The following is a 56,942-nucleotide window of genomic DNA, read 5'->3' as shown; positions in this document are numbered from 1 at the left end:
TCTCGCGCTTGTCGATCTTCTTATACGCCTGGCGGAAGCACCTACTCCTCAAAGCGAACCGGACCTTTATATCATCGCCAGCTTCCGGAAAGTGGCCGATGAGCTGCGTGATTTGCTTGATGCCGCTGAGAAAAAGCACTCGCTGATGACCAATATTGGCATAAAAAACACCACTCAGTTCCTTAGTAAAAGGGTTGGAACCATTCACACGGTCCAAGGTGGGGAAGCTGATAGCGTTGTCATGGTTCTTGGTGCTCCCGACGATAGTGAGGGCGGAGCACGGGAATGGGCATTCGGGAAAACTCCCAACATGCTTAATGTCGCTGTCTCGCGCGCAAAGCAGGACTTTTACGTCATCGGATCTTACAACGCATGGAGCTCGGTAGCATATGCTCCGCAGCTTGGAAGTCGACTGTTACGGGAAGCCTTCGTTTCGCGGCACCAAGAGATGAGACTCTCTATGTTTGAAAAGATTTCAATGTTCGACAAATAAAAAGCGCTCCAATGAACTCTGAGCTGTACACCTACACTATTCGGCTCAGAGTTTGTTTGCAGTTCTCCCGGTATTCAGCTTATCCTTTGAAGGTGGACCTTTCGGAAGGATAACATGAAAATCGGTAGCAAAACGGCCATCTCCATTGTGCTTCTTGGCGTGGCTTTTCTGGCGTGTCAGGCGAGCGCGCAGGTTATGCCCGGCCAAAGCCCGGCTGACGACCTGGATTTTACTTTGCCGCCAGCGTCTTCAGCTTTTGAACGGCTTGGTAGCCTCACCGGTGGGGTAGACAATTCTCCGGCCTTTCAGACGGCAGCTCCGACATCCATTCCCTCCGAGAAGGAGACCACCCCACCGATGCCACGGGAGCTATTACAACCGACAGAGAACGTGTCCTTATCCACGGCGACATCTGTTGAGGATACGGGAGAACCTCAGAAGAAAACACAACCTCTTATACCGGTTGGTTCTTGGGTGCAGGGGGTACCCTATATTGCCGACGCTGCTACTCTGATTTTCAAAGAAGGTCCGGTTCGTTTGCAAGGGGATTTGGTGTTTCCAGAGGCAGATAGGGTTTGTCAGATGAAACTGACTTCCTGGGACTGTGGACAGGAAGGCAAGCAGGTACTGGAATCCCTTGTTACCGCGCGAACCGGTGTAAGTTGCATCGTCATTTCGGCATTTGACACCGGTTTACCGATCGGACAATGCTTTAGCGGTGAAACCGACCTGTCGTCTTCCATGGTCCGGTCCGGGATGGTGAAAGCAAGAGCATTGATGTACCGCGCCGATATGCATTCGGCGATGGAGGCCAAAAGAGGTCTCTGGACAGACGGTTTATAAGAACCCGGGAAGGTACGGAAAGCCGAAGGAGAGAAAACTTAAATGAGCTATACGGTAGAAAGCTTGGAAGAAGCATTGTCCGACATCCGGGTTAACCATATGCCGGTTCCTGAAGCCTTCAAGTGGGGGCCGTCATACATTCGAGACGGTCTTTCCTTTGATCAATTTCGATTGGGTTGGCCTGAGCTTCCACTGGAACGCCGGATTGGACTTACGGCTCTGTTGATTGGCCCGTCCATCGCTGAAGCTAAGAGCCGGATAATCACATCGGCTTACAGAGACTTGTGCGTCAAGGGAGCCTTGGACCTCCACGAAGCCGGTGATAGTCCTTCGGACACCCCTGCCCTTAAACCGTAAAGAGGCCGGTTATTGGAAGGGAAAAGGTCGGGTGCCGGGTGATTGAACCACAATTGGGCTCTGCCCTTGGGATTCCTAACCATGGATTAAACGGAATCCTCCTATACCCATTTTGACTCCCCAATTTTTTTAAACGAGAGCTGACCCTTGCTAAAAGGAATCTCTCCAGGAGGGAATCCCTATAGGTTTTGAAGAAGGTTTCTCTTAGGAAGAAGACTCCTTTGGGGAATGAAGAATCTACAGATTTCGGTAAAACAGTGAATTTTACCCATACTGATTCTTTCATATTTTCGGGGTGTTTTTCCGTAATAAAAACAATAACTTACGGACTTACTTCACTACAGATCGCGCCGAACTTCACTACAGATCGCGCCGACAGGATATCGCTTTTAGATATTATCCTTCGACGTGTTTCGGTTTTCTTTCCGAGTCTCTAGCGGATTTTCGTTGGCTGAATGACGCTAACTTATTGAAGAATATCATGTTTGTAGGTTTGCCCTACAAAATGCGCCTAAGTTCACTACAAAAGAAGTCACCCTTCTGAGTAAACTTCCGAGTTGACTTTTCCTTAAATTGTAGGGATATTTTCCTTTAAATCAAAGGAGATCTTAAGGAAAATGGCAGATACAAAGCCGGTTGCCGTGTCGGCAGCACCACAACTCAATGATGCTTCGTTCAAAATGGCGGGCAAAGGCTTCGTTCATAAAGCCGAGCAGATTGTGTTTGCTCGCGAAAACGGTGAACTCGACCTGGTTGACCTGAAAATCTTCGATTATCTTTTGAACCGGGTGTACGGTGAATTGAAATCCGCTGCTGAAGGAGACATTCATCGTGTTCCGGTTTCGGATGTTCTGAACTACTTGCGTCATTCATCATCGGATCGGTTGCTCAAAAGTCTGCACCGGCTTGGTACGGTAGAGATCCTTATCAATTATGTCGATGAGGCCAATGTAGAGAACGAAGCGGTTGTCCACTACCTGTCATACAACCTATCCAAAGCGCATGATGGTTTCATTCACTTTGCCTTTGACCCCATTCTTCTGAAGTTTCTGCACAATCCAAAAGTGTTTGCGACCGTCTCCCTGCTGCACAATCGGAAATACCAGTCCAAACGTGGTAAGCGGCTGTATGACATTATGGCCATGTTCATCAATCGGAAATACCCGTGCTGGCAGCCGACCATTGAAGAGTTCCGTACAACGATGGCAGTCACCAATGAATATGAAAGGTTTGATAACCTGAAGCGCCGGGTGATTGAGGCGTCTGTCGACGAACTCAATCAGATTGCCCCGTTCTTTGTGACCGTCGAATATGTTCGGTCAGGCCGCGGTGGCAAGATTTCGTCATTGCTGTTCACTGCCAAGCCCAAAGGCCCATCCAATTTGCTTGAGATGCGGATGGTGGCAGATCCAATCGGTAAAGGCCGCAAGCACGTCAGGGACCCCCACACTGTCGATTTCGTAGATGGGCACACTGACTCTGAGAGAGACTATCTTCAGGTGTCTCAGGACGCTATGAAGCGTGCGGTGGACATGCTGCCTGACGGAGAGACCGTTGAGTTCTTCCTGGAACAGTGGTCTGAGAACATGCGTGGGCGTCAAGTTGGCGATGCCGACCGGAGTTTCCTGAACTGGCTGGAACTTGAACTGGCTAAACGAGCTGACAGCTCTATGGAAATTGTCCATAGCGATACGATCTTCAGTCTGCTTGAGCAATGGGAAGGCAGCAATCAGTGAAGCCAGTTATCGAGATTATCAAAAAGGCTTTGTCGCAGTTAACGGTTCGTCCGGAAACGAAACTCGAAGCGAATACACTTGCGACCGCTGCGGGTTGGCCAGGCGCCAGTAATGGGGAAAAGCTCTACAGCGAGTGGGTAAATGACCTGATTGTCTTTGCTGGTAAACCCTATTTCAAGAAGATGGCTTCAGACCCCGATACAAACTTCCTAGAATGGGCCAAAAGTCGGGTGGCGGACCCCTATCATGTCTCGTTTCGTGTTCATGACGCGGTTCGAAGCAAACATGGCGGTGACCTCGCTCTGAGCTTTTCTATGGTTCGCTGGAAGCAGGAAATCGCCTGGGCATACCGCATGCGTGCAAGCGACAATGACCGTATTTCGTTTCTGGCGGAAATGTTTCTCAAGGCGGCACAGCGTGACCCGGCCAAGCTCTTTACAGGGATTGTGGACATTTATCTCAGCGAGGCAGGGTTCGATCCAACCTATGCCAACACGCCATTTCATGAGCTCTCGGTGGACGACATCCGAGACGGACTGGTCGAAGACCGGTATTGGCAGCCCCTGTGGTTGCGGTTTGCAGAGCGAGAGTTTGGCCGGATGCTCAACGATATGCCGCGCGCGCGCCTTTCTGGCCTTGCCGCCGCTGTACGGGAAGCAGAGCTCCAGGACCGACAGGCCCGCCAGTTGGCAGCGCATGTGAGAAAGCTCAAACGCTGGAGGCCATCGCTGATGATGGGGGTTCTCTCCGTTGCGGCAAGCAAGCGGCTTAGCAGCGATGACATTGTGGTTGCCGAACAGAATTTCATCATGGAGGTGGAAGCCGGTCAAATCGACCTGACACGGGCAAATAAAGCTCCATGGCAGATTTTCCTGGCCCAGATCGGAAAGTGGGCTGGGGTTGCAAGTGCCCCTACTCCGGTTGAACGTCAGCGGCGTCTGGAGCTCGTGGTCAATCTTGACCCCTACTGGGCTGAACAACTGCCGGAGGACTTTATCCGGATGGGAGCTCGACATCAGAGCAAACTGTATGCCTGGTTCGATGAAATCGTGAAAACAGGAACTCGAGTTCCTCCCATCGATCCATCGGTTGATTATGGTATGTTCCTCGCCGAGCGTGTCGGCCATAGCTAACCCGGGCTGTATTGCAAGGTGGAGGGTTAAAGTCAGATATCCCTCCCCTTGCAAGTGCCGAGGCTCCATGAGACATGATTTTGACTCAACCGAATTGTTGCTCCGCCAACTCCCCCAATCAGCCAGGAATGAACACCTTATCTGGATGTTTGACACGGTCACCCGAAGTTATGAGGACTTCCCGGTTGATAAAGCCGCTCGATGGATCGGTTTCATTCATGGAAGCCTCAGGGAGCCTGTACTGCCAGAAGTTTGGTCGTCTCCTTCAAAAACGCGATCGCGTTGTTCACCAGTCTCCACCGCGACCGGCCACCTTGTTGCAAGATACCGTGAGATGGTAGCCGGTTATCAGGGTGATGCCCGGCCGCTAGTGACAGCGATATCCACGATGGAACGGGCCATTGATTATGCATCCGATGGCGAAATTGGTTTCTGGACTGGCTATCTTCAGGCGTTGCTCGTCGATGAAGGCTTGACCACTGTCGCGGCCGAACGTGAATACACGAGACCCGTATTTCATCAGGCATACCATTTTCAAGGAATATCCATCCCATTGTCCTTTTCGCCGCATAAATTATAAGGAAAATACTTCATATTCTCTTGACCGGTAAGACGAATTTATTTACAGACTGTAGCTCTGTGGTTTAAGGCAATGAGGTTCGTCTTGCTAGAAAATACCCAACAGATTACCACTCGGCTACATACCGACATGCTACTTGACGGTGTCATGGATCGAGCGCGTGGCAAGGGAGACAACCCTGTTAGCAAGGCGCATGACCGAATTAAGAACGCGGCGATCACTTTTGCGCTAACGGCGGCCCCAGGAGGTCACTGCCAAGTTCCGGTAGAAGGCTACGACGTGGTGTCCTCATTTTACAAAGAGGAAGTAAGCATCCGCATTTCGCATGGAGACCGGTTCATCTGCATTTCCGGCCCCAAAACCGAACCGTTGCTCTGGAAAGTAGACGAGATTGATGCCGAAGAGGCATTCGTTGTCGACATGCTAAAAAAAGTCGGACTTGGGTGGCGTCGCGGTCATTAAGTTGCCCGTTTAACAAAGACCGCCTTCAATACACGGAGGAATTCAGGGAATGTCAGACAACCAAGCTGGTGTGGCAAGAGGATTACAGGCTCGGCAAATTGCTGAACGAAACAGGCTTCAATGCCTTGCTGATGCCATGAAGTCCGATAAACCCGTAGGTGAGCTTTGTACTCTCCTGCGCGATTACGCGGCATTCCACGGTGAAAATCCGGCCTGGGCGATCAAAGAAGCGCTCAATTATTATCTGACAAGCCAGGCGGCTGCTGAGTGATCGTCAGAGGCTGGTTCTTTACGGGGCACCCCTCACCGGGAGCCAGCCATGACTTTCCCCGGTGAGGGGTGCTGCATCATCTTCTCCGGTTCAAACAGAGAATGATTGACCACACCCGCAACCGGATTTGGCGTTGGGATTTTTAACAGCCAGGCGGCTGCCGGTCATGTTGGTCTCCCAGTCGAGTGTAGCGCCTTCAAGCAGCTCCATAGATGCGGTGTCGACAAGCACCGATAAACCTTCAATCGGTTCGAGCAGGATGTCATCATCGTTCTTTGAGCTGTCGACAGCCATCTCGTACTGAAATCCAGAGCAGCCACCGCCACTAACACCCAGTCTGAAAAACTGTCCAGCAGGCACCTTTTGTTTGATTGTGCGGGCAGCAGTGTCCGTAATGTTCAAGCTCATGGGATGTCCTTTCGCTGTTCGGAAGAGAGTTGATAGAAAACTACGATATATTTCCTTGCTTGGATAGGGTTTTCCATTAGAATGGTCCGAAGTTTTCCTTAAGAAAGATAGGTGACCTTGATGTCTGAAGACGACGAAAACGTTGTGTCCATCACCCTGGAAGCTGAGAATGAAATCAAAAAGCTGATGGCAGCGCATCCCGGTTGTGTTGGCATTCGTCTCGGGGTGTCTTCGAAGGGATGCTCCGGCAAATCATACACCTTCGAACCGATTTCTGAATTGGGCCCATTCGATGAAGTCGTCGATGCAAATGGTGCGGTGGTGGCCGTGGAGCCATTGAATCAGATTGCCCTCTGGGGAACGCAAATCGGATGGGGTGAAGACATGTTCTCGTCCGGATTTACGTTCACCAATCCCAACGAAACCGGCAGGTGCGGATGCGGTGAGAGCTTCACCACCGGATAGCGAACATACCGGTGATCCCGGTTGTAAAACAAAATGTTGCAGCATTGTTTTAATCTCCTCTCTAGCTGCATGCAACACAAGAGGAACGCGTTATGACAGTGAAATTGGGTGTTATTGGCTCGGCTGGCCGACGTGATGATGCTCGTCGCATGAGTGCTGAACTCTACGAAGCCATGCTCGTTGAACTGGAAGCTATTATTGCGTCGCAAGGCGTGTCTCATCTTGTCAGCGGCGGAGCGGCCTTTGGCGACCATCTGGCAGTGACCATGTTCAAGCGAGGAGCGGTTTCAGAACTGACGCTGTTCCTGCCTGCCCCTTTTGACCGGACCAAGCAGGAGTTTCTATCGTCTCCGCGCGATTTTGGTGGGGCTGGCAACACAACGAACCGGTACCATCGGGCTTTTTCCAAGGCGTGCGACATTGATTCCCTTGCGGACATCGGAAGTGTATTGACCAAGGCGCATATCAATGTCGGGCACGGGTTCAAAGACCGGAATCAAATGGTTGCTGGGGATGTTGACGGCTTGGCGGCTTTTACTTTCGGTCCGCTGCGCGAGAACGAACCGGCCGTCCGAACGTTTACTCCAGATGATGACGGATTCAACAGCCACAAGGATGCCGGTCTGAAAGATGGTGGGACGGCTCATACTTGGGGCGAAGCTTGGAAAGTGAAGTCGAAGCACCACATCAATCTTTCAATCTTAGAATTTCAATTGGCAAATCGTCCTCGACTGACACCGTAACCTGCTCCCTTCAAAGCTTTTTGACTTGTCTTTAAGATCGCACGTGGCTGGTTCACCTTTCAATATGCCCCCCTTCGCATGGTGGGGATGGAATATCTGTAACCTCGTGACTTGCGGTGAAAACATATAGTTTTATCGTATTTTTTGAAGGCCGCCGAGCCTACCACCCCCGTCCGCAAGGATTTGGTGAACCGGCATTTATCCATGTCAACACACTACCAGTGAGACATTGGCGAACAAAGCAATGGGGGTCCTTTAACTGCTGAATGTCTGTCTGGAGAATGTGATGACATTACTCGGAAACGAGAATGCTTGTGCGCCCGTCGTAAGGTTGAAGAAGCGAGCTTACAGCATCCAATCAAGAATGAAAGAACTGGGACACCAAGTTTCACTGGCTCATGCGTATGAAATCCTTGCGACCTCATCGGGTTTTAGAAACTGGCCTACCATGAAGGCTAAGGCTAACACATGTGGAAGAAAATTCGAGATTGGCCACGAAATAAAGGTCAAATTCGACGGTGGAAAGCGAACAGTCGCGGCCAATTTGAAGAAACCTATTGAAATCCCTCTACCTGACTGTGTCGATCACTTCGAGGTTGTCGGTCCTCCCGGCCGGACAAGATCGGATGTGCTGGCTGGAATTGCAACAAATGCCATCAATCAGGGCGACTGCTTGGTATACCTTGACGGCGGTGGCAACGCGGTTTCCTGTCAGCGTCTTCGGGAGTTTGCCAGTAAACATGGCCGGGCCAGTGACGTGAATGTCATTAGTTTGCCTTCAGGCCTTACGGGGTCAGTGAGATATAACCCGTTTGCCACCGGGTCGGCTGAGGAGTTAGCCGAACTATTGGCACAGACTTCGGAAAGCGTGTCTGATGAGGAAGATACGGGAAACATTTGGCGAATTCGCGCCAATGCAATGCTCGCCAGTGTACTGCGACCTTTGGTGTGGCTCCGGGACAAGGGGGAGGTCAGGCTCGATGCAGCGACAATCCGCGCCTACCTTTCATTCGAAAAAGTACACGAGCTTCGCCAGCAGGAAGGCGGAATTCCAACTGAAATTCTCAGCCAACTGAGATTGTACCTCAGTTCTCTTCCTCTTTACGATGAGTCGGCCGGGACAGAACAACATCATGTAACCCTGACTCATCACGGCTATCACGTGTTGTTCTTTGACAAGGTGTTGGAGCCATTGGTGACAACTTATGGAGACATCTTCCATCATCATAGCGATGCTACGTCTCTTGATAAAATCATCGCTGAGAAGCGGATCTTGGTGGTTCAATTCCCGAACCTCATGAAAGGTTCCGAAGATATTGGCCACGTGGCCAGGCTCTTCTATCTCGACATCATCAGGGCGATGAAGGCGCGCGCTACTTCAGATGTGTCTGGTGTTGTCACTGCTGTCTTGGATAACTGCGAGGCAGCCCTTCCTCAGCATCTCGATAAGACAATGTCAGAGGCAGGAGCCTCGGGTGCATGCCTTGTTTTCGGATGGCAACATTCGCCTCTGTCGCCTGCTCTGAAACGGAGCGTAAGCATACATCTTTCGGAAGTGGAGCCTGGTAGAGCGACGGTCGTGACAAAGAACGGCCGTTACAATGCAGCAATGAAGCTTGCGGAAGTTTAACCGTTGCACCGGTGGCACCTGGATCTTCGAATTTAGGGCCGCCGGTGTTAAACCCACCACTCAGACGCTGCGGTCTGGCTTGCATACCACTGTGATATGAAGGTTCCAGTCACTATTTTAGCACGGGCGAGGCTTTAGGTTGGATACGCACTTTTCTCCGGCGGGTGACTTCGACAGTTTCTAGCAAACCGCACCCTGTCCCGGTCGCTGAAAGTCCCTACAGGGATTGCACAAAACGATAGCCTTGGAGGTAATAATGTCCAACTTCGGAAAACCAGGCGAATGGATACACGCAACAGTCAATGATTTGACATTCGACGAGGCTATCAAGACAATCTATCACGCTATCATTGAAAGAACCGTCGGTGAGGCAGCTAACCAAGCATTGTTTCCATACGAATGGGTTCTTGCCCCTGACGGAGTTGGACGACCTGAAAAAATTCAGTTGATAGGTCACTGGCTTCGCGTGGAGGCTCGAATAAATCGGCATTCGCTAGCAGAGCCTGAGATGTTGAAACTTCTCACATCAGCCAGCCTTGATGACCTTTGGAAGCATGCACAGGCCCGATTAGAAGCTACCGGCTTCTCTGATACACTGCCGATTGCGCCTGGCGATGAAAGTGAAGTTATTGAGTTCGTTGATGGTTTTAAGCTGGTTTGGTTGAATTGTCCGGAGGCCGTGCAAAACGAATATGCCAATTCGAATATGCCTGGCGTTGTCGGCGAAGGCTTTGGCACTTTGGTGCTCAGAGACCCGGACAATGCGTCGGTTGCCATGCTGGTGCTGAAAGGAACTGAAATCGTTGATATGTGGGGATCAAAGCAAATGCGGGTTCCCTTCCATACTACGGAAACCTACCTCCTTGATGTAATCAAGGAAGAAGGATTTACCCTCGCGCGTCCTTCGGTATTGCATGGCGCTGTCCAGACTGATGATGGCACGATATATGATGTTCGCGATGTGCCAGACGGAAGCACGATTGATGGAGCTTGGGACTTGTCTTTTGAGGGGGAGCTTATTTCCCGGCTTCCATCTGATTTGACCATCAACGGCGGCATGTGGGTCAGGAACTGTGTTTACCTTACCGAGACCCCGAGAAACCTTAAAGTCAAAGATGGAATGATTTTCAGTTCCTGTCCTGGGTTGAGGAAAATCGGAGCAGGTATGCAGGTTGGAGGCTGGGCAAATTTTGAATCTTGTCATCAGCTAAGATGCATTGAAGAGAATGTGGACTTTGGTGAAGCGCTTATTCTCTCTTCGGAAATCGCGAAAATCGAGGCAAGCCCATTCAATGCCGGTGAGTTGGTAATTCGGGGGTCAGGTGTTGCTGTTGGTGTCACTGGAAACAAGGTGCCGCGAGATTCTGAAGGGCGCATGACCATAGACGGTGCGTTCATTCAACGAGCAATAAAGCGGCAAAGACGCGAGGAGCTCGCCCAAATTCCAGTGTTGGCTGCTCGAGTTGCTTACGACCAGGCGAAGAAGAGTATGTCGAACGCAATAGGACCGCTGAGGAAGGCTGTTTCAACGCGAATGGCCAAACCAGAAAAAGACAATGAGGCACCCCCTTCGCCGAAAATGTGACGACGGCGTCGTAGATAGTTCATTAGCTGTTTGCGAAGCGAGTGGAAAGCGCCTCCCCATAACGGCTATATGACGGATGAGGTTTGAGATAGTGAGCGCTGTTCGTTTAATCAGCCGCAGAGTTGAAAGCCTTGACGAAGATTTGGTCAAGCTCGCAGAGATTTGCGAACTTGTTATCAAGGCATTCGCCGCATCTGCTGAAATGTCCCTGCCCGAAAGGGTCGATAAGAGCGTGGATGTATACGTTCATCTTGCGACCGGTACCGAATGCACCAATTGGGATGTGCCTGAGGATGCTCTTGGCTTCCATGCCATCTCTTCTTCTCGACGCTATGACAGCGAAGAAGACGAGTACTATGTCAACACATCTGAACGCCATGAGGTCTTCATTAATCTTGAGGCAGGCCGCCATCTACTAAATCGGTCAGGGCCCTGGCTGGAATGCGATCTGGAGGCCTGGCTTGTCACCATCCCACACGAAGTCTTTCATGCGCTGGAATGGATACAGGAAACCGGCGGGCTGACGCCGGATGAAGTTTACGCCGCTCGGGTCACAGATGGGGACGAGTGGCCCGAGGTCGTGTCGAAAGTGCTGCGGGCCATCGACAAACGATTGGAGAATGGGCAGCAAAGTGGACCGTCTTCAGAATTCGGGGCAACGGAAGACATCATTGAGCAGCGCGCGCGAGACTGGTTTCTTGGCCAACAGGATTTGGTCGCAGAGTTATGTGCCACATTGTATGGCAACAAGGAAAACATGTCTCTGCGTGTTTGATGGCAACCGGTTTGTTGTCGCTTGCCAAGCGATCAGGAATTCTGTGGGAATATTGAAACTGAACTCAAAGTGGACGCACATTATCATGAGACCGCTGCAAAATGTTTCCTCTGAATTTGGAGCCCCCATGGGGCGCCCAGACAATATCTGTAACACAGATTATCCTGTGCAGTTCGAACTTGAACGGTTGAAATGGGTTGATGGTGATTATGACGTGGGTGGAGCCTATTGGGGCCGTCCAGACAATGACTACATTTATCGCGCTGAAGGAGAATCTCTCGACGCTCTGGAGTGCGTTTTCGTCCGTGGCAGGTCGCTAGATGAAGTGAAGGCCGAAATCATCAAGATTTATCCTCAAGCTACGTTTTCCAAGACGGCCGAGCTTGAAGAGTTCCTGTCGGCTTACCGGGAGACTGCACTTGCTATTTCTCCAAATGATTTCTACGAAGAAAACATGGAAGAGGAAAACGAATATCTGGCGGACAGCGGCCGGGAAGTATCGCCGGAATGCGATGCCGCTTTGAGACGCCATTGCGAAGCGTTCCTTGAGGCACATGGTGCTTTGGTGGCAGAAGCAACCGAGAGGCCTGACTACACGTTAGCTCAGGCTGGAAGTGACTTCTGGTTGACGCGGAATGGTCATGGTGTTGGCTATCTAGATCGCAATCTCGACGAGGTTGGGGTTCAGTTGGATGATGCTGCGTGCGCTTTCAAGGAAGTGAACCTGTATATCGGTGATGACAACCAAATTCACTGTGATGACGAGAATTTTGAGCCTCGACCGGCTCCAGGACCGTAATGGCAAAATGAAGCCAGAATAACGATTACTCACGATTTCCTTTTGCCACTACTAACAGCAGGCACCAGAATGACCAGTCTTCTTGAAACCGAAAAGTACTTCGCTGAAAACGTCGATGGCATGATTTTTATCCATCGCTACTCTGATGGAAAATACGTCGCGTGTTATGCGGCTGGGGTGGTAAGGCAATTGCTCCTTAACATCGAAGAGCACGGACCGGATGAAGCTGTCGAAATTTTTCTTAAAGAGAACGACATTAAGGTCTGGAAGAAATCCATCTTTAAAAATGGAAAGGTGCCAAGACATAACATGGCTGCTGAGCAGGGAAAAGAACCTCACCTGATGGAGCTCCGCAAGATTGCCGCAGATAAAGTATTTGCCAACTTCGCGGGGACTGAAGTGCTGGAGGTTAGCCCTTGGCAATATGAGCGCGAGCGCCTATCAAATGAACATCGACGCTTTGTCTGGTTGGCTGCCGACGGTGACAGGAAGGACCCGATGTCTCCGCGTGTGTGTGGTGTCTTTACCGTTGAGTTCGATGGTTTTACTTCTGATGTTGTTGCTGACACCTACATCGAAATTAACGGGTCCAGATACGAGTTGGGAGCATCCGGAATTGACGACCGAAGACAGCTTCGCGAGAAGCGGGATGCCGCCCTCCTTGAAGAATTCGAAGGATACGATTTTGGCAACCTGTCCATAAAGGATACAGATGGATGGAGTTCTGAATCTCCGGGAACACATTACTCGCGGGTGGTCTATTTTGATAACCCAGATGACCCCGACGGAGATTCTATGGTGCTGCACTTCGTTGTGGTGTTTACGGATGTAAACAGCGCCGAAGTCGAAGAGGCGTACGCATTGACATCAGGTGGTTACATGATTGGCAGCCGCCGCGAACTTGAACCTGAAGCCGTCGCTCCAGCAGGCCCGAGATAAGGAACAGAAGAATGACTGTCAGAGTTGGATTAAAAGGCCTTATTGGAGAAAAGTTCCTCTATTCCCAACAGGGCAAATTTGCCGGGAATGCGAAGCCGTGCACAATTGTCGAGTATGTGGAAACGACCCGCGGTCGCATCAGGAACTATGGATTAAAACCCGGCAATTACATCAACAATGCATGGTTCGTCGTTGAGTTCGAAGACGGCTCCCGTAAAGAGGTCGGGGACCACCAATTACAACGAGTTGATGGTAAGCCAGACAGACTGTTGAACAGGGAAGAACTGTATCTGAGCGCCCTCCCGAAGACTGATTTTTGGGAACTGGACCTTGTTTATTCCGCCAATCACGGCGAGGGTATGGTTTCCCGTATTGACTGGGAGAGCATAAAAGACAGAACCAGTTCTGATGTGTATCATGTCTTCTTCACCAACGCAGATACGGCCCTCAGAGTCGGAGGAGACGAACTCCAGCTGCTGGAACGCGGCAAGGTCTGGCGGCGCGCGCATGGTTTGCCACTCGGGTTTGCATCGGTCGAAGAGCATGCTGCGTTCGCTCTTCTGGTTGGTGAGTACCAATTTGTTCCAGGTAAGCCTGACCCGGTTGTGGCCATCAACACCGACGAAGCTGATGGACTTGTCTGTAGTAAGCTTGGAAGTGATGGGACTCTGGCTGCTGATGCTGAAGACTGGGCGGCGGGAGGCTCTCTGGTTCTGTTTACTGATAGAGAACTTGGACGTCAGGTCTCCGACCATCAAAAAGCACTCATCACGAGTTTGAAACTGGAACCAGTCATTCCAAAAACAGAAGATGACTGGGAAGATCTATTCAAACCTATCCAGAACCCGACAGAGGATGCATCCTTCAATGGATGGTTGTTTGATAAAACGCAAGCAGCGTGGGAAATCTTACAGGCAACAGACCCTTATAAGTGTTGGTCATGGTTGGAAGTCGACGGAAAAGGCTACATTGCTACCGGCTTACACGTAGTCGATACATTGGGCTACTTCATTACGGAGAATTCTTGGAAAGGCTATCCTGAATTCGATTTCAAGATTGAAGATCTTGACAGTGATCTTGAAGATGACCTTGACGACGAAGATGATTTTGAGGGGCCCGCCCCTCTCCCGTAAGCCTGTCCTATGACTGTCAAAAGAATACCCGAGAACATTTTTGCTATTCTTTCCATGGCGTTTTTTGCATTCGTCTGCCAGATAGTATGAAGGAATTCTCGTTCTAAAGACGGTCGTGCCGATTTGTCTTTTGAAGATGGCCCCGATTTGAAGGAAAACACTGATGCTCAGACCAGATAGAACGCAGCTTCCGGCGTTTGCGGGCAATGCCGATAACGAAGTCGTTGCGCAGGACCCGTTTGATGAGGAGGCCCTCAAGCAACGGTTCGAACAAATTTCTGTCGCCTATGACGATGGGCGCATTCCGCAGGCAGATGGAGACCAGGACGAGGCCCTGTTCCGGGACTTTGATGCCGACGCTGCTGCTCCAGTTGTTGCTGAAGGCGCGGCCCCGGCCGGGCAGATTGGTTATGATGGCCCAGAACACAAGCGTATCCCTTTGACGCCACAAGGACGGGACGCCGTCGCTCAACTGGGAACCAGGCGCCAAAATGAAGTTGTTGCCCAGGAAGAAGGTGGCGAACTTGCGATGGTCGAGCCACGCTGGTACTCCCTGTCGGAATTGCCGGGCTATATGGGCGGTGGCCGTCGACCGGGCGGGCGGGACAATCTCGGCGAAGGCATTCGCATGATTGGACGCACGATTTTCCGAGCGATCCCCTGCTATGCCAGAATGGAGCAGATTTGCCGGAACGATCGGAGAGACCCACTGGGTGAGGTCCGTGTGCTGGCAAACATTGCCGGAAGAGGCCCTACCCCGGAACCCGAGCTTCGTGCCATGGTCGAATGGGTTCATGCCAACGGCAGCGTGGTGAACAACAGCACGATTAATTTTGACAACCTGATGCCAGGCTACCGCCCGAGGGTAATTCTGGCCGTTGGCAAAGAAGACAGCTATCTGCTGGTGCAGGACAGCAGAGCTAATGGGGCACCCGTCGAGGGAACCTATATTTACACGTGGCGCGGTGGCCATGCTTTCTATCAAGGCAGGGAACTTTCTGCACAAGCGCAGGAGCGCCCGGCAATCGCTGGACCGGCGGCCCGTGACCTTGCTGTCACCGACAATCAGGTTGCAGAGATGGGCCAGATTGCAAGGGCGGTCGCAGCTCAGCCAGAACCTGCTGCAAACGCGAGGCCTCGCACTCGTAGAGGCCGTAAACCGGCTGTAAGTGTGTTTGTCAGTGAAGATGCGATCGAGGAAATCGTCTTAAACTCGGAAGCTGACAAAGCTGAGAAAAAACAAAAAGCCGAACGCAGCGTTCCACCGCTGAAACTGCTACGCGAAAGTGGATATAATGTCGTTCCGTCCGACAGTGGCCCTGAACTCAGGAAAGTTCTGGCGAACGGTACTGTGGTTGTTGTTACTCCGGATGACGGCAAATCACTGTCGCTATCAAGATCGTTCGAATGTCGCATTCTTGATGGCGACATGGTCATTGCCGACACGGTTGCCCTCAATGCTGGCGATGTCGAAGACTGGGTCCAGTCAGAAACAAGTCCGGGAATGAAGCCCTGATATCCTTTAATATGTTGACGTTTTCCTTTGGTCACGGGTAATATTCCTTAAACCATAAGGAGAACGTCACATGTCGGATTTTGATGGTGCTGTAGAGCAGACGGCCGACCGCGACACCAAACCTGCTCGTACAGCCTCCAAGCTTCCATTTGTCTCGATTAAATCGCGTGCGCGCTTCTACAACCTGCTTGCCGAGAGCATTGGTGGTGGTGCCAGCCTGATTGATGCACTGGATACTTTGCATGCGGCAATCGAGAAATATGAGGCAGTGCATGCCCAAAGCCGTGATTTGCTGGTTACTATTGATACCATGCGCCAATACGCCAGGTCGGCCGTAACCTCGGGTCGAGCCGCGGAACCTACGCTTCATGACATCATTTTTACCGGCTTCGGGCATGCGTTCCTGCCTGAAGAAGCCGTTCTTTTTGGCCAGAAGCGCCAGGACCACACTGTCTCCCTCCTAAAAAGGGTTGCCGAAGTGTTGCGACATCTTTTGTAGTTTTTTAGGATCGACACCGAAATGATAGCATATCTAAGCGGCCGCTTTCAGTCGAGGAACGGCAACTCTCTCGTCATTACGGTCAATGGAGTTGGTTATCTGGTTCACGTTTCCACCGCCACACTCGGTAGTCTTGCCGAGTTGGGTCAAGAGATTGAACTTGTCATCCAGACAATTGTGAAAGAGGACGCCATCACTCTATATGGCTTCCGTACGGATGATGAGCGTGAGGTATTCCAGCTTCTGACGTCTGTTCAAGGGATAGGTCCCTCGGCGGCGCTGTCGATTTTGTCTTTGGGAAGCTGTGCCGACATTGTTGGCGCCCTGGCATCTGAAGACGAAAACTATTTTGCCAAAGCAAACCGTGTTGGGAAAAAGACAGCCGGGCGACTGGTTGTTGAGCTCAAGGCCAAAGCCGCCGTGCTTGCGCGCGGTATTGGCTATGCTGCGGGATCGAGTGGCAGCACGCTTGAACGCGATGCCCAGAACGCCATGCGCAAACTCGGGTTTGGCAATGGGGAAATAGCACAACGTTTTGTCGTGGTCAGAGAGCAAGGCCCACTGCCTGAGAGCGTTTCAGAAGTGGTTGCGATGCTGCTTCGCGTGCCTGCGCCCAGGGTCGGCTAATGCGTCTGTCCATGTTGCCTCTGGCTATCGGGATTTCCCTGTTGGGCTTCATGTCACCAGCTCATGCCGCTGATGATGGCGTATCCGATAGGAGCATTATCAAATCGTTGATTGCGACCAGCCGACTGTACGGGAAAGGCCGGGACAATCACGGCGCCTACATTCTCTTCCAGCGCGATTTCGACCAGAATCCTTTGATAGCGTGCGAAATCAAGAAAGACGAACCTGAGGTTCTGATACTCGTCGATCAGGAAGGCGGCCCTGTGGTCCGTCTAAGGTCTCCTGTAGAGGCTATCCCTCCTGCCCCGACAGATGCACCGCTTATGGGCCAGGACGAATACAGCGTCAGGTCTCGGGCATCTGGGCGCGCGTTGAGACAAGCCTGTATCGACATCAACTTGGCGCCGGTGGTAGAGCCGTCCAATCCGTTTGTTCCGCAAAGGTCCGCGGGCGTCGACATGGAAGTCGTGGAACGATATGCCCGAATATTCGCTGATGCCATGGTGCAGGAGGGAGTGGCGCCGGTGCTGAAGCACTTCCCGGGAAGAACAACCTGGTCGAAATCAGCCAAAGACCACTGGGCTGTCGCAGATCGCGCGCAGAGCGAACCTGTGTACTTTTTTGAGACTGTGCCTGGCGAGTTTCGAAGCAATGCCCGAGCGTTCCAGGCCGAGCCTCCCTACTCCGTCATGATGTCGAATGCGATTTATGCAGGCTGGACAGACGACCCGGCTATCCTGGACGACGGGATATACGAGTTACTCCGCAAAGACCTTGAGTTTGACGGCGTTGTGTTTTCGGATGCCTTGGATGAGCTGGCGCTGACGAAGGAAACGACCCTGTCCATTGTTCAGCACGCAGACATGTTCATTATCGCGGACTACACAAATGCCCGGTTGTTTGAAGAATACGTGGTCAAAGGACTTGCCGACGGAACAATAGAGCGCTCCAGCCTTCTTGAAAAGCGTGACCGAATTCTGAAGCTGAAAAAATGGCTGTCTGACTATGGCAAGAAGGAGGTCGTACAGTGAAGTTGTTTCCGGAAGTCATAGTCGAAAACTTCTTGCCTGATGTCGTCATCTTTGATTTTGAGGCAAGCGGTCTGCACGAGGGCAGTTATCCCATCGAGTACGGCATCGCGACATGCGATCTCGACATTCAGAGCGCACTTATCAAACGGCATGATACGTGGAAAGAGCGCGAATGGGATGAAACTGCGGAACGCGAAATTCATCACATATCGCGAAAAATGCTGGAGACTTCGGGAATTTGGCCGGAACAGGCTGTCGCCAATATTCGGAGGGCTGTTGTTGGACGAACAGCTTATACGGACTCTCCGATCTGGGACCAGAGATGGGTAGATGAGCTATTCATTGCGGTGACAGGGTCATGTGCGCCCTTTGTGTTCAGACATGTGCTCTACGATCTCCTGGCTGGCATCGCGGGCAAACGAGGTATTGATGCGGAGATGTTGATCAAGCTCGTAGACGAAGTCTCGTCTCAGTCCCCTTCTACGCATCGTGCAGGGCCGGATGTTGCACGGTGGGTTCGCACGGCTTATGCCTTGCAGCACACTCCTCTAAGCGCTGAGGTGTTTTACGCGGACCATGAGACTGCGTAGTCCAATCCAGCATCCGCAAACAGCCGTTGAGAGCAGCGCAAACCAAATGAGCTTGGGAAACATCGTCAAGTGGGCAGCTTCGTTTGAGAAAGCTATTGGTGCTGTTTCAGAAGCCAGCAAAGCGACCAGCGCGAGCCCATAGCTGATGACTGTCTCCGACAGATAACACCACCAGTCACTACGCCTCATGACGATAAAAGTCATCAGCAAGAAAATATAAGCGATGTAAATGCTCATGCGATATCCTTGGGTGAAAGCAATTTATTCTTGAATCGTCGCATCAGTCTTTAAAACGGTCAAACTTTTTGCTTTATATAAGGAAATTCATATCGTTTTGCTTCCTTTTTTGAAGGAACTAAATGTTTGATTTGTTTCCAGAATTTCTCTATACCTTGCGAAGTCATAAAATTGACAAGCACGAATGGAGACCATTTCATGGGTGACAGTATTCTTGAGCAAGCTCTCTCTTGTTGGCTGACTTTGCCGGGCGAGAAAGAACGAGTTGATGGCGTATGCTTGTCTCTCGTTGAACTGACAATCAATAAGCAGCCTCATTTTTCCGAAGCGATTATCAAAGCTGGAAAAGGTAGCCATAAAGCAGCGTATTCAGCAGCATTGGCGTTGCTGGAGGATAATAATACAGTGGACCTTGGACGTTGCTGGTTGTGGGTTTCTGCTTCGTTGGGAAGTATTGCTGCCGCGCGTGAACTCGCCGAAGAGTTAACCCTTGAAGGTTCTGAAGAGAAGCTGCAAAGGTCACAATCCGAGATTATTTCGCTTGTCCGAACCTGGTTGCAAAGAGCCAATGCAATGGAGCGTGAGCAGATTTTGCAATCGACTTCGGTTAAGCCCAACGAAACTCGTGGCCTCTTTCAGAATTCAAATCACCCAATGGCCGACAGCCGTCCTGGTTACACTGTACCAAGCCTTGAGGAACCTGGCGTGGTTGTCGTGGAAACCATCGGTGATCCTTATTCGAAAGAAGGCCTCGAAATTTCCAAAAGGTACAGCCACCTGATTGGTAAGTCTCTGCCATTCAGAGGCGTCCTTCCAGACCCTGAAGAGTTCGCTGAAGAAATGCTGACGGTATTCCCATGGGTTCCCACGTTGGCCCGATATCTTCAAGGGCAACTCTCAATTTTGCAGTCAAGCAACCTTGAATTTCCCAAGTTGCCACCGCTTCTGCTTGTTGGTCCATCTGGTGCTGGCAAGACAACTATTCTGGAGTGGATAGCAAACAAGTGCCAAATGCCCAATATGACGATACCGGTGGGTGGTACGCATGACAGCGCTGGCTTGACGGCTATTTCAAGGGGGTGGGTATCTACTAAACCATCTGGCCCCGTTGAAATCATGGCTGACAGTGAATGCTGTAACCCGGCTATTATTCTCGACGAGGTCGATAAAGGTGTTTCTGACGCCTCAGGCAGAAACGGGTCAGTAATGGGGGCCCTATTAACCATGCTGCAACCTCCGGCAGGCGGCTACAGAGACGCCTGCTTGCTGGCCAATGTGGATTTGACCAATATTACGTTCATGGGTACTGCAAACTCACTGAGTGCGCTGACAGACACTTTCCGCAAGCGTTTCCTTGTGCAAGAGATTCCAGCGCCGGGTCCGGAACATTTCGAACAGATCCTGCCGCGGGTTATGGCCAAAGAGGCTTCCAGGTTGGGAATGCCGACATACTGTCTTCCAGACCTCGGTCCAGGAGATAAAGCATGGCTGAAATCCGTATATGAAGGTTCGCAATGTTCGATTCGGCAACTGGAACAAGCATTCCGCGTTATCAACGGCGAAAATGCGGCCGCAGAAGCTGAGCTGAGAAAACAGGGAAGCCTGATGATGCACTGAGCTGCTTTCCATTTAGCTCCAAATTTTCCTGAGTCTTATCAGGCCTATCGGCGGTGGTTGCATCTTCCAAGCAACCACCGCATTGTTGCTATGCGATATCCGAACGTTTACACCTCCTCTCCCTTAGGGTAGCTCTCTGCGCCAGCAGTAAGTTTAAGTGTGGTGTTAAATGAAGTGGTTTCTTGTCTCGGCATTCATATTTTTAAGCATCAGCGACGTTGGCGCTGAAGAGCGTGCCAGCGCGTTGGCTCTCGAGAACAGCGCGATTACGCTGGTCAGCAATATCGATGGCGTACTTCATCAAGCAGAGGGTGTGCTGCGACGCTCTGCTGATCTTCTGCGGGACCGCAGAGGGATGAGTGAAATTGTCGTCCAGGCGACCTTGGCGAAATATGCGGATGATGCGTCCGGCGTGCGGGCGATATTGTTCATTGACGACAAGGGCATATTGCAGATCGATTCAACCCGCTACCCGGCCGACAAGCTGAACTTGTCTGATCGGGATTATTTCATTGATGCCTTGGGACATCATACGGACCAGGTGAGGGTTGGTGCTCCGGTGACCGGTCAGCAGTCTGGGGTTCCCTTCCTGCCAGTCACGACGAAGGTTGCCAGCTCAAATGGCAACGTGATGGGGGTTCTTATTGCGGTCATGACACCTGATGTTCTGGTGTCGTTGAGCAAAACGTGTGAGTTCTGCTTTATTTCTGTTTTCACCCAAGATGGTTCGCCATTGATTACGGTGCCGTCTCAGATTGTTTTGCCGTCCGACTTTTTCGAGCATCTGGGAGTAACCGATGAGTTGACCGGCACGGCCGAAACGCGATTAAAGACCTACCCGGCGCAGACAGTGTGGCGGAAGTCTACCGAATTCCCGATAATCGTAACTTCATCATTTGTTACCAGATATTAGTCGTTTTCTTCGGTGCGCCTTCGATCTGTTTGGCAAGGAACTCAACGGCGGCGACTTGGTCATCCATGTTAAAAGCGCTGACGGGTTTCCCTATGCGCTTTTCCATTTCGTCCCATAGGGCGGCTGGTGATTGACCGGTTTCTTCTCCGACCGTCACAATAAGCCGTCCTATGCGTTCATCAGGAATTCGTGGGCTATTTACGAACGAAGCGTAAATCATGATGCCGACAAGCGCACCGGTTACTGCCACCGCTAGAGAATAAATGGCTCTTAGGTAGAAGGGATATGCTTCTGCGCGCTGATGCGTTCTTCGAGGCATCGCGGAGGCTAGATTTCTTTGAAGGTTGGCATCAAGCATTGAACGGGTCCGAATATTTTTCAGTGCGGTCGCAATATCTATCTGCATTTTTCCTTTGACGGAAGGCGCACTTTTACCATAAATCAAGAATTCTTGCGCAACGGAACGACGGTCATTTATTCGCGTAAGAAGAATCCTTTTCTTTCAATGCTTTGTGTTGGTTTGTTCGCATAATGAGTTTCATTGGATGGTCTGCAATGTGATTTTTTTTCTCTGGCAATGTTGTCTGAGAAACGGAAAAGGCGGGAGAACCCGCCTTTTTTCTATTCCAAGAAGCTTCTTAGTCGCTTGGATCTGTTCGGATGTTTCAGCTTTTTCAAGGCTTTCGCCTCGATCTGTCGGATTCGCTCTCGCGTCACACTGAAAATATGGCCAACTTCCTCCAGTGTGTGGTCTGAGTCTTTTCCAATACCAAACCTCAGCCGAAGCACCTGCTCTTCCCTCTCGGTCAGTGTCGCCAGTGCTTCCTTCGTTGACTCCTCAAGATTACTCTGGATGGCAGCATCTAGAGGCTGCACGGCACCACGGTCTTCAATGAAGTCACCAAGCGTGCTGTCGCCGTATTCATCGCCCACCGGGGTGTCCAGGCTGATTGGTTGCGATACCAGTTTCATGACCTTGCGCACTTTCTCAATCGGAATCTCCATGAGTGCGGCGACTTCATCCTGTGTCGGCTCTTTACCATGTTCGGTAAGGTACTGACGGGAAACACGCGAGAATTTAGTCACGGTTTCAATCATATGAACCGGCACGCGAATTATTCTGCTTTGGTCCGCAATGGCGCGCGTAATTGCCTGGCGTATCCACCACGTAGCGTATGTGGAAAACTTGAACCCGCGGCGGTATTCGAATTTTGTCACCGCTTTCATGAGGCCGATATTGCCTTCCTGTACCAGATCAAGGAAGGCCAGTCCGCGGTTCGTGTACTTTTTAGCGATCGACAGCACAAGGCGCAGGTTGGCAGATGACATCTCGTGCATCGCTTTTTCACTGTCGCGCTGGGCTCGCTGAAGGTTCGCTGAAATAGCGCGAAGCCGCCTTGCCGACATTTCTGCTTCATCCTCCACTCTAGATAGATCGGATAGCAGGCGAGAAGCTTTAGTCTGGTATTCGTGCTTCAGCTTTCCCCATCCTGGATGCTTGCCGGAGGTTGAGGCTTGAGCCGTCAACCATTGCTCGCAGACATCGGCAACGAGATAGTCTTCGAGAAACTCTTCCCGAGGTATTCCTGCTTTCATTGCCAAAGCGAGAAGCTTGCCATCAATAGGGAGCAGTCTGGCGTGCAGATCTTTGATGATGTTGACGATATCTGAAATGCGATTTGTGTTAAAGCGCACGTTATTCACGACTTCGACGATGTTTGCGCGCACTTTGGCACGCTCTTCATCGTTGGCCGCAGACTGCTTTAATTGCTCTTCGAGACCCGGGAGCTGGTCAAGAAGCTCAATCACCTGAGGAAATACCTGCTCTTCCTTCAGATGGGCGGAGATGTCGTCAGTATCGGCGTCGCTATCCGATTTCTGAAGAGCTGAACCAACATCTTCGTCGGCATCGCTCGCATCATTGTTGCCTGCATCTTCGGAGTACGTCGTCTCTAGATCGATCAGGTCACGTAGAAGCATCCTTCCGCCGACCAGATCGTCTCGCCATTTCACAAGCTGGGCTATGCCTGGCGGGGTGTCGCAAATGCCAAGAAGCATGGCCTCGCGGGCGGCTTCGATGCGCTGGGCGATTTCGATTTCACCATCGCGGTCCAACAGCGTCTGATTGGCCATTTCCCGCATGTATTGACGTACCGGGTCATCAATACGGCTGGTATCCGCATTGCTGATGTTACCGGTTGACTCTTCGTCGTCGTCCTCTTCATCCGGATCGTCGTCATCTGCACTGTCGGGAATATCGTCGCCATCAATGACGGAGATCCCCATAGTGGTCATCGAGGCAAGGAACTTCGTCGTGACACTGTCATCTGTACCATCTGGTAACGCGGCCTGAATTGTGCCGGTCATAATGAAGCCGTCACGTTTTGCGCGGTTCATGAGGTTCTTGATGATATAACCAAGCTGTTCAACGCCATCGTCGGAGCTGTTCGATATGCCGATGTCCGCCATTCTTCCCCCTCAAGGTGTTGCCTCTTTGATTTGGACAGAGTCTGAGTCTCTTCGCTTTGACATCAAAAAGGCGCGGGATGCTTTTTAGGAACAACAAAGCAAAATTTGTTGCAGTTATCCCCAATCTACGTCTTTTTCCTTTATCGTCAAGGATTGTTTAAAGGAAAATGCGCTTAATTTCCTTTACGGCGTAAGGACTGCTTATTTGTGAGTTGCAAGTATAGCGTTTACAGTCCGTTCAAGTTATTGGATTTGGCCCTGATAAACGGATGTGACGCATGTGGAACTGGGAAAGCGAGACCGCTGAAGAATTGAAGAAAAGCGCGGGGTTCTGGGCCAATCAGTTTTCGCCAGGAGACGACGGCTATGCCGAGCTGGACCATCTAGAATTCTCGTTTAATCGCCTTTATGACCTATCAAAGTTTGGGTCAGTCGAAGACTGGTCCGAATGGTTTCGCGAAGAGCGAGAAATGTGGGCTGAGGAGGGTCGTCCGGACTACTACGATGACATCGTTGAAAATGAAATCGTCGAACCAGTTGTCATTGTCGAAATCGGAGAGAAATCGTACATATGGGATGGCAATCACCGAATTGGCGGCAGCCTGAGCATCAATAGGGCAACAATCCCGGCTATAGTTGGCACTGTTAAGCCGGAGTACCGGAACTTGTACGAGGTGGGGGCTTCGATTGTGGCAGCCGAGCTCACACTCCGCTAATCTGCTATGGAAAGGACGTGAACTATGGACGTGGAATCATTCCGAGGTAAAAGATGCTGGCGCCATGACCGTCCAAAGCCAGCACACCTCCGATATTTGGGTGTTACGGGCGCGGAAATAGAAGACGCAGTGGGGCCCTATCGTTTTGACTTTAACACGTTGACTGTCGCGGCTCGTAACGGGCTTCAAAATATGCTTGTGCCGTTCGGGGGGTTGTCTAGCGTCTGCTCCGGGAGACCAGCGGTCAAGTTTCGGACACGTGAGGCGGAAATCCTTCTAACGCCTGATGAAGTTTGTCGGCATGCGATTGGCAATTTAACTCCGGAAGAATTCGGAGCTATTTGTGATGCCGTAGGTGCGACATGGCATTTGACCAGCTACTTCTATGATCCTGAGACCGGTGTTTCGTTTTACAACTTGGATGACGAAGAAGATATGGGAGATGAACAGGACTTGTCCTCGCCAACTCCTCGTTAATCAGGTTGCACTTTGTAACACTTGTCTTTGCGCCGAATTGTCAGCGGAAATCTCTCATTAGTGTCGACCAAAGAAACGTTCTCGCACTATCCAATCACTGTGAGATTAGGGGTTAAAGGGGGAAGAAAGACACTGCATTACGGGTTTCACCGCGCGAAATGAAAGCATGTGTGGCACGGACACTTTCCGAGACCCTTCTGATGAACGTTTCCTGATCTGTTCGATGGACTTTACAGCCTTCAGCATATTCGAAAACCTCGGGAACCTGGTCCAGGCACGTCAGAACAAGGTGCAAATGGCCATTGATATCTCTTGGGACATCCCGGAAATCAGTAAGGATTGATTTGCCAAGTAATTCCGTGTCGAGACGTGCAAACCGCAATCCTCCCTGATAGGGATGAGGTTTGTTTGTTTTGTCCACGATGCCATACGGAGCCTCGGGCAGTTCATTGTCGAGCGGACCGGCTCCGTGCCGCGTTTTGTAACAGCGGCTCGCATAATAGATGTTGAGGTCCGTCAGTCCCACAGACGCTGCGATCTCGCAAGCATTGATGACACCCGTGCGAGAGCGCGTTACGTGCGGGAAATGCCCCCTTTCACTGTCCAGGAGCAGGCCTTGAGCCCCCTCGAAAATGATATGCTTTCGTTTCCCGGACAGACAGGTTTCCGTAAAAATCTCGACCTGCTGCAAAAAGCGTTGCGCATCAATAAGCCAGCGTTCGAGCAGTTCATTGCTTTTGATAAAACCCGCCCGCGCATCGTCGACTTCTGAAACTCCAAGGTCGGCCAGCCTTTTGGGAACCCAGTGGTCTCGGATGCGTCCCAGTTGGTTGCGGGTGGCATCAATGTCGGAGAGCTCGGCGACAGTCAGGCGGAACTCGGCATGAGTGTTTCGCTCGATCGTTTCACCGTAGCCCACGCCAACAGACCCGTGCCTGTTTGAACCACGCGCGTCTTCGGCAATTTCGTTGATAAGCATGTCGAAATAGGTCGTTACCTCGCAGCGGGGGTCAACCACAATTTGAGGGAAAGGCCCATCAAACTCTTCAAGTTCCCGGAAGAACAGGGCCGGATTGACAGCAAAGAACCGGCTAAGAAAAGTTTTTGCACCGGTATAGGTTCCAGAGGAAAAGTGACTGAAAACATGCCGTTTGCCATCTGGTGTGCAGACCGTATGACCCGCTTGGGCACCCCCATTGTGTCGGACCACCCATGTATCGCGATAGTGAGCGTGATAGGCAAGGAAATCGGTCGTCAGTCCCTTCCCTTCATCACCAAAGCCCGCACCGATGACAATGTCTGCCTTCCTGGTCATTTTTTCCTCCGGGGAAACCGGGCGCACCAACGGAGGCGCGCCCGTGTTGCGACGTTACAGGGCGATGGGTCCACCGGTAGATCCTGCGTCCGTGTACGGGGTCAAAGACTTGATGGCATCCGCCACGACCAGGCTTGTATCGCCCGACCAGCTATTGACGACGTCATCCTTGTCACGACCGGCACGCAATTCCAGAATACTGATCATGACTTCGGTCAGCTTGGTGTCATCGGAGATCGGAACAGCGCGTTCACCCATGACCTTCAGCCATTCATCCATCGTGTCGCGACGGCCTCTTGCCTGCCCGACATTGGTCAGCACAAAATGGTAGACATCGAACGTCCGTTCCGCCATCTGGAGAACCTGTTCCGTTTCCAGGTCTTCCTGAAGCGTGTCGCCGAACACTTTGCTTACCTGTGCTTTCGTCAGCTTGGGCGGTGGCAGCTCGTCACCATAGGTGAAGAGAACGCCTTTTTTGCCCCGCTTTTCGAAGCTGTCCATCGAGGTGCGGGTTGCTGCAAAATACCACGGGAGGTGATAGCTCTCGTAGGAGTTTCCCCCGCCGCCCTGCTCGAGATAAATCTTCTGGAGCTGTTCCGCAATACGGATATCAGCTTCCCACTGCGTTACCTGGAGAGGTGCGCTGTCATAGTCCGCGTCACCGATGGCCATGAACATGATATGTGGGTCGGTAACCGGTTTACGGTCATAGACATCTGTAGCCATCGTATGAAGGCGGCCACGCATGAATTCGTGCGCAAGAGACCCCATTGAACCGGTCACATCACCGCCGATGATGATTGGGGTGGCATTCGGGTTGTCATCGCTGTCACGTGATTCGCGCAGCTTGATATTTTTCGGGTCGAAGTCGTCGGACATCGACCGGCTTGAGAAAACTTCGCTCTTGGATCTTCCGGCGACGTGAGACCTTGTGTAACTGGCCCACGCATCTGAATCCCATCTTCCTGAACCCATGGTTCTTCTCCTTATAGTGCTGGATAAATGTCGCTTGGACTTACTTCGAGCTTGGTGAAGCGACGGTCGCCAAAGCTCGCATCTCTAACCCGTTCCCAGTGTCCGTATTCCTTGAAGGCATCTGCGCTGCCAGGAATTTTCAGCCACGAGGCGAGAGGTTCCGGGATATCGGGTCGTTTACCAATCAGCTCCCGGCCGATTGCTTTGATGCTTTCGATGTCGAGGGATGGACTGGCAATCTTGTCATTGCGCAATGACCGTGGAGCGACACGGTAGGTGAATGGTGGCAGATGCGACAGACGCTCCCCCACCGCTTTCGTGTACCACCAGCCACCCAGCAATACGCACGAGTGATATTTGGGCGACACAAAGACCGTGTCCGGTGAAATTGCGTTATGTGCCAGCTTCGACCACTTCAGCCAGCACGCGATGTTGAGCAGTGAACTCATAATCCATGCGACATGTTTTGGGTCGAGGTTTCCACCCAGGTGAGTCACAAGATCGGACAATCTGATGAGGTCTTTTGTTTTCTTGACGATAACCAGGTGTCCGTCCTCTGTATCCGCAGACTTCACGATTTCCGGCAGATAGCGAGAGCATTCTTCTCGCATGCGGTCGCTCGCGTAGGTAAATCCGGCCATCGTTTCCAGTGCGGCACGGAAAAGCGCGCTATTTCCGCCATCGACCAGAAAGGCAACAGAGTTCTGACAGAAATATGACCTGCCCAATTCGAATGCCTGCGCCTGGACATAGTGCAGCAGGATGTCCTTACCGTGCTTAACGGGGACTGAGAGGCTGCCCCTTCCCGCCCAGGTGCCATTCTGCAATTGTTTGTCCACGGTATGCAGCAGGCTGTTCAAGTGCTGGAAAACATCCGTTGCAAGTGGTTCCGACCGGTTATGATCGGGGTGCCATTTGACGGCGAGCTGTTTAAAGAGCTTGCGTGCTAGTTCTCTGTCCCCCGGGAATAGCCGATGTGGCTGATCCACGGGGACGGCGAGAATGTCGTGTGCCGACATGGCAAGAATGGTTGGTGACATTGAACTGTGTCCTGCGGTAGGTCGCCTTAACTGGAGATGTCCGACGACTGAATGAAGGTGACCCCGCAAGCTTTCAATTTCTCGTAGGCGTCATCCATGGTCGTTTTTCCTTCAGAAGTCGGCATTCCGATGCCTCGGCAACCGTCTTCGACAAGGAAAACCTGATATCCGAGTTTCGTGGCATCTTCGGCCGTGTACGCAACGCAGAAGTCCGTGGCCAGACCGACGAGGAACAAGCGTTTGATACCGCGAGCTTTCAGATAGGCATCAAGCCCGGTCGTCGTGGTCTGATCGTTTTCAAAGAAGCCGGAATAGCTGTCGACCTGCTTGCGGAAGCCTTTGCGAATGATGGCTTCGATGTATGACTGGTCGACGTCTTCATGCGTTTTGGCTTCCGTCGTGCCGCGCGGAGCATGGTCCGGCCACAAGACCTGTTTGCCATACGGCAGGTCGACAACATCGAAGGGTGCTTTACCAGGATGGTTCGAAGCAAAGCTGCTGTGATCTTTCGGATGCCAATCTTCAACTGCAACAGCGCGCTGGAACACCGGGAGGAGGGTGTTAATCACGGGCAGGATCTCGTCACCGTTCGGCACAGGAAGCGAACCGCCAGGCATGAAAGTCGGCGTCGCATCGATAATGCACAGCATGTCAGTTTGCATCAGTTCAATCGTAGACATGGTAAGTCTCCTGATTGCAGGTTTCAGAAATTCTGAGGAACGTTGGCAACGCCTTCGGTGCCAAACACCGTGCGGTAGTCTTCAATCTTCTTTGGCGAGCCAGTTGCTTTGTCGAAATTGTCAGAAAGCTTTACAGCACCGGTCCAGCACATCTTGTCTTCATGCTCGAAGCCGACTGTCGTGACCTTGCAGACCAGGTTAATCGGGTCCAGAGCGTGGGAGCCTTGCGGGTGACAATCCCGGAAGTCATTGCTGCACAAAGTGCCCCATCCGAATGACACGCGCGCGCGGCCGGAAAATTCGTTGTGGAGGTCTTCAATGTTATTGACATCCAGTCCGTCAGAGAACAGCAACAGCTTATCAATCGCTGTTTCCCCTTTCCCGGCGAGCCAACTGATGTATTCGGCACCGGCAACAAACGGGTCTTTACTGTCAATGCGCACGCCGGTGAAGTCGGTCACGAATTCCGGAGCGTTGCGGTAGAATTGAGACGAGCCGTAGGTGTCTGGCAGCATCACACGCATCGCTTGGCCATACAAAACAGACCACTGAGCCAGGACAGCATACTGTGCTTTCAGGAAGCTTTGCTTGGCGACAATGTCGCAGAACTGCACCGCAAATCCGTCCAGAAGGATACCCGCCTTTTCCTTGTCTTTTTCTTTACCGACAACCTGTTTGATCAGATCGGATAGCGCGGTCAGAACCATCGGCAGTTCGTGGGCATTGGTACCGACAGCTTCAAGGTTATGTTTGAAGGCGATGTAGGCGTTGCTGGTGCCGACAAAGCCGGTGCCGAGGTTGGCGGTCAGGGCATTGACACAATATTCCTGCCACAGGAATGAGTGGCGGCGGCGTGTCGAGAAGTCCGCAATCTTCAGTCCGTCCAGTTTATTGAGACGTGAGATTTTGTCCCACAGCTTGCTTTTGCCCTTCGCGTACAGCATGTCCAGCTCGAATTCGGACATTGAGGCCAATCCCGCCCGGTTCCGCAACTCGTTGACAATGCTGACGGCGTAGATTTCCCACATCGTGGTCTCGGCCCATGTACCGCAGAAGGTAAGGTCATACTGGCCGTCGTCGTCTTTTGACAGGGTGAAGCCCGGCAGTTGGAAGTCGCCAAGCCACTGAATAAATTCAGGCTCGAAGATGGAGCGTTGACCGTAGAAGGTTTCGCCAGCCAGCCAGACCAGTTCGGTGCGTTTGAACTTCAGGTTCCGGACTGCCTCAAGCTGGTCGCGAAGCTCGCGCTCGTCGATGATTTCGGCCAGCTTGACCGATTTCGTTCGGTTGATAAGGCTGAACTCAGCATGAACGTCCGGGTAGTACTTCCAGATAAACTGGAGCATCAACAGCTTGTAAAAGTCCGTGTCCAGCAACGACCGAACAATCGGGTCGAAACGGAAATTGGCGTTATGTGCACGATTTGGAAAATTGATAAGCATTGTTTTTCCTTTCCGTCTTAAAGGGCAGCGCCATTGGTGATAGGGCGGCGCCAACCCTTGTCAAACGCCTGTTTGCTGATAACCGGTCCTGGGCAACTTTGCCGACGCTTGTATTCTGCTTTGACCAGACGGTTCGCCGCACCACGGGTGACCCAGGTCGCCGTCTCAAGGTCGACATGAAGTTTTTCGCTCACAATCTTGGCGGTGCTTTCGACCGAGCGCAGGTTGTCGATGAGTTCGGCCAGTGCGGCATCAAGAATTTCATACGACCCCAGCGTCTCTTCATCAGTCTGGTTCGGTGACAGTTCTGCGGTAGGAGCCTTTGACAGAACACGCGTTGGAACCACAATGCCTCCCGGGCCATATCCAAACTTGGGGCGCTTCCGATTCCGCCAATTGGCCATTTCGCGAACGCGCGTCTTAAGAACGTCCTTCAAGGCATTGTAACCGCCGCACATATCACCATACAGGGTTGAGTATCCGACAGAGATTTCGGTTTTGTTTCCGGTCGACAGAACCAGATGGCCGAACTTGTTGCTGAACGCCATCAGTACCATCGCGCGCATGCGGGCCTGCATGTTCTCTTCCGTAACGTCACGTTCCTTGCCAGCAAACAAGTCCGACATCATGTCTTCGATGCTCTGGACACCGGCTGCAATCGGCACCGTTTCAAGGCGGATATCAAGAAGTTCCGCTTGGACCCGAGCGTCGGTCATGCTGTCATCTGATGTGAAAATGGATGGCATGCGAATGCCGCACACCTTGTCGGCGCCAAGGGCATCAACTGCGATGGTCGCCGTCAGTGCGCTGTCCAGACCACCAGACATGCCGATGACGACACCGGGGAAACCATTCTTGCCAACGTAATCACGAACACCGAGAACCAGGGCGCTGTAATCTGCTTCGATTGGATCAGGATACGAGTGCGAGCGAGGTGTGTTATCGTTGAAGATGTTCTGGATGTCGCCGAATAGTTCGGCATGACCGCGTTCGTCGCGGTTAAGTTCGACAGCGAAGTGGCCAGTTGTGAACGGTAGTTGGAAAAGCATCTCGCCATTCGCGTCAAATGCCATGGAGCCGCCGTCAAAAATGGTTTCGTCCTGCCCGCCATACTGGTTTACATACAGCACCGGCAAACCCACCGCCTTGATGGTGCGCTGACAAAGAGCTGTCCGCTCGTTTTGTTTGCCTGTCCGGTAGTGTGAGCCGTTCGGAACGATCAGGATATCCGCACCTTCGTCGGCCAAATAACGGGACACCTCCGTGTGCCAGAAATCTTCGCAAATCATGATGCCGAGTTTGAAGCCGCGGAAATCAATTGGTTGCATCCGGCCTGCCGGTTCGAAGGTGCGAACTTCGTCATAGACTTCGTTGTTGGCCAGCTTTTGTTTGCTTACCGCCTTCATCGAACCATCCGTCTCAATCAAGAACATGGTGTTGAAGGGGCGCGCGGCGCCAGGCTGAAGACCGCCAATCAAAACGGCCGGACCATCATCTTTGTGCACTTCATCGGCGAACGCATGCAATTGGGATTGAAATTCCCGCAGAAAAACCGGGCTTAAGGCCAAATCCTGAAGGGGATATCCTGTGGCAAAGCCTTCGGAGAAGACGATGAGGTCAGTCTTTCCTGTCAGTTCTTTGCGATAGTGGCGCACGATGTCGAGATTATCGGCAATGCTGCCCACTTTGGGGTTTTCTTGAACGCACGTAATCGAAATGTAATTCTTACTCATGGCAAAACTCCTTTGCCGAACAAGTAGAGGCTGGTCTATCCTGCCCCGATATTCTCACTTTTATGCCAAGTATTCCTTCATGTAAAGGAAAAAGTTGACAAACTTCCTGATTCAGGTGTGCAGTTTTCCTAGCATGGTCTGGATAATGTGGAAATGGTCTTCGAACATCTGTTCCGGGTCAATTTCAGATAGCGGAACCCAGGCTGCGCGCTTGGCATCATCCCCGCCCCTAACTTTGGGCAGTCCTGCATTGCTGGCTTGAAGGTTGATGAGATACGCCCGCGTGACAACACGTCCGCGTTCCGACCGGTGCGGATCGTCGAACATTTCTTCCGCAACAATGGACCCTTCAAGGACCTTCGCCGGAACCTTGATACGCGTTTCTTCGGTGAGTTCGCGAAGCATCCCGTCCTTAAAGCGTTCGTTGACGTTCACAAAGCCGCCGGGCAAAGCCCACAGACCTTTCCCTGGTGCAGAGCGACGCTCAATGAGCAGGATGTGGCCAGACTGGACAATGACGCTGTCAACCGTGTTGAATTGCGGCGGATATGGCGCAGCGCTCCATGCTTCCCGATACTTGGCAATGTAGCGGCTTTCTTCAACCATGTAGGTGAAGGCCGGGGAACCGGCAAACTCTTCGAGGAGCGCAAGAGTGCTTGCGGGTACCGTATCAGGTAAAATCTTACCTTGCTCGCTAAAGTAAGTTGAACGGATAGGAGTTGCCGACAGATCGCCAATGTTTGGGACGTTAACAGACTGCCACTGTGGGAACATACCCAAATAGTAGCTACTGTTGTCTTTTCCATGGCCAACCAAGGCGATTTTTGGTGTTGAACCGGTTGGTGAGACATGGTGTTGGGTGACGGTGCCTGCCACCGCAGCTTGTACGTTCTGGGTCCAAAGAACGTCGTTGTAAGTGTCCAGCAGGGGAACGATTGTCACCCGGTCCTTTTGGTCTCGGGTGAGCGCGCCCAGAAGCATTCGAGAAATCTCGTTCCACTTGAACGGGTTTCGAGTGCTGCGTGCACGTTTTGCTGAGCCAATAAGCACGACAACGTGCTTGCACTTCTCAAGTGCAGTCAGCAAGCAATGGAGATGTCCGTTGTGGAAGGGTTGGAACCGCCCAATGTAAACGCCAAAATCAAATTCAGGCTGGGTCGATTTTGTGGGAGTCACAGCCGCAGATACGGCTTTGCCCAAGGTCAGTGTCTTCGTCATAACAGCAAGCTCCTTGCCATTTTATATGCTCGTTGCGGTCTATCCGCTACAGATGAAGCTTACGCCCGACATGCGAAGCTGTAAAGGAGATTTTACTTAGCGGGCAATAGCTTGTTCTGGATCTTGGTCGTGGTCTTTCTGCGGCTTGCACCGACCGGCGAGCGGGAGCCAATGTTTGAGAACAGTTCGCCCCCAAGCTGTCGTCCGTTCCAATTGCTGTACGGCGCCGCAGTTATTGCAACGGCGAATTGGTTCGGCGAGCAGGCTTTCTGCTTGGGTCATAGTTTCGGGGATATGCCTTTCCCAGTCATGTCTCATGACAGGTCACTCCAAAGATGGATATTGAGGCTGGTATTCAGCTCTTTCTGTACTTATGTCTCCCCACTTATTGCTTGTCAACATTTTATAATGCCCCATATTGTTTTGGTTCATTTCTTTTTGTTGTGGAGCATAAACCGTGAAGTCAATCGCGGAGCCTCTTGTGTATGTAGAAGCATTCGTGACTTTCCTATGCTCTGCCAAGCGTTTTGTTGAGGGGCGCTTAAATAGCGAAGAAGCTTGCCCCTGCCCTGCTCCGTTGGGAGAGCTTACGCAGAGGCGCGCTCCTGGTCGAGTATGGCCTCTATCAAACCTGAAACTTCCAGTCGTTTAGCGCCAAGCCGTTTTTCGGACAGGGCGGTAAATTCATCAGAGCCATCGCACAGGATAGCTCTGAAGCCTCGGTCGCGGCAGACGGCACCGGTGGTGCCAGAGCCTGACATTGGGTCCCACACGATACCGGCATCGGCGACACTCATGCGCAGAAGCTGATCATAGACTTTCTGTGGCTTTTGTGACGGATGTCCGGTTTGCTCTTTTTTGCCGATGAAACCAACAAGAAGGGATTCCTCTATGACGTCGTCAGGCGTCGTTGCAATAACACTGGTCGGCCCGGGCATGTATCTGAGCTTCCCCTTGCCCTTCAACTCAAGCTGTTTGTCGTTGAGGAAGCGTTCCGGATACAGCTTTGCTCCGGCAATGGACATGTGCAGGCAGGCGTTTTGGCTCGAGCGCCATCCACGAATGACCGAGGGATTGTTCTTGTAGTACCAGGTAAGCCAGCTCGTCAGCTCAAGAGGTTCCGGAATGCGCTCAACAAACGGCGCGATGATTTCGGGGAAACCCCAAAAGAAAACATGCTGGCTGAACGTTCCCGCGCGCCGAATAATCGACAGAAAGTAATCGTGGTAGTCGGCCTGGATGCCGCCAAAGCCCTTATTATACCAAGGGTCCAGCATTGAGGTGTCGATCGGCATCTCTAATGCTTCCATCAGCGAGGTGGTTCTGGCGACCTCCATGGGAGGGAGAATGGCTATGCCGCTTTTTTCCAGCTCGACCTGAATCACCTGACGAAGCTCACGGGTGGCGGCTATTGCTTTCGGGCAACTCATTTCAAATCCAATGCACTCGGGTGGGGATAATTGGAGATCATCAGGTGGGTGGCGGCGTTATTAACCCTCCCCTTGATGTTTCCGCGATATACTTTTGATATTCGGCTTATTTTAGTGCCTGAAATATTTCCGTACAATTCGTTGACCGCCTTGGTTTCCGAAATAACCATCAACCATTTCGCCGGTGTACCGCGCATCCACTGCGCGAGCCGCCGGTGGTCATCCTGGGTGAACTGGTTTCCGTCGTAGGTCGAGAACGGGCTGTCGTACGGCGGGTCAAGAAACACGAAATCGTCGGATGTTGGTTTCGCCTCTTCGAGAAATGCCTCAAAGTCGAGATTGTAGAATGCGGTGGCCTTTAATCGCTCAAGTACAATCGGCGATCTTTGGTAATCCAGCTTGTCTTTAATCGAGCGTCCGGAATATGACGCTCCCCCGTAAGGCACATTGAACTCCCCTTTTCCGTTTGTGCGAAACATGCCGCCATAGCAAAAGTCTCGCATAAACCAGAAAAGAGCTGATCGGACCGGCCCTGGGGTCGATTGGTTAAAGTTGTGACGCATCCATGTGTAAATTCCGCTCCATATGCCGGTGAGCAGCAGCTGGTCGATGTCGGCGGCCTCCTCATCGTTTGCAGCTTTCATCCGATCGGCGAAAGCTCTTTTTCTGGCTAATCCCTGTTTGAGAAATCTGAAGGCGTCTCTCTCATCCCCGAGCGGGCCAGCTTTGCCGTGAAGCTGGCGGCAGACCTCAGTCAGAATGGCTCTATCTGATTGGGACATGTCTGTCGTTCGGGGAATGTTCCATAGGCTATCAATGTGCATAATCGCATCAATGAATGGGGCATTCTCCTCCGTCATATAGCGATAGAGCGCAATGAGGTCTTGTGAGAGATCATTCACCACCGCCGGTTTGTCGGCCGGGGTACCAAGCAGCACGGCCCCACCGCCCACGAAGGGCTCTATCAGCCGATGGAACGAATGCGGTTTGCAGGCTTCTATGAGGGGAAGTTCGTCCGTCTTTCCGCCGGTCCATTTGAACAATGGGCGGGCCAGTGGGGCGAACGCCTTCTTTTGGGTTTTCGTGCGGGCCATCTTAAGCTCTCGTCTCACGCTGCAAAGAAAGGAAAAAGTGAAAGTTGTGGGGACCGGCGAAGTCCTTTTTTGAACAGGACGAGTATTTCCGATGCCGTGCCACGCTTATGGCCGGTGGCGCTGATGCTGCGCGTCACTTCCAGTTCCGTGATGCGGCTTCCATCATACAGTCTGCGCGTAAACAATGTGTCGTGGTTTGATAGCAAGACCGGGACGCCGCGCGCGGCGCTTTCAAAGCAAAGATGCGCCAGGTCCTCTTGATCTTTAGGACTGAAGCCGCCCGCTGCGTAATTGTCAAAGGACGCGGTGGCCGACAAAGGAGCATACGGAGGGTCTACATAGATGACATCGCCCGGCACCGCGGACTTCATCACGTTTCGAAAGTCGTCGTGGCGAAACTCTGCCATCTTGGCCTTGCTTGCAAATCCGATGAGTTCGCGCTTCGGAAAGTAGGGAGCTCGCATTTTGCCGTAAGGAACGTTGAACTTCCCTTTTTTGTTGTATCGGCACAGACCGTTAAAGCAGTGCCGGTTCAAGTAAATGAACAGGATGCTGCGCCTGAGGCTGCCCATTTTCCCGTTATTGAACTCACTTCTGAGTTCAATATACCTCTCTAACGTATTGTTTTCTGGTAAAAATAGTGCGCCACATTGCTGAATGAATGCTTCCGCGTCAGTTTGGAGCCATTGATAAATCGAAATAAGGTCCTGATTGGTATCAGAAATCAGGTTCTTGGGGTAATTCAAGCCGAGAAAAACCGCACACGACCCGGCAAATGGCTCAACCAAACGGTCGGCTTTAGGCAGCATGTGGCTTATCTTGGGAACGAGACGGCTTTTGCCCCCTGCCCATTTCAGGAATGGTTTCATCCAGACACCAGATTTTGAACTTGAAGGAATACTTTTAATGATTTCCTTCCGCTCGTCCAGATGTTTTCTTTCAAAATAAAGCAAAAAGTTCCATATATTCCTTGGAGTCGAGAAATATCAAAGGATAATGGTAGCGGCCCGTGCAAGGTGCTTCCTTGCATTGCGGCGTGGTAACCTGAACTCCATCGCCAAGCATATCGTTCTGGTGGCATACAGATGTTCGAACAGGTGTTCAGTGCAGGTCGTTATCCCATACCGTTACATCATTCGCGCTAAGTGCCGTGGGGTTGAAGAGCCGGTGTATCTTTCGCGAACGGCAGAAATCATGCTCGGCATTCATGAGGTGTCATCTGAAGCCGCACCGGTTATTGGCGTCTGCACATTTTCGGATGCTCGGCCGACGGTCTCGCATACCCTGTTTGGGGAAAAGGTGACGCCGGAACCTGCCGTCTTTCATACCGAGTACCGAATTCACGGCGACCGACTATTGCGGAAACTAACCTTCGACTATTCCAGTCTGGTTTCACCGCGGCAACGAGCTTGCAGCTTTGCCCGGAAGCCCGGTGGTTCACTTGACCTGCACAAGGTTGGTAATTTTGTAAGTGCAGATGATTTTCAGAACGTCATGAGGCTTTATGCGGGAGCCGGGCTGAAGGAAGGCGCTCCACTACTGTCTCCTGTGTCGGTTGGAAGGCCGCGAGTTTTCCCTAAGCCAAAATTCGCACATTATATCATTGAGCAGGTGGATGCTGACACGTTGGAGCATGCCGAGTTTGAGGTTAGACAGCGACTTGAACAGCAAATGTGCATAATTGATGGAGACATCTTTGTCCCGTCGCGTGGACCTGTATTCGAGTATGACTTTCGATCTGGTCTGCTTATTGCCAAGCCGGAAATGGGGCACTTGCCTGACCGAGCGAATGTATTCTCTGAACATGAGATTAAAGACATAGAGTTACGTTCGTCAATATGCCCTGGTTGTGCGGTCGTTGGCACTATCGAAGGAATGCCGACAAGCCAGACCGATTGCGTGAGGTTACACCGTGTTCTGAGCGCAGCACGCCGACTTTTGCGGTCATCAGTTGTGGCGCGCTTTGTGGTGGGGCAAAGGCCCGGTGTCTTTGAAGCGTTCAGCGCACTTGCAGCTTACGCTGAGCCTACCTTTGACTGGCGCCTGCGGCCAGGTGAAAACCTCTTGTTTGAGGATGCTGTGACTGCATTGCAAACACTGGTTGAGGTGGTATCGTCAGAGAAATTTCCGGGTTCGTTAAGCAATGAACTTCAAGCCCTGATTGATGTGGAGAGGCTGCACACTCCCGTAGTCAATGAGCTTTTCATGCGATAATTTTGGAGCGACAAGCAATGATACTTGAATTCCCATATTTTTATAACGTTGAGGGCCGTCTAGCGGGTAAACGCAACGTTACCGACCGTTCTACGTACGGATTTGTCCCAATGAATGTTCCAGTCCTGTCGTCCAGCGAAGCGCCGGTTGTTTGTACGGCAAGTGTCGGTTCGGCGGAGAGTAGGCAAATAGTCAAATACCGTCTGAACGATGGGGTTTTGCTCGCCCCCTTGACGCTCCCACTGAGCCTTGAAGAAATCGAGCATAATTCAAAGGGTGTGGCCCATTGGAAAGAGCTATGGGACGCCGACCTGAAGGCAATGCCGCAAGGCTATGTGGAAGGTCAAGTCGTGACCGCAGACTTTGCTCAAGCAGCACTGTCTCTTATGTCTGCGCCGGTGTGCGGGAACTATGGGGCACTGGAAAGGGACATGTGGCCCACACATTTGAATACCAGGCGTAACGTGTTCCATCAGAAACCGGGCGAAACGGATATAGTCCGTCTTCATGGAACAACGGAAGCGGACTCCCGCCTCACATTCGTCGCTGCTCTCGAGAAGATGGCCATCATTGACGATGTTCTGTATCTGCCTTCCATTGGCCCTGCAAATGAAGTTTTCTTAAACCCTCGTGAGAAGGAAGTTCAAGTCAGGACAGTTGCCAGTTTGGCGTCAGAGAGCCGACAACGGTTTGCTTCACAGTTCTTTTCAGTAACTGATTTGATCGGTGCTCACGAGGCCAGAGATCTGTTTCTTCCCGACGAAGGGTTGCAAGAATTTGATGTTCGCGACCTCCGAGACGTTTCAGTGCTTGATGCGGATACACCTGCTATCCATCTGAATGTTGCGTCGTTCTACCTTATGAAGCTGCTGCATGGCATCCACCACACGGTCATCTTTGACTACCTCACCTCTGAGAGAGACCCTTACGTCTTGAAAGCGATTGCCGACACTATGCTGCATCCTCGGCATTTTGATGAACGCGGAAGAATTATTGGTTCTCGTGTTGTGACGCTGATTGAGATGCTCGAAGACATTACTGACAGGTTGCCAGAAACCGCACAAACATACACAGGTACTTTTAGGTACTTGGCAAACCTAAAAGACGCGTATCTGAATCCGACACGTGCTGATCGCCAGGTCAGCCAGCGCGCGCCATGATGTCCATTATGTCAACAATGCGTCGCTTCATGCCTTTGGAGCGAGGGTTTATGTTCTAATTGCAGGCTTGGTGTGTGGAGTACAGCGGGCCTGGTTGCGTTCTTTTCTTAGAGAATGCATTGGTGTTGGAGGAAAATCAAAGAATATGATTTTTCTTGTTGACATCTTCCCGAGGCGAGGGTAATTTCTGCTTCTCAGGGCAAGCAGAAATGCTTGCCGTTTTTGAGTGACAGAAGTTTTCCTTTTGGATACTTCCAGATGTTTCTTTAGTTGTTTTCGGCCCTTGGCGGCGCTTGAGCTGCTTAACGGCCCATTACGATGAAGGAATTTGGCGGCATAGCGTCGTTAGCGCAGACTGGGTAACCAGTTTAAAGGGTATCCCCTCCCACGGGGTCTCGCCGGGAAATCCGGTGCATCTATGCAGAGTTCGGGCCGAGCAAAGCGTTAATCCAGGTTGACGCGGAGCTGCATCACTTCTGGTGGTGCTATACGGGACGGCAGGGATATGGTCCGAAAGGATGTATGAGGTCTAAGCGAGACTTTGTCACTTGTGGCGGGGTTTAAAGCACGGCTTCATTAAAACGGGTGCAACCGATACCATGTCCTGCAAACTGCCCAGCGTTATGGCTAACGAACAGCTGCGTGACCTCTTCTTCGGGAGATCCTTAGGGAAATCCTTCGGGAGAGTGAGTAATGTCCGATGCTTTGCGGCAAAGGGCGCGTAGCAATCTGAAGGTTGTGAGGACCCGAGAGGGGACGGTGACCGGAAGGATGTCTAAGTAGCCTTAGCAGGGTGAAAGGAATGTGGCGTGTTGTATTTTGGGGCTCAAAAGGCCTTGAAGCAACTGGGGCAGCACGTCGCGGTGGGTTTGCATAGCTCAGTCTGGTAGAGCAATCGATTCGTAATCGATCAGTCGTAGGTTCAAATCCTATTGCGGATAAAATGCAAAGACTGCCCCGGTTGAGTGTTAAAGGTGCCTAATTCCTGGCCCTTCGGGAACCAGGACATCCAATGGCCGCAAGCCTGAGGATGTTGATCGGAAAATGTGCGCAGGCGGGGTAGCAGCCGTCGAATTGGGTCGCAAACCCAGTGTATGTGGAAAGGTCGAGTAGCGCTCAACGTCGAGAGTAAAGCCACTCTTAAAAAGGCGGCACTGATGAGATACTTGTTCACCCGCGATGATATCAAAGGGTTCGAGTGGACAACGGAAAACCCCGGCCGCAAGCCGGTGGATAGCACCCGTAAGGCTCGTCATCCAACCCCATAGTCTCAGGGTAGGAAACGATTTAGCGGCACGCGAGTTTCTCGCAAGCCGCTATTTCTGTTTTTGGAGCAATCCAAACTGCGGCCGTCCGAACTGGATGGCCGTTTTGTTTTTTGGTTCCTTGCAAACCCTCCAGTTATCTTTGCATTCAACAATCGAAATTCTTTCAAATCGTTGAAGCCTGCTGGAGCGCGCCCAAGTGATAGACCTTATTCTGAATGACCATGGTGGCCTTACCATTGCCCATGATGAGAGTGACTTGACCGACATCACCGATGTTGAAGTCAGCACATCCTCCGGAATACTCAGCTTGGTCGGAAATTCGGTTCGACGCCCTCTCTCAGCATTGAAGCCCGCGATGATGGAAATGCTGGAGGATGGGATGAAGGGTCAAATTGTTCGCCTCTCCGGCTGGACGATTTCTTCTCGCAATTCTGTTTCTGTGCATTTGGTTGGTTGAGGTAAGTATGATGCAGTCGGCTACAAAACTTGTTCAAACTCCCAAAAGCTATTTTATTACCCGGCGTGTTGATGGCCATTCGGATTGGATCACGGCATTTTGGCGTGAACTGTTTCAGAACAGTGTTGATGCCGGTTCCAAAAAGATCAGCATCAAGATTAACGATGTCACTCCCAAGGGCTCCTTTGGCCGTCCAGCAACGATGACGAATGCAATTCGCGTTCAATTCGAAGATGACGGTTGTGGCATGGATATGGACACGCTGGAGAATGTTTTCTTCAGTCTGGGCCAGTCGACAAAGGCTAAGGATGGAACTTCAATCGGTGGCTTTGGCACTGCCCGCCTGATGCTCTGCTTCAGCCAAGGACGATACAGCATTCGAACCCGAGACTTAATCGTTGAAGGGAACGGTTCTGAGTACACCTGCCGAACTTTGGCCGACGAGATTTCCGAAGTGAAGTCGGCATTGCGCGTGGCAGGCGACCAAGGAGATCCCAGTTCTGCCCTGCTCGCGGAGCGATTAAAAGAGCTGGAAGCTTTCCCCGCCTACGTCGATGGGTGCATTTTTGAGATTGATATTGACCCGAATGAACCGGTGCGCGATTGGGAAAAGGCCTCCCAGTCGCGACTTCGCACTGCGCTGGCGCGGTACATGTCAAAAAGCGATATCAGTTGCAAAGTGGAACTAGATGACGGGACATCCCCGGCTCCAACGAAAAAACGCAAGGTCGTTGGTACTCTGGAAGTGAGTGACGAACTTGGTCAGAGCCAGATGTTTGGAACGATCCACACTTCGAAGGGTAAGGGCGCTTTGCACAAAGGTGAAGTCCTTGTACGTGCGAATGGGACCCTGATGTATTCCCATGACATTCAAGACTCTGGTGTTCAGGTTATCATCGAAATCGAACCTGACAAGGTGCGGGAAGTTCTCACGGAGAACAGGGATTCCATGAAGGAACCCTATCGCGGCGTGGTCAACGAATTCCTAAATAAGCTCGCCGTCGACAACCACTCCACCCTTAAGGAGAAAGAGGACTCGAAATATCAGTTCGTTCGCGGTGGTCGAGGCTCAATTTCTGCCCGTAAGGGACTGCGGGAGCTCAGTTTTAGCCCTGATGGAGCATATGCTGATAATGGTGAAGGCAATAGTACTGACGCTGTTCTTGGTGAGAGCCATGAGGCCAGCGAGGCACGAGGCGCGACCTTTGCTTTCAAGGAAGAAGGATACGAGAAGTATGGCTTTGGCCGCGTCCCAAAGGCAGTAATGGATGCCTTCCTTCAGCGAGTTCTTGATGGAGAAGAGACTTTTCTTGCCAAGTATCCTGCGCGTGAGGAAGTCATAGCATTCGAGAAGTCCGTGCACGAAATCGGTTATGTTGCTTTGGCACGAACAATGCCAGCCCTGCGCAACTTCATCGAAGGAACCATTCACACCCGCATGGAAGCCCTTAACTTCAATGCGCAAAGCGTTGAAGATGAACGCATGGCGGACATGCACGACGTCCACATTTACTCCAGGGGTATCTCGTCTGCCGATAAACAGATGAAAAACGCCATCCGACGGCATTCGCCGGGCTACTGGCGTCGCAAGGGGCAGCATCTTGAGGGGCGCGGCATGCAGGCTCATATGCTGCTCGCTGCCTGGACTGCTTGCTGCAACCAGGCTATCAAGGCCTTGTTGCATATCCGGCCCAATATCAAAGGTGGAGATGATTTCCGCTTCAGTACCGGTTGGCATTTCGAAAAAGCCCAAACGGTGTGGGACAAGACGGTTGGCGACTATGCAGACAAGCGGACCGGCGCATCTCATGTCGAACGGGATGGGCGACATGTCCTGCTACTTAATCCGGTTAAGGACGATGGTTCTGTTGCCTTCGAACTGACCAAGGACCGGCGGCGCAGTGATGACCCGGATGAATTGATGGGGATTCAGGACCTCGAGGCGTTGGCTATGCACGAAGTCGCCCACATCGTCGGCAATCTGCACGATGAATCGTTTGCCAATCTGCTGACAGGCATAGTGATGGTCTTCGACCGGGCCGCCGCCCGCGAAGAAATGAAAATGGCCGTCGATGCGGTTCGTGGCGCCTATGGGCGTGGGCGGACGCGGATACAGTCATTTGATGATCAGGAAACGACATCTGTTCTTGATGCTGATGATGAACCAGGCAAAAAAGCTTCCAGAGCCCTGCCACGGCCCGCAGAAAGGTTGCTTGCGCACGCAGCACCAGTCACGACAATGGTGAGTGGCTTGGCGGCCTCCCCTGAGAATGCAGGGGTCCCTCAAGATGAACTACAGCAGTCTATCGCCAGTGTCCTGTCGATGCCTGAGCCTGGTGTTCTTGAGGTTGACTGTGACAAGCTGGCCAAACTTGAAAATGAGGTCACCAAGGTTGTAACATCGGCCGCCAAAGCAAAGAAGTCGACAGTCCGGAAGTCCAAGGAGACAGTCCCTCAGATTGAGCAAGAGGAAGCTGTTGAAGGCCGCAAGGATGTTCCCGTGACACAACAGGAGGTTCCGGAAGAAGGGACGGATCTTTTCGATGCCATCGATGCCGATCCAGGTCTTGATGAGTTTACGGACATTTTCGCAAGCTTGAAGTCGGCCAGGATGGACGATGAAGAGCCGGAACCATTGGACGTGCTGGACGATAGTGCGGACATTTTCGCAAATCTGGCAACAGATGGCATTTTGTCCAAGTCACCATCAATGGGGGCCGACGAGATTGACGATTTTTCGCTGGATGACTTCGCGGAAGCGCCCACGCCGAACGGAATGTAAGGAAAGTTTCATGGTTGATTTCAACAGACGGGTCGATGAGAGAAGGTCGAGCCAGCACGATGCGGTGGAAGCTCAGGTATTTGTGGACGCGAGATTTTCTTCTCAGGGTCGTGTCTGGACGGAACGCCTCGGGATGGTCATGAAGGATACAAACTCGATTTTATCCTTCCTCGGCGGCCCGACGGGTTTTGAGGAATATATCGTTGATGCGGGATTCGTCGAGCGGTTGCTTAACCGGATAAGGTATAAGGGTGAAGATTCTGAACTGGTCATCAATTTTGAGTCCTTCAGATACCCGCAATGTTGCGTTGGCGATGCAGCAATTCGGGACTTCCTTATGGAGGCGAAGCCTGAACTTTTTGGTGCGCCTGCTCCATCGATGAAGCCCTAGCGACATCACAGGAGGTCGGATTAGAGAAAGGCAAATGGTCTGCCATTTTAACGTCGTTCCACCCATGGCGGCACCCGAAGGATTTCGATAACTGCGTCATACACCCTCTTTACCACCGGTGACCTTAATGCTTCAGGTGTTGCACTGATCCACAGGTCTCGTGCCAAGTACGGACAATCGCTAAGAACGGCCGGAACCAGGTTTGTTACGATTGGCGAAAACAGCGTTGGAATGAGACCGATCCCGCCTCCTCCCGACACGACAGGGATAACCGACGTTAGGCAAGCCAGCTTCATACGGGGGCCAACGGCGCTACGGGCCAACTCGACATTCCATGCCTCGAGATATTCGTCGGTCGCATAGAGCTCATGGTCGATGATGTCGTGCTCATGTAAGTCGGAGAACCTTTTAGGTCTGGCTCTTGACCTGAAATACGCCTCCGAACCATATGGCAGCATCGGCGTTGCACCGATACGCTCCGTGATGGAATGGTTACCGGTGGCTGGAGCGTGCCCCCTTTTGGACCATGATATTTCAATGTCAGCGACAGGAACTCCTTGCGATACAAAAGAAAAATAGGGCATTTCTTTCCAGTCTATCTTTTGCTCGTTAGCTGCCAAAGGATGTGTGTCCGATATAATCCTCGTAAAGGCGGGTGCCAATATGTAGGCACAAAGCGCAGGCGGACAGTTAATCTTAACGTTGCCAGCACGAACAACCGATATTCGCTCTAATGACCGGTCAAAGGCATCCATGGATTTAACTGCTCTGTCGGCAAGTCCGAGGAGTGTTTGACCGTCTTCTGTCAATCGCACGCCCTTCCGGTCTTTGATAAACAATTGTACACCAACGCTATCTTCGAGTGTCGCCATGCGACGACTGACGGTAGCCTGGTCCATTTTCAATCGGGTAGCCGCTTGGCGATATGACCCTTCTGTGTGAATTGCGGTCAAAATCCTGACGTCCATTACGTCCGTTGCCATGTGCTCCTCCGATCGTTTCGCATCCGTGATGCGCTTTCGCATCATAGCGATGGATAATTGCAGATTGCAACCTTCCACAACTTAAGGCATTTTCTGACCGCTCGATTCTTCAGCGGAAAACCGCGAGGAATCCTGTTGGGGTGGGACACAATAATCTAACAATGTGATGCCTAAATTCACATAAATGAGGCCAGAAATGTTTGTAAAAGAGGAAGATGGTGCTGCGTTAGCTCGGTGTGTTGACTTTGGAATAACGATTAGTGTTTGGGATTGGACGGACGAGCAGTTTGAAGTTGCGAAAAACTTGATGAAAGCCATGTCCGATTATCTTTCCGGAGCGTTTTCGTATGGATTGTCAATTGGTGAGATGGAAGAAGATATCATCACGAACTTTGGTGGTAGCTTCATTGACGTGGATATTGAGTTTGTGAAACCAGACGAAGTTCGAGTGCTTTTGGTGCCGGTCGGCCTTTATTGATGCTCGAATAGCAGTCAAAATCTTTCTGCTTTTGCCTTGTTGGTTGGTGAGTGCGCATATTGAAATTCCGCTTAGAGCGATGAAATGTCGGCACTTCTTTTCCACTAACTGGTAATAGCCTTGAATGCGCCTCCGCTGTTCACAGCGAGGCGCATTTTTCTTTTAATCCGGCTGCGGCTTAAGGTAATTTTCTTTCTGTTTTGGCGGCGTTTGAGCGGGAGAATAGTCAAACCCCTTATTTCCTCCAGAGTTTTCTTTTCGCTACTCCGGTTGCGATGGAAAATGAGGGCTGCCCTTCCAGTACCGTGCCTTTGTGCTATACACCCTTGTTCTCTAAAGGAATATGTGGCCGGGCACCGTAAATGTTCCCTTATTTCCTTACGAGATGTTATGCTCAAGTTGTGGCCAGACTTCCCCGGGGGATATCATGCAAGAAACACAACAAGACTCTGCTTTGACGGATGCAGACGCGCGATACGCCGCTCATCGAAGTATTGCTCACCTAAAATCAATCGCCGATGACATTTCTGAGCGAAACCTGTTCCGCGTAACCGGAAAACTTGATGAGGCCGCTTATGTCAAAGAAGTCATTCTGCCGTTTATTAATCTTGCAGAGGCAGCGACCCTTCGCGGCGATCTGATTTTGGCAGCGGATAGCGTAGGAAGGTGTCTGGCACGGGTCAGGGTGGATTTGATTGACCGGGAAGTGCTTGTGCCAACGTCGAATTCGTTGGACGTAGAGACACGGCTGTCAGAGATACAGGATGCTCTAAAGAGCATCGGATTTGATGAAAGCAAAACAGTAGCTGTTGTTTCCGCCTCCGGTACAACGCAAGTCATCTGGTGGAACAATTATGCTCTGGCGGCCGAAATTGCCGCTGTTGGTCCGAATGCGAGCGATTTGATGCACCCTAAGCTACCGGAAGAGCCTGGTGTCTACGTGTGGTCGGGCAGATTGGTAAAGGATACTGGTGGCAATCTAGAAGACTACAATCTCTTTTGGAATGGCTGGCTCCGGACAGCAACAATTGATGACTTGGCAGAATTGGGCGTCACAAGTACTGGACCCGTGGCTGACAGCGCACTTCCATGCGGCAAACTGACGGACGAGATTGCACTCATTTCAGTTGGCCCCGATCTGACCGCCATTTTGTGTGAAGCAATCGGGGCGGTGGCGGGCAGGTTTGTTCGTGAGGGCAATACAGATGCTTTAGAGGCCGGATTTGTTGATTTGCCGACGGAGCCGGGTCTTTATGTCTGGCGTGGCGAACCCCGGATGACTTCACATCTACCGGGCTTCGAAGAGGTTGACTGGCTCGGCAGTACCCGGCGGGCGACACTTTCTGATTTTACCGAGTTTGGCTTATCTTATTCCGATGCCGAGCAGTACATCCGGACCACCGGTGCGACACATAGGGCGGTGGCTTAGTGTGCTGGCCATTCCTGGACACGCAGGTCTGGTGGAAAGTCGTCCATGTCCTGACCTTTGAAGCTGGGTGATTTGCCACCCACCGGATTGCTGCCGAGCTGTTTCAAGTGAAAGCGGGCGTTGTGGCTCTGCGCATAAGTCAGAATGTCCCGCGCCCAGTCCGGATCAAACTGTGCCGCCGCATCTGATGGCTCGGTTCGCTCAACCGACTCACCTCCTACAATATACCACTCAAGTGGCGGCAAATCAGCGAGGTCTACACGCTCCAGAAGCGGCTCCATGGACGCAAAACGCACCTTCGCCGGAAACTCTGACAGGATTGGGATGCGTTCATCCGCATACTGCTGATTTTCGGCCGACACGCCCCACCAAATGTGGTCGGGAAGCTGGGAGCGCTCCTGCCTCTTCAGCCACTCCTGGACTGCACTGAGCAGGATTACCGGACGCTTTGTCAGGACCTGGAACGTATGCCAGTTAGCCTGCGCCATGACGTCGATAATACGCATTTGAGTTTCAACAGGGATGCCTTCGTGACCGAGATCTGACATGGAGTTGGTAAAAATCCGCCGAGGACGTTTTGCCTTCAGTGGCCAAGAGATTGTTTTATCATCGGACGTGCGAACTTCCCCTGTCCAAACTTCGCGACCATTTACCTGTTTTGTCAGGCCAGTGTACTTGGGAGATCCCATTCTTTCGAGGCGTGCTGCCATTTTCATCGCATAGCATTTACGGCACCCGGGAGAGATGATGGTGCATCCTGCCACAGGGTTCCACGTCGCGTCAGTCCAAGAAATTCCGGTTTTGTCCGACATGTCGCTCTAACCTCACTTCAAACTTGATATAGCAGTTCCACTGCGGCTTCTGGCGGCGATGTGGCGCATTGTGCTCAGCATCTCATCGTCCAGTTTAAGCACTTTTTGAACTATCTGGCCTTGCTCACTCTGCGAAGCCAGTGCTCGCAAATTCATTAGTCCTTGGCGCTCTCGCTCTCCGAGAGTGTTCCAGTGTGGAAGGCGAATTCTTCTTAGGTGTGAGGCCATGTATCGCCAATAGCCTCCCCGAATTTTCGTCGAGTATGCTTCGATGAATATCAGAGCCAATCCTTCCTGAAGGATGGACTTCAAAGCTTCAAGTGGCCATTCATTCGACACGAGATAGTACTGGTTGTGCGTTGGGTAGAGCTGCCCATCATCTATATGGATACGCGGCTCTTTCCCGACGTCTGCAATCAGCAGCTTTGGTGTGTGGAACAGGCTCAGAGATACCTTATCGATCGTCCGATACCATTCGCCCGGCTTTCGGCGCGCAATATAGCGCTTTTTCAATGCAGCCTCATATTTCACGAAATGCGCTTGCAACTTTGGAAATCGCCCGAGGTCGAGGAGCTTCCCTTGTTCATCGAATGGGTTTACCAGACCTGAAGGTGAAGGGGATGGTTTCAGACCCATGTCCAGCACCGGCAGGATGCATTCTGTTTCGATAGAGGCGTGTGGGAATGGCACTATATAGCACTCGTCGTACCCTGTTGCGACGCCTGCCCCGATTTTGCACCCGGTGTTCTCGATGCACTCGAAACTCCTCTCAAGGTGCCGGAGAAGTGTCAAATGGGCGGGTGAGACGGTCGTCCAAGGTGCTTCGTCATTGGTTGCCGCGGGCACCCCTCCTCCACGCTCTATCGGTGTCTTTCTTCGAATGGGAATAATGGCGGTATAGGCACCGACCGAAGAACTGAAAGCATCTTCTTCGCTCATGTCGAAGCAGGCTGAGACATGGAACTCATTCGAGATCAGAGCGCGTAACTTCCGACCGTAATCGGCCTTCATCCAGCGGTCTGAGCAGATAAAGCAGCAAACGCCATTGACAGACAATTGCCGTAAGGAATGCTCTATGAATGGGATATAGATATCAGATCGCCCAAACATTGTTGGGAACCTCGCCCGATACGTCTTATCAAGTTCGGATGGGATTGCCTCGCTGCGAATATAAGGCGGGTTTCCAACAACAAAGTCAAATTCGAGCGCGCTACCCGACAGAAGATAATCGTCATGGATTAACCAGGCGCCGGTCAGCTTTCGAGCGTGTTGCTCACTCAGTCCATGAGCTGCCATCAGATAGGATATTAGCTCAGCCTCAAATCGGGCACACCTGTCATCGTCCAGCTCATAGGCACGAATGCAGTGACTGATGTCCAGATCTTCGTGGTTATGGCCGTGTACTTTGACAGCATCAAAAAGCCGGTCAACGACCTGCTTCACAAACATGCCAGTTCCAAAAGAGGGTTCCAGAACCGACCGCTTGGTAAGGTCTTTGTCGGATGTATAGCCCGCAACATCAAGCACTTTGGCTACAACGGCTTCATTGGTAAAGACAGCGCTTCGGGCAAGTGCCCGCGTCCCTTTCAAAGCGTGAACATTCATATCTTCACCATGATGGTTTGGCGACCCTGGAGGGACTCGAACCCCCGGCCTACGGTTTAGGAAACCGTCGCTCTATCCGGCTGAGCTACAGGGCCAAACACTGTGGAACAAGGGCGAGCGGTTATCGCTACAAGCCTCACGCATTCCGTTTAAATGGCGTCCGCGGAGGGACTCGAACCCCCGACCTACGGGTTCGGAACCCGTCGCTCTATCCAGCTGAGCTACGCAGACAGTAATGGCGCACTCGGAGGGACTCGAACCCCCAACCTCCCGATTCGTAGTCGGGTGCTCTATCCAATTGAGCTACGAATGCAACCTGGTGGACGGAGCTGGGTTTGAACCAGCGACACCAGGATTTTCAGTCCAGTGCTCTACCAACTGAGCTACCCGTCCAAACCCCGAAGGGCGTTCTTTCACCGGCGCTAAAAAGCAGCCTGGTTCGTGCGTGGTGCCAAAGGCAGTTTTCGAAACTGCGACCTCTTGCTCTTCAGGCAAGCGCTCTACCAACTGAGCTACTCTGGCGTTATTCTCAATCTCTGATTCTGTTATCTGGTAATTTTACTTCATAGTCAACAGGAAAATGAAGGATAATGGCATTTATTTTCGCCATTTTACTTGACCATTGGGCGAGTTTTACTATTCACGCACTCTGGCATGTCAAATGTTTTATTGATGCTGCGGTCACCAGCCGCCTGATAAACAAGTATCGTCGTCGCATGTGATATTTTTCCTTTGGGCAAAGAAAAACCCGCCGATTACATCGACGGGCTTCAGGTTTGAGTTGCTCACGGCAAATCACACACGTCACCCATCTGGTTCGTGGGAAAATCGTCTGTGTTGCTGCCGTAATGCGCGGTGCATTTCTTAGTTGTTCCTTTCCTAGTCCGTTTCCAGTTCCACGTTCCAGTAGTCAGCGCTGGACATGTCAGATGGGAAACGTCCGTCGGATTCATTGGTGTAAACGGTCACGGGCCCGAGATACGGCATCCATGTTTCATGCAGCGCGTTGGCCGCAATCGGAATGGACATCGCAATCTGGCTCAACTGCCGAACGGTTGGCGCGATGGCTTTCCTCGCTAGGGTCATTCCTGCCTCACGCAAGGACTTGTCGGCCTTGATTGTGTTGCAGGGCGAGCAAGAAACAACGACGTTTTCAAAGCAGTCCTTGCCGCCCTTCGAGCGGGGAACCACGTGGTCGAAGGTAAACTCACTCATGGTCAACTCCTTCTGGCAGTATGCGCACCGCTTTTTATCGCGGATGAACACTGAATAGCGTGTGAAGGGAGCTGGCCGATCAACCGAAACGTAATGCTTCAGCGCCACAACGCTCGGCAGCTTCATGTTGATTGCGTTTCCGAGCCTTGAGCCCTGTGTTCTGATGGGAATGTCATAGGTCTCGACCACAGCCAACCGCTCGGACAACGTATCCTTGATAGCGTCCTGGCCGCTGATGAGCGACATCGGAACCATGCTTACTGGCCGAAAGTCGGCGTTAAGAAGCAAAGCGGGTTTGAAATTTACTGCGGTCATCCTAATTCAAGCTCCAGATCCTAAGACAAGTACGTGCCCCTTGTTTGAAAACCAGTCGGGCGACAAACTAGAATCTAGTCTTGAAATACCCTTCTGGACGCTGTGCCAGGAGGGGTGACCTTCCTAGCGCATGGTGTCTGCGTCTGTAAAACCTGAAAACAGGTACACACACGCCAACAGACCGTTGCGGAGTTCCCGCACGGTGGCCATTGGTTCGATGTGTGAGCCGCGTTTAAGCATTTCTGTTTCCTGTTTCAGGCATAAGCCGTTCAAATTCTGTATGTGATCTACGCTGCATGGATGAATGTGTCAACACTAAACAGTGTACTATCGCATCACAAACACAGTTTCGTCTTTGGGCTCTGGCTTTTTCCTTGGTGAATACGCCCACAGCTCTGTCGTCTCATGGTGTTCTCCCGCGCGCGCAAGGAGTTCTTCATACCGTTTCACCAAACCTGATATGGTTATGTCGATTTTCCTATATGCCTCCGCTACAGTCGGTTCAGGAATGTCGTCGTCCGCGAAAAGTTGCTTGTTGTTCCTGTATGCCTTGGGGATAATCTTCTCCGCAGCAAGATCAGGCGTACTTTCCAAAGCTTTCAGGAAGTTTGCGCCGTCGGAAATCCCAAGCAGGTGTGTGAGGTAGAGGTCTGTGTCGGTCGGCTCCCTCTCCAGCAATGTGCGCAGCCTCTCTCGATCCGTTTCAATAAACTCTCCTGTCATGACCGCAGAGATTTCCGGGTCGTAACGCATCGCAAGGAGTTGTTTGCGGATTGTTGGGGTCACAACCATTTTTTGGTCATGTGTAACCGAGATTTTGTCGGCAAAATACTCGAGGCCATGCCGGTTACCAAATTCATTCACGGCACGCATCCAGGTGACCTTGGTGAACTGAAACAGGCCGCGCGCACTGCTGATGCGTGACTTCGCAGCCGGGTCAAACCGACTTTCCAGCCAGCCAAAGGCCATCAAAAGACTGGACGGAGCGCCCGTCTTCTCTTCGGCAGTCAGAACGGCTGTCAGAATATCAGATTGGGTCTCGTTCTGGGCATAGATAGTGCCGCGAGTGTTATCGGTGTTAACTTCCGGTTGCGAAACGATATCAACAGGTTCGTCGTCAATCTTGCTTTGATAAACGCGTGCGAGCATGGATTGAACGTCGACGTCATAGACTCTGATAACAGCCATATCGTCAAAGGCTGTATATGAGGTGAACGACATTGAGCTATGCGTTGCACTCATTATTTCTCGGATGACACCCTGTTCAACTCGTGACTGCTTGATGACCGGGAGCAGCGCCGTCGAGGGAGCGGGCGGACATATGGCTTGCTCTACCGCAGGCGGGTAATATTTGGCGTCTGCTTCATCGATGCGCTTTTGAAAGCCATTGTACATGCCAATGGCAAAGCTGATAGCGGTGAGGATGGCGATAGAGGCAACCGGGCCAGGAACAAAAGTCGTGAATCCCTGGCGCAAGAACGGCCACGTGTGTTCTCCAGCTTGTTCTGTTGTGCTCGAACTATCATTTTTCAACGGTCTCGTCCTCTTGAATAGGAACCCAGGCTTCGCGTTTGATGACCGACTGGGCGGCAACCTCAACAACCAGCAGTTTTTTCTTTTCCTTCAGTGACGCGATCGCAGGATATGGCAGTAGCAAGCCAGTCTTGGCCTTATTGCTGCGAATAACTGACGCCTTGTCATGCGCGACGACTGAAATCCCCACTGGTGCGAACTGTTCAAACGGCAGGAATACGGCGACATCTCCGCTGCCATTTATCGCACACTCAAATCTGCGATAGTCCACTTGCGTCTCCTGATTACAGAACCACAGCGCGGTTCCCAAGGAAAACTTTCACCCGGAAAGATGCAACCGTCAAAGGAAAACTAGATAATTGTTGACAAAGCAATGTTCAGATGCTTTTGGTTTAAATGTAAAACTGCTGTGAAATACTGCGCGGGAACACTGCTAAGGTTGTGTTGCTTTTGTGTGGATTAAAATTTTCCTCAAGTCTAAGAACTGTAGGCTGGTGAGTAATGTCCAAATCGTTAGATGTAGTGCAGCCTGAACGCCCAAACAGTAAACGTACTTACATTGGAAGTGTCGAGTACGTGCAAGCCGAAGGGGCAACCTTTGATGAAATGCGCATTAATGCTCGGAATACTCCGCTGTTTAAGCGTGGCGACATGCGTCTTGTTTGGGTGAACGAGGGCGACCTTCTAATGGCGCAGATGTTGATCGAAGATAATGGCGAAAATTCAATCACTTAGGCAAAGAAAGATCTTGTTACAAGATTTCTGGACATATCGGTCTTCCCGCCATTCAGATTGCCAACACTTTGCCTAATACCCGCCTCAATATCGGGCATAGGGGCAAAATGTTTGCTCAAGACCGAGGCCGGGACTGTTCTCTTGTAAGCTAATCGTGGATAGTATGACCGGTCAGATTGTTCCACGCAGTAAGCAAGGTAAAGCAATGTCAGGTGTCATCCACGAGGACTTCCCTGCCCGGTTAAGAGTGGCAATAAAAGGAAAGTTCACGCAACAGAGCTTGGCGAGTGAAATCGGCTATTCGGTCTCAGGGGTCAAGAAATGGTTTTCTGGCCACACTGACCCATCTTGGTCGGCCGTAGTGTTAATCGCACGCACATGTGGTGTTTCTTTGGACTGGCTTGCCGGTAGAGAATTAAATGAGGCTTCCAAGCCAGAAATTGATGTAGAGACTCTAAGTGCTGTAATTCGCGAAGTGGCATTAAATGCAAGTGAGCGTCAAGAAGTCCTTAGTCCCCAAGAAACCGCTAAATGGGTCAGTCAGCTCTACCGCGTCAGTATGCGAATGAAATAATGAACAACCTGATGCCGCATAACTTCGCGGTCGCAGTTTTCAAAAGGAACCCCGGAATGCGTGATGAAGCTAAACTCATTTCTTTTGTGGACACGGCGTTAAACGACCTCGTTTCTCGTCTGTGGAACGGACACTTTGTCGTGGAGGCAGCCCGACTTTCCAAAGAGGACGCATCCAAGCGCTACTTGGAGGAGTATGTTCTACCGGCCATTCAAAACATTCGTTCCAGTCTGGCAGCCTACAGGGTCGGAGAAGCCGCCAAAACTTTTAATGACCTGGTCTCTTGCATCCGATCACAGATGGTCTTTGGGAAGCTAACCTGTCCGGAGGCTCCTGAAGAGGTTGATGCAATTTTGGCCCGTCTTGCGAATATGAGCGCGTCTGTCACTGGAACGCCCCATGAGCGCGTGGAACGGTACCTGTCTGCATTCATGGAGATAAATCCTCTTGGATACATCAACTCAAATGAAGGTGGCCATCTGGAAGTGGGAGACCTTATCGAAATTAATCGTGATTTCGAAAGGATGTTCAAGCACCTCATGCAGTTGAATGGCGGAGATCTGTCTATCACCGAGCTCGAAGACCCTGTTGGGCAGCTAATAGAGGCGACGGAAATTCCTCAGACAGGTCTAATGGGGCAGGAGTTTCATGAAGAGGTCGGTGCCATTGCCGATAAGGCAATCGCCAACATTGAGGAATTCGTAGGCGGCGAAATGACGGAACAACACAAAGACATGCTTCATCGGTTCATTGAGGGGATCGCTGGTGCGACGGGGCCCCAGCTTGAAGTAAGTCGCGACCTTGAAGAGGCTGGGAGTTGGACCAGGTAAGAGCGATAGGCAACTCAGCGCGTTTATGGCGTCTCTTGGGTCGTTGCAGCGTAACTTCTTGAGGGATATCTACCGAGTTCTTTCATAGCTTTTCGATCGGCATCAAGTAAGTGGCAAGAGCCAGCGTCCCGAACAAGGAACCGCACTTCGGCGCTGGTTCCCTCCGGCCAATCGACAATGCGCCCGGAGCCAACGTCAATCAGCATTGACCACGTGCTGTCTTCATAAAAAGGAACGAGTTCGCCACTTTCAACCGGAGTGCATTTTATTGAACATTCCAACTGCGCATGTGCATTCTATTGAACAGTCCAACTGCGCACGTGCATTTCGGCTTTCAGGAATGCGATATGTTTCATTCGGCTCTCCAGCAAAGCTTTGGCGGAAGGTGAGGGATTCGAACCCTCGCTACCCTCTCAGGTAGACGGATTAGCAATCCGATGCATTAACCGCTCTGCCAACCTTCCACTTTGATTTTGGTTGGGGCGGCAGGACTCGAACCTGCGCTCGACGGTACCAAAAACCGTTGCCTTACCACTTGGCCACGCCCCAACAAACTCTTCACTTGGTCTCCCGGAGCCTGCGGCTGCAACAGGAGTTCTTCAAACATTTGGCGGACAGGGAGGGATTTGAACCCTCGGAGGTTCGCTAAAAACCTCTTCACGTTTCCAACGTGACGCCTTCGGCCACTCAGCCACCTGCCCTTGTCTTTGGCTGCGAGAGAAGGGGTCGAACCCTCATTGACGGATTCAGAGTCCGCAGTCTTGCCATTAGACGATCTCGCAACATAGCTTCTTCATCTCCCGGCCGGGCACTAGCGCAAAAATGCTGCCGCGTCGCCCGGCCGGGGCGTATTTTGGCGGAGGGAGAGGGATTTGAACCCCCGGTTCCTTTCGGAACTCCCGGTTTCAAACCGGGCGCGATAAGCCTCTCTGCCATCCCTCCGTAAGCCTGTTTCTGTCCTGAGCGGAAAGGGCGGGATTCGAACCCGCGGAGGGTCTCCCCTCGTCCGCATTCGAAACGGATACTTTCAGCCTCTCAGTCACCTTTCCGCTTAAGACAAAAACAAAAAACCCGCCGACTGTGTGTCCGGCGGGTTGGGTATGTTGGAAGTCGTGGATTTCTAAATCACGCTTCCCGCATCACCAAGACAGCCGGGTTTATCGTCACTCTGTTGTGAGGACGATTGACTGTTTTGGGACGAACCAAGCACAAAAGCACGCGCAACCATGCCAGCGGCGGCGGTCTTTGCAGCGATTTTTGCTTCAGTGTGGAACATTTGTTTTCTCCGTTAATCAATGTCAGAACAATATCTTCGAACATTTCGTCCTGTCAATAGGAAAATTCTCGCAAGGATGCATTTTCTTTTCTCGTTTTCCTTATTAAGGTGAAAAACTCAGGAATACAACGCACTTCACGGGGGTAATGATATGGTCACTTTCTTTCAAAAGAGAATTGAAAGCATGACATCTACGCAGCTTGAGGAACAGTATCGGGAATTGGTGGCGAACGGCGCTGCTGGATCGGCTGAAGCATTGGCATGTCAAACAGAGTTTGAGGTAAGGAAAATCGCCCGTCGAGGGGCTGCATTTGAGCGGTTCGCGTTGTCAGAACAGGAACTGGACGCGGTGGTTGAAATGAAGTTGGCTCTCCGCGACAAGATGCAGCGCGTGTTGGACGGAGAACTTGAAGGCATCTGCTTGTGTGCGGACGGGATGGTTCCGCAGAAAGGTGTTTATGGTAGCGGTGCAGCCTTTTACCGAAGTGAAACTCCTTTTGGGGTCAAGTTCGTCTATAAGGCCTCACCCGAGGCAAGCGGCATCTATGTGGACGGCGAGTACTCTGGAACCGGCAAACTCATCGGCGAAGGTCAGGTTCCTTATGCGGATATTGCACTCAAGGACTTCGAGAAGAAAATCGATGTGGTTTTTCGGGCCCGAGTGATTTCCAAGACCCAGAATGACAACCATCGGCCTTGCCTTATGTCGTTCGAGGAAATTCTCGAGGAGCGTGCGACTGCGGTCCCAAAAATGTAACGAGGTTCGAAACCGGGAGTGTAAGGAATCTCCCGGTTTCTTCGTCACAGACTGGTCATTTTAACTGCGCGCTCCCGATGCAAGATGTCGTCAATAGAGACAGTCAGAGGCTCTTGGGCGCCTTTGATATCGGTGAAGGTGAATGTGGCTCGGTCTG

At 51.7% G+C, this 56,942-nt stretch carries 57 protein-coding genes and 12 tRNA genes (2 of these 69 only partly in view); 37 read left to right on the top strand and 32 right to left on the bottom strand.

The features are described from left to right. From TH5_RS01640 to TH5_RS01605, 8 genes are all read left to right on the top strand, one after another. Positions 1-493, top strand: the final stretch of a protein-coding gene (locus TH5_RS01640; RefSeq protein WP_114120375.1) for a DEAD/DEAH box helicase. 3,035 nt of this gene lie to the left of the window's left edge; 493 of the gene's 3,528 nt are visible here — the last part of the coding sequence; the start codon falls outside the window, past its left edge; the stop codon is at positions 491-493. Positions 494-607: 114 nt separating this feature from the next. Beyond that, positions 608-1,336, top strand: coding sequence for a thermonuclease family protein (locus tag TH5_RS01635; protein WP_097052787.1), 729 nt, complete (start codon positions 608-610; stop codon positions 1,334-1,336). A gap of 42 nt (positions 1,337-1,378) precedes the next feature. After that, positions 1,379-1,693, top strand: coding sequence for a hypothetical protein (locus tag TH5_RS01630; RefSeq protein ID WP_097052786.1), 315 nt, complete (start codon positions 1,379-1,381; stop codon positions 1,691-1,693). A gap of 617 nt (positions 1,694-2,310) precedes the next feature. Then, entirely contained in the window at positions 2,311-3,429 is a 1,119-nt protein-coding gene (locus TH5_RS01625) for a replication initiation protein (RefSeq protein ID WP_114120371.1), read from the top strand. After that, complete coding sequence (locus tag TH5_RS01620; RefSeq protein WP_147250031.1) at positions 3,426-4,562, top strand: hypothetical protein; 1,137 nt, start codon at positions 3,426-3,428, stop codon at positions 4,560-4,562. The genes TH5_RS01625 and TH5_RS01620 overlap by 4 nt, the downstream gene beginning before the upstream one ends. A gap of 67 nt (positions 4,563-4,629) precedes the next feature. Next, entirely contained in the window at positions 4,630-5,142 is a 513-nt protein-coding gene (locus TH5_RS25245) for a hypothetical protein (RefSeq protein WP_142994558.1), read from the top strand. An 84-nt stretch (positions 5,143-5,226) separates the two neighbouring features. Next, positions 5,227-5,604, top strand: a complete 378-nt coding sequence (locus TH5_RS01610) for a hypothetical protein (protein WP_142994557.1) — start codon at positions 5,227-5,229, stop codon at positions 5,602-5,604. A 49-nt stretch (positions 5,605-5,653) separates the two neighbouring features. After that, positions 5,654-5,875: a hypothetical protein gene (locus TH5_RS01605; RefSeq protein ID WP_097052781.1), complete on the top strand. Its 222-nt coding sequence runs from the start codon at positions 5,654-5,656 to the stop codon at positions 5,873-5,875. 90 nt (positions 5,876-5,965) lie between these two features. On the opposite strand, the gene TH5_RS25425 is transcribed toward TH5_RS01605, so the two are convergent. Continuing rightward, positions 5,966-6,283: a HesB/IscA family protein gene (locus TH5_RS25425; protein WP_167443428.1), complete on the bottom strand. Its 318-nt coding sequence runs from the start codon at positions 6,281-6,283 to the stop codon at positions 5,966-5,968. Positions 6,284-6,403: 120 nt separating this feature from the next. On the opposite strand from TH5_RS25425, the gene TH5_RS01595 reads away from it, so the two are divergent. The 15 genes from TH5_RS01595 to TH5_RS01525 all read left to right on the top strand — a co-directional run bounded on the left by TH5_RS01595 (position 6,404) and on the right by TH5_RS01525 (position 21,382). Beyond that, positions 6,404-6,748, top strand: a complete 345-nt coding sequence (locus TH5_RS01595) for a HesB/IscA family protein (RefSeq protein WP_097052780.1) — start codon at positions 6,404-6,406, stop codon at positions 6,746-6,748. Between the two features lie 92 nt (positions 6,749-6,840). Further along, entirely contained in the window at positions 6,841-7,491 is a 651-nt protein-coding gene (locus TH5_RS01590; RefSeq protein ID WP_097052779.1) for a hypothetical protein, read from the top strand. A 286-nt stretch (positions 7,492-7,777) separates the two neighbouring features. Then, positions 7,778-9,121, top strand: a complete 1,344-nt coding sequence (locus TH5_RS01585; RefSeq protein ID WP_147250030.1) for a glyoxalase superfamily protein — start codon at positions 7,778-7,780, stop codon at positions 9,119-9,121. Between the two features lie 256 nt (positions 9,122-9,377). Next, on the top strand, positions 9,378-10,706 hold the full coding sequence (locus TH5_RS01580; protein ID WP_114120361.1) for a hypothetical protein: 1,329 nt from the start codon (positions 9,378-9,380) through the stop codon (positions 10,704-10,706). A gap of 91 nt (positions 10,707-10,797) precedes the next feature. Continuing rightward, positions 10,798-11,481 (top strand): hypothetical protein, encoded by a 684-nt coding sequence (locus tag TH5_RS01575; RefSeq protein WP_114120359.1) that lies wholly within the window; start codon positions 10,798-10,800, stop codon positions 11,479-11,481. An 85-nt stretch (positions 11,482-11,566) separates the two neighbouring features. Further along, positions 11,567-12,280 (top strand): hypothetical protein, encoded by a 714-nt coding sequence (locus tag TH5_RS01570; protein WP_147250029.1) that lies wholly within the window; start codon positions 11,567-11,569, stop codon positions 12,278-12,280. Between the two features lie 69 nt (positions 12,281-12,349). Beyond that, positions 12,350-13,219: a hypothetical protein gene (locus TH5_RS01565; RefSeq protein WP_114120355.1), complete on the top strand. Its 870-nt coding sequence runs from the start codon at positions 12,350-12,352 to the stop codon at positions 13,217-13,219. Positions 13,220-13,230: 11 nt separating this feature from the next. Beyond that, positions 13,231-14,352 (top strand): hypothetical protein, encoded by a 1,122-nt coding sequence (locus tag TH5_RS01560; RefSeq protein ID WP_114120353.1) that lies wholly within the window; start codon positions 13,231-13,233, stop codon positions 14,350-14,352. 163 nt (positions 14,353-14,515) lie between these two features. Next, complete coding sequence (locus TH5_RS01555; protein ID WP_114120351.1) at positions 14,516-15,868, top strand: hypothetical protein; 1,353 nt, start codon at positions 14,516-14,518, stop codon at positions 15,866-15,868. A gap of 70 nt (positions 15,869-15,938) precedes the next feature. Further along, positions 15,939-16,367 (top strand): hypothetical protein, encoded by a 429-nt coding sequence (locus TH5_RS01550; protein ID WP_114120349.1) that lies wholly within the window; start codon positions 15,939-15,941, stop codon positions 16,365-16,367. A 21-nt stretch (positions 16,368-16,388) separates the two neighbouring features. Further along, complete coding sequence (ruvA, locus tag TH5_RS01545) at positions 16,389-16,994, top strand: Holliday junction branch migration protein RuvA (RefSeq protein ID WP_114120348.1); 606 nt, start codon at positions 16,389-16,391, stop codon at positions 16,992-16,994. Beyond that, positions 16,994-18,025, top strand: a complete 1,032-nt coding sequence (locus TH5_RS01540; RefSeq protein WP_114120346.1) for a glycoside hydrolase family 3 N-terminal domain-containing protein — start codon at positions 16,994-16,996, stop codon at positions 18,023-18,025. The genes ruvA and TH5_RS01540 overlap by 1 nt, the downstream gene beginning before the upstream one ends. Further along, positions 18,022-18,615, top strand: a complete 594-nt coding sequence (locus TH5_RS01535) for a hypothetical protein (RefSeq protein ID WP_114120344.1) — start codon at positions 18,022-18,024, stop codon at positions 18,613-18,615. The genes TH5_RS01540 and TH5_RS01535 overlap by 4 nt, the downstream gene beginning before the upstream one ends. Before the next feature lie 435 nt (positions 18,616-19,050). Further along, positions 19,051-20,469 carry an AAA family ATPase gene (locus TH5_RS01530; protein WP_114120342.1) on the top strand — a complete coding sequence of 473 codons (1,419 nt, stop codon included), beginning with the start codon at positions 19,051-19,053 and terminating at the stop codon, positions 20,467-20,469. Positions 20,470-20,638: 169 nt separating this feature from the next. Next, entirely contained in the window at positions 20,639-21,382 is a 744-nt protein-coding gene (locus TH5_RS01525) for a PDC sensor domain-containing protein (protein ID WP_114120340.1), read from the top strand. Here TH5_RS01525 and TH5_RS01520 read toward each other — a convergent pair. Both TH5_RS01520 and rpoD read right to left on the bottom strand, forming a co-directional pair. Then, the gene (locus TH5_RS01520; protein WP_147250028.1) at positions 21,369-21,827 is read right to left on the bottom strand and encodes a hypothetical protein; all 459 of its coding nucleotides are present in this window, start codon (positions 21,825-21,827) and stop codon (positions 21,369-21,371) included. The two genes, TH5_RS01525 and TH5_RS01520, sit on opposite strands and share 14 nt — an antisense overlap. A gap of 176 nt (positions 21,828-22,003) precedes the next feature. Continuing rightward, positions 22,004-23,851: an RNA polymerase sigma factor RpoD gene (gene rpoD / locus TH5_RS01515; protein WP_114120336.1), complete on the bottom strand. Its 1,848-nt coding sequence runs from the start codon at positions 23,849-23,851 to the stop codon at positions 22,004-22,006. A 278-nt stretch (positions 23,852-24,129) separates the two neighbouring features. Here rpoD and TH5_RS01510 point away from each other — a divergent pair, with 278 nt between their 5' ends. Then, complete coding sequence (locus TH5_RS01510) at positions 24,130-24,567, top strand: hypothetical protein (protein WP_114120334.1); 438 nt, start codon at positions 24,130-24,132, stop codon at positions 24,565-24,567. Positions 24,568-25,156: 589 nt separating this feature from the next. Here TH5_RS01510 and TH5_RS01500 read toward each other — a convergent pair. From TH5_RS01500 to TH5_RS01455, 10 genes are all read right to left on the bottom strand, one after another. Further along, positions 25,157-26,359 (bottom strand): adenylosuccinate synthetase, encoded by a 1,203-nt coding sequence (locus tag TH5_RS01500; protein ID WP_147250027.1) that lies wholly within the window; start codon positions 26,357-26,359, stop codon positions 25,157-25,159. 54 nt (positions 26,360-26,413) lie between these two features. Beyond that, positions 26,414-27,238: a hypothetical protein gene (locus tag TH5_RS01495; RefSeq protein ID WP_208638381.1), complete on the bottom strand. Its 825-nt coding sequence runs from the start codon at positions 27,236-27,238 to the stop codon at positions 26,414-26,416. Positions 27,239-27,345: 107 nt separating this feature from the next. Further along, on the bottom strand, positions 27,346-28,374 hold the full coding sequence (locus TH5_RS01490; protein WP_147250026.1) for a J domain-containing protein: 1,029 nt from the start codon (positions 28,372-28,374) through the stop codon (positions 27,346-27,348). A 26-nt stretch (positions 28,375-28,400) separates the two neighbouring features. Next, positions 28,401-29,054, bottom strand: coding sequence for a bifunctional nicotinamidase/pyrazinamidase (gene pncA / locus TH5_RS01485; RefSeq protein ID WP_244204798.1), 654 nt, complete (start codon positions 29,052-29,054; stop codon positions 28,401-28,403). A 23-nt stretch (positions 29,055-29,077) separates the two neighbouring features. Next, positions 29,078-30,496 carry a beta/alpha barrel domain-containing protein gene (locus TH5_RS01480; RefSeq protein ID WP_114120324.1) on the bottom strand — a complete coding sequence of 473 codons (1,419 nt, stop codon included), beginning with the start codon at positions 30,494-30,496 and terminating at the stop codon, positions 29,078-29,080. Positions 30,497-30,513: 17 nt separating this feature from the next. Further along, positions 30,514-32,229, bottom strand: coding sequence for an NAD+ synthase (locus TH5_RS01475; RefSeq protein WP_114120322.1), 1,716 nt, complete (start codon positions 32,227-32,229; stop codon positions 30,514-30,516). A 111-nt stretch (positions 32,230-32,340) separates the two neighbouring features. Next, positions 32,341-33,447, bottom strand: a complete 1,107-nt coding sequence (locus tag TH5_RS01470) for a bifunctional nicotinamide-nucleotide adenylyltransferase/Nudix hydroxylase (protein ID WP_114120320.1) — start codon at positions 33,445-33,447, stop codon at positions 32,341-32,343. Between the two features lie 587 nt (positions 33,448-34,034). Then, positions 34,035-34,877, bottom strand: a complete 843-nt coding sequence (locus TH5_RS01465) for a DNA methyltransferase (RefSeq protein WP_114120318.1) — start codon at positions 34,875-34,877, stop codon at positions 34,035-34,037. Then, positions 34,874-35,971 (bottom strand): DNA adenine methylase, encoded by a 1,098-nt coding sequence (locus TH5_RS01460; protein ID WP_114120316.1) that lies wholly within the window; start codon positions 35,969-35,971, stop codon positions 34,874-34,876. The genes TH5_RS01465 and TH5_RS01460 overlap by 4 nt, the downstream gene beginning before the upstream one ends. A 14-nt stretch (positions 35,972-35,985) precedes the next feature. Then, the gene (locus TH5_RS01455) at positions 35,986-36,924 is read right to left on the bottom strand and encodes a DNA adenine methylase (RefSeq protein WP_208638380.1); all 939 of its coding nucleotides are present in this window, start codon (positions 36,922-36,924) and stop codon (positions 35,986-35,988) included. 151 nt (positions 36,925-37,075) lie between these two features. Between TH5_RS01455 and TH5_RS01450 the strand changes: the two genes are divergently transcribed. From TH5_RS01450 to TH5_RS01430, 6 genes are all read left to right on the top strand, one after another. Then, complete coding sequence (locus TH5_RS01450; RefSeq protein WP_147250025.1) at positions 37,076-38,185, top strand: hypothetical protein; 1,110 nt, start codon at positions 37,076-37,078, stop codon at positions 38,183-38,185. 110 nt (positions 38,186-38,295) lie between these two features. Further along, positions 38,296-39,345, top strand: a complete 1,050-nt coding sequence (locus TH5_RS01445) for a hypothetical protein (RefSeq protein ID WP_097052753.1) — start codon at positions 38,296-38,298, stop codon at positions 39,343-39,345. 867 nt (positions 39,346-40,212) lie between these two features. Next, positions 40,213-40,286: transfer RNA gene (locus tag TH5_RS01440), tRNA-Thr, on the top strand. A 583-nt stretch (positions 40,287-40,869) separates the two neighbouring features. Then, entirely contained in the window at positions 40,870-41,070 is a 201-nt protein-coding gene (locus TH5_RS25240) for a hypothetical protein (protein ID WP_147250024.1), read from the top strand. A gap of 7 nt (positions 41,071-41,077) precedes the next feature. Next, positions 41,078-43,852: an ATP-binding protein gene (locus tag TH5_RS01435; protein ID WP_114120307.1), complete on the top strand. Its 2,775-nt coding sequence runs from the start codon at positions 41,078-41,080 to the stop codon at positions 43,850-43,852. Between the two features lie 10 nt (positions 43,853-43,862). Next, positions 43,863-44,243, top strand: coding sequence for a hypothetical protein (locus tag TH5_RS01430; RefSeq protein ID WP_114120305.1), 381 nt, complete (start codon positions 43,863-43,865; stop codon positions 44,241-44,243). 47 nt (positions 44,244-44,290) lie between these two features. Here TH5_RS01430 and TH5_RS01425 read toward each other — a convergent pair whose 3' ends face one another. Then, a complete protein-coding gene (locus TH5_RS01425; RefSeq protein WP_167443427.1) occupies positions 44,291-45,226 on the bottom strand; it encodes a LysR family transcriptional regulator in 936 nt (311 codons plus the stop codon). A 196-nt stretch (positions 45,227-45,422) separates the two neighbouring features. Between TH5_RS01425 and TH5_RS01420 the strand changes: the two genes are divergently transcribed. Continuing rightward, on the top strand, positions 45,423-45,704 hold the full coding sequence (locus tag TH5_RS01420) for a hypothetical protein (protein ID WP_097052747.1): 282 nt from the start codon (positions 45,423-45,425) through the stop codon (positions 45,702-45,704). Between the two features lie 427 nt (positions 45,705-46,131). Then, positions 46,132-47,133 carry a hypothetical protein gene (locus TH5_RS01415; protein WP_114120301.1) on the top strand — a complete coding sequence of 334 codons (1,002 nt, stop codon included), beginning with the start codon at positions 46,132-46,134 and terminating at the stop codon, positions 47,131-47,133. On the opposite strand, the gene TH5_RS01410 is transcribed toward TH5_RS01415, so the two are convergent. From TH5_RS01410 to TH5_RS01380, 7 genes are all read right to left on the bottom strand, one after another. Next, a complete protein-coding gene (locus tag TH5_RS01410; RefSeq protein WP_114120299.1) occupies positions 47,130-47,945 on the bottom strand; it encodes a DUF5131 family protein in 816 nt (271 codons plus the stop codon). The two genes, TH5_RS01415 and TH5_RS01410, sit on opposite strands and share 4 nt — an antisense overlap. 12 nt (positions 47,946-47,957) lie before the next feature. Further along, positions 47,958-49,550 (bottom strand): Eco57I restriction-modification methylase domain-containing protein, encoded by a 1,593-nt coding sequence (locus tag TH5_RS01405; RefSeq protein WP_114120297.1) that lies wholly within the window; start codon positions 49,548-49,550, stop codon positions 47,958-47,960. A gap of 18 nt (positions 49,551-49,568) precedes the next feature. Then, positions 49,569-49,645, bottom strand: a tRNA-Arg gene (locus tag TH5_RS01400). Between the two features lie 59 nt (positions 49,646-49,704). Then, positions 49,705-49,781 (bottom strand) — tRNA-Arg (locus TH5_RS01395). A gap of 5 nt (positions 49,782-49,786) precedes the next feature. Then, a tRNA-Arg gene (locus TH5_RS01390) sits at positions 49,787-49,863 on the bottom strand. 4 nt (positions 49,864-49,867) lie between these two features. Then, positions 49,868-49,943: transfer RNA gene (locus TH5_RS01385), tRNA-Phe, on the bottom strand. Between the two features lie 53 nt (positions 49,944-49,996). After that, positions 49,997-50,072, bottom strand: a tRNA-Phe gene (locus TH5_RS01380). Between the two features lie 68 nt (positions 50,073-50,140). On the opposite strand from TH5_RS01380, the gene TH5_RS26040 reads away from it, so the two are divergent. Then, complete coding sequence (locus TH5_RS26040) at positions 50,141-50,272, top strand: hypothetical protein (RefSeq protein WP_279627744.1); 132 nt, start codon at positions 50,141-50,143, stop codon at positions 50,270-50,272. A gap of 157 nt (positions 50,273-50,429) precedes the next feature. Here the strand turns inward: TH5_RS26040 and TH5_RS01375 are convergent, their stop codons facing one another. From TH5_RS01375 to TH5_RS01365, 3 genes are all read right to left on the bottom strand, one after another. Beyond that, a complete protein-coding gene (locus TH5_RS01375; RefSeq protein WP_114120294.1) occupies positions 50,430-51,080 on the bottom strand; it encodes an HNH endonuclease in 651 nt (216 codons plus the stop codon). 327 nt (positions 51,081-51,407) lie between these two features. Continuing rightward, positions 51,408-52,613: a transglycosylase SLT domain-containing protein gene (locus TH5_RS01370; RefSeq protein WP_114120292.1), complete on the bottom strand. Its 1,206-nt coding sequence runs from the start codon at positions 52,611-52,613 to the stop codon at positions 51,408-51,410. Continuing rightward, positions 52,603-52,884 (bottom strand): hypothetical protein, encoded by a 282-nt coding sequence (locus TH5_RS01365; RefSeq protein ID WP_097052741.1) that lies wholly within the window; start codon positions 52,882-52,884, stop codon positions 52,603-52,605. Before TH5_RS01365 ends, TH5_RS01370 begins: the two co-directional genes overlap by 11 nt. 230 nt (positions 52,885-53,114) lie before the next feature. On the opposite strand from TH5_RS01365, the gene TH5_RS01360 reads away from it, so the two are divergent. From TH5_RS01360 to TH5_RS01350, 3 genes are all read left to right on the top strand, one after another. Next, positions 53,115-53,348 carry a hypothetical protein gene (locus tag TH5_RS01360; RefSeq protein ID WP_114120290.1) on the top strand — a complete coding sequence of 78 codons (234 nt, stop codon included), beginning with the start codon at positions 53,115-53,117 and terminating at the stop codon, positions 53,346-53,348. Positions 53,349-53,511: 163 nt separating this feature from the next. Then, the gene (locus TH5_RS01355; protein WP_114120289.1) at positions 53,512-53,922 is read left to right on the top strand and encodes a helix-turn-helix domain-containing protein; all 411 of its coding nucleotides are present in this window, start codon (positions 53,512-53,514) and stop codon (positions 53,920-53,922) included. Between the two features lie 56 nt (positions 53,923-53,978). Then, positions 53,979-54,752 (top strand): hypothetical protein, encoded by a 774-nt coding sequence (locus TH5_RS01350; RefSeq protein WP_147250023.1) that lies wholly within the window; start codon positions 53,979-53,981, stop codon positions 54,750-54,752. Between the two features lie 376 nt (positions 54,753-55,128). Here the strand turns inward: TH5_RS01350 and TH5_RS01345 are convergent. The 7 genes from TH5_RS01345 to TH5_RS25420 all read right to left on the bottom strand — a co-directional run bounded on the left by TH5_RS01345 (position 55,129) and on the right by TH5_RS25420 (position 56,028). Then, positions 55,129-55,216 (bottom strand) — tRNA-Ser (locus TH5_RS01345). A 10-nt stretch (positions 55,217-55,226) separates the two neighbouring features. Continuing rightward, a tRNA-Gln gene (locus TH5_RS01340) sits at positions 55,227-55,301 on the bottom strand. Between the two features lie 59 nt (positions 55,302-55,360). Beyond that, positions 55,361-55,453: transfer RNA gene (locus TH5_RS01335), tRNA-Ser, on the bottom strand. 7 nt (positions 55,454-55,460) lie between these two features. Further along, positions 55,461-55,534: transfer RNA gene (locus tag TH5_RS01330), tRNA-Gln, on the bottom strand. A 72-nt stretch (positions 55,535-55,606) separates the two neighbouring features. Beyond that, a tRNA-Ser gene (locus tag TH5_RS01325) sits at positions 55,607-55,694 on the bottom strand. A gap of 22 nt (positions 55,695-55,716) precedes the next feature. After that, positions 55,717-55,801 (bottom strand) — tRNA-Ser (locus tag TH5_RS01320). 71 nt (positions 55,802-55,872) lie between these two features. Further along, the gene (locus tag TH5_RS25420; protein ID WP_167443426.1) at positions 55,873-56,028 is read right to left on the bottom strand and encodes a hypothetical protein; all 156 of its coding nucleotides are present in this window, start codon (positions 56,026-56,028) and stop codon (positions 55,873-55,875) included. A 184-nt stretch (positions 56,029-56,212) separates the two neighbouring features. Here TH5_RS25420 and TH5_RS01315 point away from each other — a divergent pair, with 184 nt between their 5' ends. Continuing rightward, complete coding sequence (locus tag TH5_RS01315; RefSeq protein WP_147250022.1) at positions 56,213-56,785, top strand: hypothetical protein; 573 nt, start codon at positions 56,213-56,215, stop codon at positions 56,783-56,785. Between the two features lie 44 nt (positions 56,786-56,829). Here the strand turns inward: TH5_RS01315 and TH5_RS01310 are convergent, their stop codons facing one another. Beyond that, positions 56,830-56,942: the 3' end of a hypothetical protein gene (locus tag TH5_RS01310; RefSeq protein WP_114120284.1), read on the bottom strand. 550 nt of this gene lie beyond the right edge of the window; the window shows 113 of its 663 coding nt (coding positions 551-663); the start codon falls outside the window, past its right edge; the stop codon is at positions 56,830-56,832.

Origin of the sequence: Thalassospira xianhensis MCCC 1A02616 (assembly GCF_003326475.1) — a bacterium.
In the GTDB taxonomy this organism is placed as follows: domain Bacteria; phylum Pseudomonadota; class Alphaproteobacteria; order Rhodospirillales; family Thalassospiraceae; genus Thalassospira; species Thalassospira xianhensis.
This window is presented reverse-complemented; position numbering and strand designations above follow the sequence as displayed.

Coding starts and splice junctions, on each gene's coding strand:
- TH5_RS01635 (WP_097052787.1), top strand. CDS start 608: ATGAAAATCGGTAGCAAAACGGCCATCTCCATTGTGCTTCTTGGCGTG.
- TH5_RS01630 (WP_097052786.1), top strand. CDS start 1,379: ATGAGCTATACGGTAGAAAGCTTGGAAGAAGCATTGTCCGACATCCGG.
- TH5_RS01625 (WP_114120371.1), top strand. CDS start 2,311: ATGGCAGATACAAAGCCGGTTGCCGTGTCGGCAGCACCACAACTCAAT.
- TH5_RS25245 (WP_142994558.1), top strand. CDS start 4,630: ATGAGACATGATTTTGACTCAACCGAATTGTTGCTCCGCCAACTCCCC.
- TH5_RS01605 (WP_097052781.1), top strand. CDS start 5,654: ATGTCAGACAACCAAGCTGGTGTGGCAAGAGGATTACAGGCTCGGCAA.
- TH5_RS25425 (WP_167443428.1), bottom strand. CDS start 6,283: ATGAGCTTGAACATTACGGACACTGCTGCCCGCACAATCAAACAAAAG.
- TH5_RS01595 (WP_097052780.1), top strand. CDS start 6,404: ATGTCTGAAGACGACGAAAACGTTGTGTCCATCACCCTGGAAGCTGAG.
- TH5_RS01590 (WP_097052779.1), top strand. CDS start 6,841: ATGACAGTGAAATTGGGTGTTATTGGCTCGGCTGGCCGACGTGATGAT.
- TH5_RS01585 (WP_147250030.1), top strand. CDS start 7,778: ATGACATTACTCGGAAACGAGAATGCTTGTGCGCCCGTCGTAAGGTTG.
- TH5_RS01580 (WP_114120361.1), top strand. CDS start 9,378: ATGTCCAACTTCGGAAAACCAGGCGAATGGATACACGCAACAGTCAAT.
- TH5_RS01570 (WP_147250029.1), top strand. CDS start 11,567: ATGAGACCGCTGCAAAATGTTTCCTCTGAATTTGGAGCCCCCATGGGG.
- TH5_RS01565 (WP_114120355.1), top strand. CDS start 12,350: ATGACCAGTCTTCTTGAAACCGAAAAGTACTTCGCTGAAAACGTCGAT.
- TH5_RS01560 (WP_114120353.1), top strand. CDS start 13,231: ATGACTGTCAGAGTTGGATTAAAAGGCCTTATTGGAGAAAAGTTCCTC.
- TH5_RS01555 (WP_114120351.1), top strand. CDS start 14,516: ATGCTCAGACCAGATAGAACGCAGCTTCCGGCGTTTGCGGGCAATGCC.
- TH5_RS01550 (WP_114120349.1), top strand. CDS start 15,939: ATGTCGGATTTTGATGGTGCTGTAGAGCAGACGGCCGACCGCGACACC.
- ruvA (WP_114120348.1), top strand. CDS start 16,389: ATGATAGCATATCTAAGCGGCCGCTTTCAGTCGAGGAACGGCAACTCT.
- TH5_RS01540 (WP_114120346.1), top strand. CDS start 16,994: ATGCGTCTGTCCATGTTGCCTCTGGCTATCGGGATTTCCCTGTTGGGC.
- TH5_RS01530 (WP_114120342.1), top strand. CDS start 19,051: ATGGGTGACAGTATTCTTGAGCAAGCTCTCTCTTGTTGGCTGACTTTG.
- TH5_RS01525 (WP_114120340.1), top strand. CDS start 20,639: ATGAAGTGGTTTCTTGTCTCGGCATTCATATTTTTAAGCATCAGCGAC.
- rpoD (WP_114120336.1), bottom strand. CDS start 23,851: ATGGCGGACATCGGCATATCGAACAGCTCCGACGATGGCGTTGAACAG.
- TH5_RS01510 (WP_114120334.1), top strand. CDS start 24,130: ATGTGGAACTGGGAAAGCGAGACCGCTGAAGAATTGAAGAAAAGCGCG.
- TH5_RS01500 (WP_147250027.1), bottom strand. CDS start 26,359: ATGACCAGGAAGGCAGACATTGTCATCGGTGCGGGCTTTGGTGATGAA.
- TH5_RS01495 (WP_208638381.1), bottom strand. CDS start 27,238: ATGTCCGACGACTTCGACCCGAAAAATATCAAGCTGCGCGAATCACGT.
- TH5_RS01490 (WP_147250026.1), bottom strand. CDS start 28,374: ATGTCACCAACCATTCTTGCCATGTCGGCACACGACATTCTCGCCGTC.
- pncA (WP_244204798.1), bottom strand. CDS start 29,054: ATGTCTACGATTGAACTGATGCAAACTGACATGCTGTGCATTATCGAT.
- TH5_RS01480 (WP_114120324.1), bottom strand. CDS start 30,496: ATGCTTATCAATTTTCCAAATCGTGCACATAACGCCAATTTCCGTTTC.
- TH5_RS01475 (WP_114120322.1), bottom strand. CDS start 32,229: ATGAGTAAGAATTACATTTCGATTACGTGCGTTCAAGAAAACCCCAAA.
- TH5_RS01470 (WP_114120320.1), bottom strand. CDS start 33,447: ATGACGAAGACACTGACCTTGGGCAAAGCCGTATCTGCGGCTGTGACT.
- TH5_RS01465 (WP_114120318.1), bottom strand. CDS start 34,877: ATGAGTTGCCCGAAAGCAATAGCCGCCACCCGTGAGCTTCGTCAGGTG.
- TH5_RS01460 (WP_114120316.1), bottom strand. CDS start 35,971: ATGGCCCGCACGAAAACCCAAAAGAAGGCGTTCGCCCCACTGGCCCGC.
- TH5_RS01445 (WP_097052753.1), top strand. CDS start 38,296: ATGAATGTTCCAGTCCTGTCGTCCAGCGAAGCGCCGGTTGTTTGTACG.
- TH5_RS01435 (WP_114120307.1), top strand. CDS start 41,078: ATGATGCAGTCGGCTACAAAACTTGTTCAAACTCCCAAAAGCTATTTT.
- TH5_RS01430 (WP_114120305.1), top strand. CDS start 43,863: ATGGTTGATTTCAACAGACGGGTCGATGAGAGAAGGTCGAGCCAGCAC.
- TH5_RS01425 (WP_167443427.1), bottom strand. CDS start 45,226: ATGGCAACGGACGTAATGGACGTCAGGATTTTGACCGCAATTCACACA.
- TH5_RS01420 (WP_097052747.1), top strand. CDS start 45,423: ATGTTTGTAAAAGAGGAAGATGGTGCTGCGTTAGCTCGGTGTGTTGAC.
- TH5_RS01415 (WP_114120301.1), top strand. CDS start 46,132: ATGCAAGAAACACAACAAGACTCTGCTTTGACGGATGCAGACGCGCGA.
- TH5_RS01410 (WP_114120299.1), bottom strand. CDS start 47,945: ATGTCGGACAAAACCGGAATTTCTTGGACTGACGCGACGTGGAACCCT.
- TH5_RS01405 (WP_114120297.1), bottom strand. CDS start 49,550: ATGAATGTTCACGCTTTGAAAGGGACGCGGGCACTTGCCCGAAGCGCT.
- TH5_RS26040 (WP_279627744.1), top strand. CDS start 50,141: ATGGCATTTATTTTCGCCATTTTACTTGACCATTGGGCGAGTTTTACT.
- TH5_RS01375 (WP_114120294.1), bottom strand. CDS start 51,080: ATGACCGCAGTAAATTTCAAACCCGCTTTGCTTCTTAACGCCGACTTT.
- TH5_RS01360 (WP_114120290.1), top strand. CDS start 53,115: ATGTCCAAATCGTTAGATGTAGTGCAGCCTGAACGCCCAAACAGTAAA.
- TH5_RS01355 (WP_114120289.1), top strand. CDS start 53,512: ATGACCGGTCAGATTGTTCCACGCAGTAAGCAAGGTAAAGCAATGTCA.
- TH5_RS01350 (WP_147250023.1), top strand. CDS start 53,979: ATGCGTGATGAAGCTAAACTCATTTCTTTTGTGGACACGGCGTTAAAC.
- TH5_RS25420 (WP_167443426.1), bottom strand. CDS start 56,028: ATGTTCCACACTGAAGCAAAAATCGCTGCAAAGACCGCCGCCGCTGGC.
- TH5_RS01315 (WP_147250022.1), top strand. CDS start 56,213: ATGACATCTACGCAGCTTGAGGAACAGTATCGGGAATTGGTGGCGAAC.